The sequence below is a fragment of the Sedimenticola hydrogenitrophicus genome (assembly GCF_025175675.1).
In the GTDB taxonomy this organism is placed as follows: Bacteria; Pseudomonadota; Gammaproteobacteria; order Chromatiales; family Chromatiaceae; genus Sedimenticola; species Sedimenticola hydrogenitrophicus.
In genome coordinates, this window is the sequence record NZ_JANIOA010000022.1 from 1 (window position 1) to 57671 (window position 57671).

The 57671-nt window shown below is 63.3% G+C and carries 49 protein-coding genes; 20 read left to right on the forward strand and 29 right to left on the reverse strand.

All coding sequences use genetic code 11. The annotated features are described in order from the left end of the window. Positions 1-380 precede the first annotated feature (380 nt). The 3 genes from NPX02_RS12775 to speA all read left to right on the forward strand — a co-directional run bounded on the left by NPX02_RS12775 (position 381) and on the right by speA (position 3704). On the forward strand, positions 381-1052 hold the full coding sequence (locus NPX02_RS12775) for a GGDEF domain-containing protein (RefSeq protein WP_260294010.1): 672 nt from the start codon (positions 381-383) through the stop codon (positions 1050-1052). A 176-nt stretch (positions 1053-1228) separates the two neighbouring features. Then, positions 1229-1705 carry a DUF4124 domain-containing protein gene (locus tag NPX02_RS12780; protein ID WP_260294011.1) on the forward strand — a complete coding sequence of 159 codons (477 nt, stop codon included), beginning with the start codon at positions 1229-1231 and terminating at the stop codon, positions 1703-1705. A gap of 121 nt (positions 1706-1826) precedes the next feature. Continuing rightward, a complete protein-coding gene (speA, locus tag NPX02_RS12785) occupies positions 1827-3704 on the forward strand; it encodes a biosynthetic arginine decarboxylase (RefSeq protein WP_260294012.1) in 1878 nt (625 codons plus the stop codon). A gap of 112 nt (positions 3705-3816) precedes the next feature. Here the strand turns inward: speA and NPX02_RS12790 are convergent, their stop codons facing one another. Together NPX02_RS12790 and NPX02_RS12795 are read right to left on the reverse strand one after the other, a co-directional pair. Beyond that, complete coding sequence (locus NPX02_RS12790) at positions 3817-6465, reverse strand: bifunctional diguanylate cyclase/phosphodiesterase (RefSeq protein ID WP_260294013.1); 2649 nt, start codon at positions 6463-6465, stop codon at positions 3817-3819. 20 nt (positions 6466-6485) lie between these two features. Further along, a complete protein-coding gene (locus NPX02_RS12795; protein WP_260294014.1) occupies positions 6486-7157 on the reverse strand; it encodes a haloacid dehalogenase type II in 672 nt (223 codons plus the stop codon). A gap of 256 nt (positions 7158-7413) precedes the next feature. On the opposite strand from NPX02_RS12795, the gene polA reads away from it, so the two are divergent. After that, a complete protein-coding gene (gene polA / locus NPX02_RS12800; RefSeq protein WP_260294015.1) occupies positions 7414-10146 on the forward strand; it encodes a DNA polymerase I in 2733 nt (910 codons plus the stop codon). Positions 10147-10654: 508 nt separating this feature from the next. On the opposite strand, the gene yihA is transcribed toward polA, so the two are convergent. The 21 genes from yihA to leuS form a co-directional block, all read right to left on the reverse strand. Further along, a complete protein-coding gene (gene yihA, locus NPX02_RS12805) occupies positions 10655-11281 on the reverse strand; it encodes a ribosome biogenesis GTP-binding protein YihA/YsxC (protein ID WP_260294017.1) in 627 nt (208 codons plus the stop codon). Positions 11282-11461: 180 nt separating this feature from the next. Continuing rightward, positions 11462-11926: a bacteriohemerythrin gene (locus tag NPX02_RS12810; RefSeq protein ID WP_260294020.1), complete on the reverse strand. Its 465-nt coding sequence runs from the start codon at positions 11924-11926 to the stop codon at positions 11462-11464. A gap of 139 nt (positions 11927-12065) precedes the next feature. After that, positions 12066-12548 carry a cyclic pyranopterin monophosphate synthase MoaC gene (moaC, locus tag NPX02_RS12815; protein ID WP_260294026.1) on the reverse strand — a complete coding sequence of 161 codons (483 nt, stop codon included), beginning with the start codon at positions 12546-12548 and terminating at the stop codon, positions 12066-12068. Further along, positions 12545-13078: a metallophosphoesterase family protein gene (locus NPX02_RS12820; protein WP_260294029.1), complete on the reverse strand. Its 534-nt coding sequence runs from the start codon at positions 13076-13078 to the stop codon at positions 12545-12547. The genes moaC and NPX02_RS12820 overlap by 4 nt, the downstream gene beginning before the upstream one ends. Positions 13079-13250: 172 nt before the next feature. Next, entirely contained in the window at positions 13251-13799 is a 549-nt protein-coding gene (gene ppa / locus NPX02_RS12825; RefSeq protein ID WP_260294032.1) for an inorganic diphosphatase, read from the reverse strand. 395 nt (positions 13800-14194) lie between these two features. Continuing rightward, entirely contained in the window at positions 14195-15451 is a 1257-nt protein-coding gene (locus tag NPX02_RS12830; RefSeq protein WP_260294034.1) for a 6-phosphofructokinase, read from the reverse strand. A gap of 246 nt (positions 15452-15697) precedes the next feature. Beyond that, positions 15698-16042 carry a hypothetical protein gene (locus NPX02_RS12835; RefSeq protein WP_260294036.1) on the reverse strand — a complete coding sequence of 115 codons (345 nt, stop codon included), beginning with the start codon at positions 16040-16042 and terminating at the stop codon, positions 15698-15700. A gap of 625 nt (positions 16043-16667) precedes the next feature. Then, positions 16668-18008, reverse strand: coding sequence for a metalloprotease PmbA (pmbA, locus tag NPX02_RS12840; protein ID WP_260294037.1), 1341 nt, complete (start codon positions 18006-18008; stop codon positions 16668-16670). Positions 18009-18054: 46 nt separating this feature from the next. After that, a complete protein-coding gene (tldD, locus tag NPX02_RS12845; RefSeq protein ID WP_260294040.1) occupies positions 18055-19497 on the reverse strand; it encodes a metalloprotease TldD in 1443 nt (480 codons plus the stop codon). Between the two features lie 145 nt (positions 19498-19642). Beyond that, positions 19643-20464, reverse strand: coding sequence for a carbon-nitrogen hydrolase family protein (locus NPX02_RS12850; RefSeq protein WP_260294041.1), 822 nt, complete (start codon positions 20462-20464; stop codon positions 19643-19645). Positions 20465-20756: 292 nt separating this feature from the next. Then, positions 20757-25118, reverse strand: a complete 4362-nt coding sequence (locus NPX02_RS12855; RefSeq protein ID WP_260294042.1) for a YhdP family protein — start codon at positions 25116-25118, stop codon at positions 20757-20759. Positions 25119-25128: 10 nt separating this feature from the next. After that, positions 25129-26583, reverse strand: coding sequence for a ribonuclease G (gene rng / locus NPX02_RS12860; RefSeq protein ID WP_260294043.1), 1455 nt, complete (start codon positions 26581-26583; stop codon positions 25129-25131). Beyond that, positions 26576-27181, reverse strand: a complete 606-nt coding sequence (locus NPX02_RS12865) for a Maf family protein (RefSeq protein WP_260294044.1) — start codon at positions 27179-27181, stop codon at positions 26576-26578. Before NPX02_RS12865 ends, rng begins: the two co-directional genes overlap by 8 nt. 201 nt (positions 27182-27382) lie before the next feature. Then, positions 27383-27853, reverse strand: coding sequence for a 23S rRNA (pseudouridine(1915)-N(3))-methyltransferase RlmH (gene rlmH, locus NPX02_RS12870; RefSeq protein ID WP_260294047.1), 471 nt, complete (start codon positions 27851-27853; stop codon positions 27383-27385). A gap of 121 nt (positions 27854-27974) precedes the next feature. Continuing rightward, a complete protein-coding gene (locus NPX02_RS12875) occupies positions 27975-28202 on the reverse strand; it encodes a hypothetical protein (protein ID WP_260294049.1) in 228 nt (75 codons plus the stop codon). 307 nt (positions 28203-28509) lie between these two features. After that, positions 28510-28869: a ribosome silencing factor gene (gene rsfS / locus NPX02_RS12880; protein ID WP_260294050.1), complete on the reverse strand. Its 360-nt coding sequence runs from the start codon at positions 28867-28869 to the stop codon at positions 28510-28512. Between the two features lie 74 nt (positions 28870-28943). Then, positions 28944-29558, reverse strand: a complete 615-nt coding sequence (gene nadD, locus NPX02_RS12885) for a nicotinate-nucleotide adenylyltransferase (protein ID WP_260294051.1) — start codon at positions 29556-29558, stop codon at positions 28944-28946. 14 nt (positions 29559-29572) lie between these two features. After that, positions 29573-30844, reverse strand: a complete 1272-nt coding sequence (locus NPX02_RS12890) for a glutamate-5-semialdehyde dehydrogenase (RefSeq protein ID WP_260294053.1) — start codon at positions 30842-30844, stop codon at positions 29573-29575. Positions 30845-31424: 580 nt separating this feature from the next. Then, positions 31425-32477, reverse strand: coding sequence for a DNA polymerase III subunit delta (holA, locus tag NPX02_RS12895; protein ID WP_260294056.1), 1053 nt, complete (start codon positions 32475-32477; stop codon positions 31425-31427). A gap of 19 nt (positions 32478-32496) precedes the next feature. Continuing rightward, positions 32497-32997, reverse strand: coding sequence for an LPS-assembly lipoprotein LptE (locus NPX02_RS12900; protein ID WP_260294059.1), 501 nt, complete (start codon positions 32995-32997; stop codon positions 32497-32499). A 42-nt stretch (positions 32998-33039) separates the two neighbouring features. Next, positions 33040-35640 (reverse strand): leucine--tRNA ligase, encoded by a 2601-nt coding sequence (gene leuS, locus NPX02_RS12905; RefSeq protein ID WP_260294062.1) that lies wholly within the window; start codon positions 35638-35640, stop codon positions 33040-33042. Between the two features lie 411 nt (positions 35641-36051). Here leuS and NPX02_RS12910 point away from each other — a divergent pair, with 411 nt between their 5' ends. Next, entirely contained in the window at positions 36052-36582 is a 531-nt protein-coding gene (locus tag NPX02_RS12910) for a zinc ribbon-containing protein (RefSeq protein ID WP_260294067.1), read from the forward strand. Between the two features lie 267 nt (positions 36583-36849). Here the strand turns inward: NPX02_RS12910 and rpmG are convergent, their stop codons facing one another. The 3 genes from rpmG to radC form a co-directional block, all read right to left on the reverse strand. Further along, positions 36850-37005: a 50S ribosomal protein L33 gene (gene rpmG / locus NPX02_RS12915; protein WP_029133651.1), complete on the reverse strand. Its 156-nt coding sequence runs from the start codon at positions 37003-37005 to the stop codon at positions 36850-36852. A gap of 11 nt (positions 37006-37016) precedes the next feature. Further along, a complete protein-coding gene (gene rpmB, locus NPX02_RS12920; protein WP_260294133.1) occupies positions 37017-37253 on the reverse strand; it encodes a 50S ribosomal protein L28 in 237 nt (78 codons plus the stop codon). A gap of 213 nt (positions 37254-37466) precedes the next feature. Continuing rightward, on the reverse strand, positions 37467-38141 hold the full coding sequence (gene radC / locus NPX02_RS12925) for a RadC family protein (RefSeq protein WP_260294073.1): 675 nt from the start codon (positions 38139-38141) through the stop codon (positions 37467-37469). Between the two features lie 373 nt (positions 38142-38514). Between radC and coaBC the strand changes: the two genes are divergently transcribed. From coaBC to slmA, 5 genes are all read left to right on the forward strand, one after another. Then, the gene (gene coaBC, locus NPX02_RS12930; protein ID WP_260294074.1) at positions 38515-39729 is read left to right on the forward strand and encodes a bifunctional phosphopantothenoylcysteine decarboxylase/phosphopantothenate--cysteine ligase CoaBC; all 1215 of its coding nucleotides are present in this window, start codon (positions 38515-38517) and stop codon (positions 39727-39729) included. A 52-nt stretch (positions 39730-39781) separates the two neighbouring features. Beyond that, positions 39782-40240, forward strand: a complete 459-nt coding sequence (dut, locus tag NPX02_RS12935) for a dUTP diphosphatase (protein ID WP_260294075.1) — start codon at positions 39782-39784, stop codon at positions 40238-40240. A 291-nt stretch (positions 40241-40531) separates the two neighbouring features. After that, positions 40532-43048 (forward strand): phosphomannomutase/phosphoglucomutase, encoded by a 2517-nt coding sequence (locus NPX02_RS21385; protein WP_305792868.1) that lies wholly within the window; start codon positions 40532-40534, stop codon positions 43046-43048. A 124-nt stretch (positions 43049-43172) separates the two neighbouring features. Beyond that, a complete protein-coding gene (gene argB / locus NPX02_RS12945) occupies positions 43173-44069 on the forward strand; it encodes an acetylglutamate kinase (RefSeq protein WP_260294076.1) in 897 nt (298 codons plus the stop codon). A 10-nt stretch (positions 44070-44079) separates the two neighbouring features. Continuing rightward, complete coding sequence (gene slmA, locus NPX02_RS12950; RefSeq protein ID WP_260294077.1) at positions 44080-44670, forward strand: nucleoid occlusion factor SlmA; 591 nt, start codon at positions 44080-44082, stop codon at positions 44668-44670. 285 nt (positions 44671-44955) lie between these two features. Here the strand turns inward: slmA and NPX02_RS12955 are convergent, their stop codons facing one another. Both NPX02_RS12955 and pyrE read right to left on the reverse strand, forming a co-directional pair. Further along, positions 44956-45957 carry a DUF4124 domain-containing protein gene (locus tag NPX02_RS12955; RefSeq protein WP_260294078.1) on the reverse strand — a complete coding sequence of 334 codons (1002 nt, stop codon included), beginning with the start codon at positions 45955-45957 and terminating at the stop codon, positions 44956-44958. Positions 45958-46045: 88 nt separating this feature from the next. After that, positions 46046-46687 (reverse strand): orotate phosphoribosyltransferase, encoded by a 642-nt coding sequence (pyrE, locus tag NPX02_RS12960; protein WP_260294081.1) that lies wholly within the window; start codon positions 46685-46687, stop codon positions 46046-46048. 141 nt (positions 46688-46828) lie between these two features. On the opposite strand from pyrE, the gene NPX02_RS12965 reads away from it, so the two are divergent. The 10 genes from NPX02_RS12965 (at position 46829) to hisD (ending at position 56409) form a co-directional block, all read left to right on the forward strand. Further along, positions 46829-48367: an AmpG family muropeptide MFS transporter gene (locus NPX02_RS12965; RefSeq protein ID WP_260294082.1), complete on the forward strand. Its 1539-nt coding sequence runs from the start codon at positions 46829-46831 to the stop codon at positions 48365-48367. Positions 48368-48378: 11 nt separating this feature from the next. Beyond that, a complete protein-coding gene (locus NPX02_RS12970) occupies positions 48379-49008 on the forward strand; it encodes a DUF72 domain-containing protein (protein WP_260294083.1) in 630 nt (209 codons plus the stop codon). 553 nt (positions 49009-49561) lie between these two features. Next, the gene (locus NPX02_RS12975; protein ID WP_260294085.1) at positions 49562-50383 is read left to right on the forward strand and encodes an ABC transporter ATP-binding protein; all 822 of its coding nucleotides are present in this window, start codon (positions 49562-49564) and stop codon (positions 50381-50383) included. Continuing rightward, positions 50377-51156: a lipid asymmetry maintenance ABC transporter permease subunit MlaE gene (mlaE, locus tag NPX02_RS12980; RefSeq protein WP_260294087.1), complete on the forward strand. Its 780-nt coding sequence runs from the start codon at positions 50377-50379 to the stop codon at positions 51154-51156. The genes NPX02_RS12975 and mlaE overlap by 7 nt, the downstream gene beginning before the upstream one ends. A 3-nt stretch (positions 51157-51159) precedes the next feature. Continuing rightward, entirely contained in the window at positions 51160-51636 is a 477-nt protein-coding gene (gene mlaD, locus NPX02_RS12985; protein WP_260294091.1) for an outer membrane lipid asymmetry maintenance protein MlaD, read from the forward strand. Continuing rightward, complete coding sequence (locus tag NPX02_RS12990) at positions 51629-52237, forward strand: MlaC/ttg2D family ABC transporter substrate-binding protein (RefSeq protein ID WP_260294093.1); 609 nt, start codon at positions 51629-51631, stop codon at positions 52235-52237. The genes mlaD and NPX02_RS12990 overlap by 8 nt, the downstream gene beginning before the upstream one ends. Next, a complete protein-coding gene (locus NPX02_RS12995) occupies positions 52237-52545 on the forward strand; it encodes an STAS domain-containing protein (protein WP_260294095.1) in 309 nt (102 codons plus the stop codon). Before NPX02_RS12990 ends, NPX02_RS12995 begins: the two co-directional genes overlap by 1 nt. Positions 52546-52964: 419 nt before the next feature. After that, positions 52965-54224: a UDP-N-acetylglucosamine 1-carboxyvinyltransferase gene (murA, locus tag NPX02_RS13000; RefSeq protein WP_260294098.1), complete on the forward strand. Its 1260-nt coding sequence runs from the start codon at positions 52965-52967 to the stop codon at positions 54222-54224. A gap of 190 nt (positions 54225-54414) precedes the next feature. Next, a complete protein-coding gene (hisG, locus tag NPX02_RS13005) occupies positions 54415-55059 on the forward strand; it encodes an ATP phosphoribosyltransferase (protein WP_260294100.1) in 645 nt (214 codons plus the stop codon). 51 nt (positions 55060-55110) lie between these two features. Then, positions 55111-56409: a histidinol dehydrogenase gene (hisD, locus tag NPX02_RS13010; protein ID WP_260294102.1), complete on the forward strand. Its 1299-nt coding sequence runs from the start codon at positions 55111-55113 to the stop codon at positions 56407-56409. Between the two features lie 109 nt (positions 56410-56518). Here hisD and NPX02_RS13015 read toward each other — a convergent pair whose 3' ends face one another. Further along, positions 56519-57670 carry a S1C family serine protease gene (locus NPX02_RS13015; RefSeq protein WP_335342563.1) on the reverse strand — a complete coding sequence of 384 codons (1152 nt, stop codon included), beginning with the start codon at positions 57668-57670 and terminating at the stop codon, positions 56519-56521. Position 57671 lies beyond the last annotated feature (1 nt).

Sequence of the window (57671 nt, forward strand, 5' to 3'; positions counted from 1 at the left end):
TCGATTCCAGGGATGGACTTATGCCGCGCAGGGAGTTGTGTACCGGAGGGGCACGTTATAGGGCGCCCGCCCCTATCCGAACCACGGATCCACACCGATGGACACAGATAGGTTAACCCTCCAGCCGGGCACAGGCATGCCCCGTGGTACGGCCAACCGTCTGTAGCGGAACTTCCCTATCCAAAATCCGTGTGTATCCCTGCCCTTTCGTGGAACTTCCCCAGCCACAGGGCGCCCCGTGGGCGCCGGCGGCGGGCACGGCCCGCCCTATGGATCGACCTCTCTGGCGCGGCATTTTCTGCCCGACTACGCTTAACTGCTGCAAATTGATCGTCTAATCCGTAGAATCGGTGTCTCGGATGGTTCAGCATATGGTTCACATGCACGGCAGAGACACGAAAAAACCGCAATGTCCCGTTGGCGAACGCCGCTGTGAACACATTGACGCGCTGAACGCCTTGCGCCGCGAGCTGGAGGAGCTTGCGGAGCTGGTGCTTACCGATCCGCTGACCCGGCTGTTCAACTACCGCCATTTTTCCCAGGCCCTGGAACAGGAGCGGGAGCGTACCCATCGCAACGGTCAACCCACGGCGCTGATCATGCTCGATCTGGATCGGTTCAAGGAGGTCAATGATGTGTGGGGCCATGAAGTGGGGAACCAGGTGCTGCGTCATGTGGCGGAACAGATGCTCACCCTGCTGCGCAAGATCGATATCCCGTGTCGCTACGGCGGCGAGGAGTTCGCGCTGATTCTGCCCGGGACGCCGCTGCCCCGGGCAATCAATGCCGCCGAGCGGCTGCGCGCGGCAATTGAGGCCTCCCCGGTGATGGTGGAGGGGAAACCCCTGTTCGTTACCGCCAGCATGGGGGTGAGCGTCTTCCAGCGGAACAGCCATTTTTCCGCCGAGGCCTTTGTTAAACAAGTGGATTGCCTGTTGTACGAGGCCAAGGCCCGGGGGCGCAACCGGGTCGCCCATCCCGACCTGGAGAGTATGAAACCCAAGGGGCAGGTGGGTATCGAGGAGAAGGCCGCACTCTACGGGGTGGATTAAGGACCCGCGCAAGAATAAGTTCCTGTATTCGGTCGCCCCTGGACCCCGCTGGCGGCGTTACGCTTTTTGGCAAGGGAGCGGCCATTGCCTGCAAAGCGTGCCTTGCCAGCGTGGCCCAGGAACGCCCTCGGTACTACGGAATTATTCTTGCGCGGGTCCTAAGCGGAGGGGTTCAAATGAAGGGACGAATTATCTGCATACTGGCACTCCTGTGGGGTGCGGTCGGGCTGCATCCGGCCCAGGCGGCGGTGTACCGCTGGGTCGACGCGGACGGCCGCACCCAGTTCGGTGACCGCCCCCCGCCGGACCGGCCCGCGGAGGAGCTGCAGCTCAGGCAGCCGCCGGCTCCCGGCCGGGATGCCGCGCCGGTGACCGAAGAGCAGCGCCGGGAGCTGCGCCAGAAGATGCTCGACGCCTACCGGGATGAGCGCGAGGAGAAGCGTCGGGCACGGGAAAAACGGGCCGCCGAGGAGGCCCGGCGCAAGCTGGCCTGCGCCGAGGCGAAGAACCGGGTACGGGAGTACGAGTCCGCTTCCGGCCTCTATCAGCTGCAGCCGGATGGAACGCGCCGCTACCTCTCGGACGCCGAGTTCCGCGTCTCCCTGCAGAAGACGCGGGACGAGGTGAAGCGGCTGTGCCGCCAGGGCGGCTGAGTTGCCTGTCGGCCCGTGCCGGGCCGGCCAGATTTTTTCCTGATTCCCTACATCATCGCTCTATATCATCCGGGCCGATCGGTTATCATACGCCCATCTTTCCGCCGCCATGTAGCCTACCATGAAACACAAGATACACATCGTGCCCCAGGACTATGGGATCCACCGCTGGGGGGACGGATTCTTCGGCATCAACGAGCAGGGGCACGTGGTCGCGCGGCCGATCCGCGAGGGCGATGTGGAGATCGATCTCTACCGCCTGGCCCATGAGGTGAAGAAGACGGGACTGTCGTGGCCAGTACTGGTGCGCTTTACCGATATTCTGCATGAGCGGGTGTCGGCCCTGTGCGGCTCGTTCGGCAGCGCCATGGAGGAGTTCGATTTTACCGGGCGCTACATGGCCATCTACCCGATCAAGGTGAACCAGCAGCGCAGCGTGGTGGAAGAGCTGCTGGCCAAGGAGCTGGGGAGTGTCGGCCTGGAGGCGGGCAGCAAGCCGGAGCTGTCGGCGGTGCTGGCGCATGCCCCGCAGGGCGGGGTGATCGTGTGTAACGGCTACAAGGACAGCGAGTATATCCGCCTCGCCCTGATCGGGCTGAAGCTGGGGCACCGGGTCTATATCGTGATCGAGAAACTCTCCGAGCTGGAGCTGGTGCTGGCGGCGGCCGATGAGCTGGGCGTGGCACCGCTGTTGGGCGTGCGGGTGCGGCTCTCCTCGTCCGGTACCGGTTACTGGCAGGACTCGGGCGGGCAGAAATCGAAATTCGGCCTCACTGCCATGCAGGTACTGAAGCTGGTCAAGCGGCTCGACTCGGTCGGCAAGTTGGACCGGCTGCAGCTGCTGCACTCCCATATTGGCTCGCAGATTCCCAACCTGCGGGACATCCGGCGCGGCATGGGCGAGGTGGCGCGCTTCTTCGGTGAACTGCACCGGCTGGGTGCCGCGATCAAGGTGGTCGATGTGGGCGGCGGACTGGGTGTCGATTACGAGGGCACCAGTTCGCGCCACGACTGCTCGATGAATTACAGCATGGAGAGTTATGCGCGCGAGGTGGTTAAGGCGATTGCCCGCATCTGCAACGAGCAGGAGCTGCCCCATCCCACGATCTTCAGCGAATCCGGGCGCGCCATGACCGCCCATCACGCCATGCTGATGGTGAATGTGATCGACAGCGATCCGGCCCCGGAGACCCTGACGCGGATTCAGCTGCCGGAGGATGCCCCGGAGGTGCTCTGTTCCCTGGCCGAACTGGTGGGGCTGGATGACTATTCGGTCACCGAACTCTACCAGGAGGCGCGTCACGGCCTGGAAGAGGCCCACGACATGTTCGAGCGCGGGGTGCTGAATCTGGAGCAGCGGGCCCTGGCGGAAGGGATATTCAACACCATCTGCAGCCAGCTGATGCCCCGCCTGAGCAGCAGTTCGCGGCGTCACCGCGAGCTGCTGGATCAGCTGCGCGAGCAGCTCTCCGACCGGCTGTTCTGCAACTTCTCTCTGTTCCAGTCGCTGCCGGACGTCTGGGCCATCGACCAGGTGTTCCCGGTGATGCCGCTGCACCGCCTGAACGAGGAGCCGAAGCGCAGCGCCGTGCTGCATGACCTGACCTGCGACTCGGACGGCTGCATCGAGAACTATGTCGACCAGGATGGTGTGGAGAGTACCCTGCCGGTGCATCACCTGATTCCCAGCGAGCCCTACCTGCTGGGGATCTTCCTGGTCGGTGCCTACCAGGAGATCCTCGGCGACATGCACAATCTGTTCGGCGATACCGATGCGGTCAACCTGGAGCTGGATGAAAAGGGCGGCTACCGTCTTACCCAACCGGAGCGCGGTGATTCCGTGGATGAGCTGCTGCGTTATGTCCACTTCTCCCCCGAGGTGATGCTGGAGAAGTACCGGGAGAAGATGGCCGTGGTGGGACTGGGCGGGGAGGAGAGCGAGTCCCTGTTCAGCGAACTGGAGGCGGGTCTGCACGGCTATACCTACTTCGAGGAGTAGTCCCCCGCTGCGTGGTGAAGGGGTCGGAGTCAAGTCGCTCGGACCAGGAGGAAATTCCCGCCGCTGGTGCGCGACTTGACTCCGACCCCTGTGTGACCTGTGTGTTAAACCCTTATTTGGCGGGGGCCTTGTCGGCGTCCTGGGGCCGGCTCGGTTGCCGCCTCTCCTGGGTGGCGCTGGTGTGCCAGAAACCCTGACGGATCATTTCCGAGATCTCGTCGGCGGAGATCGGCTTGCTGTAGAGGAAGCCCTGCATCTCGTCGCAGTTCTCCTTGCGCAGAAACTGCATCTGCTCCTCGCTCTCCACCCCTTCGGCCAGCACCCGCAGGTTGAGGCTGTGGGCCATGGCGATGATCGCCCGGCAGATAGCGGTGTCGTTGCTGTTGCCCGGCAGGTCGCGTACGAATGACTGATCGATCTTCAGCATATCGATCGGCAGCCGTTTCAGGTAGCTGAGTGACGAGTAGCCGGTGCCGAAGTCATCCACCGCCACCGCCACTCCGACATGGGCGAGCCTGGTCAGTACCTCCTCCATGAATTCGGCATTCTCCATCAGGCTGGTCTCGGTAATCTCCAGTTCAATGCTGTTGCCGCTGCCCCGGCAGCGTTCGGTAATCGCCTTGACCCGGTCAAAGAACTCCTGGTGTTTCAACTGCACGGTCGAAACATTGACGGCAATGCGCAGTCCGCCGATCCCCTGTTTCCCCCACTGGATCGCCTGTTGGGTGGCGAGGTTCAGCACCTGTTCGCCGAGCGGGTGAATCAGGCCGGTGGTCTCTGCCACCCGGATGAAGGTGCCGGGTGAGATCACCCCCAGCGTCGGGTCGTTCCAGCGGGCCAACCCCTCAAGTCCGATGATGGCGCCGGTGTGCAGGTCAAACTGGGGCTGATACAGCAGTTTGATGGCGTTGTTCTCGATCGCATGCCGGAGTGCCGTCTCCACCTCAAGGTTCCAGCGAAAGGGTTCGCTCATGTTGGAGTCGAACAGCTGGTAGCTGTTGCCTCCCTGCTCCTTGGCACGGTACATGGCGGTGTCGGCGAATCTGATCAGGTCATCCACGCTGCTGCCGTTGTCCGGGAACAGGGCGATACCGATACTGGGGGTGAGGTAGAGCTCATGCTTGTCCAGCCGGATCGGGGCCTTGAACACATGCAGGAGTTTCTCGGCTACCAGCACAGCGTCGAATTCCTCGTTGATATCCTGCAGGATGATGGTGAACTCATCGCCACCCAGGCGCGCCAGGGTGTCGGTCTGGCGGACACACTCCTGCATGCGTTGGGCGGCCAGGGCCAGCGCCTTGTCACCGGTGGAGTGTCCCAGGGTATCGTTGATGTTCTTGAAACGATCCAGGTCGACGAACAGCAGCGCGAGCAGCCGGTTGTTGCGCCCGGCATATTTCAGCGCCTGGTCGAGCCGGTCGTTGAACAGCTGGCGGTTGGGCAACTGGGTCAGGATGTCGTAATAGGCCAGCCGATGTATCCGGTCCATCACCTGCTGCTGGCGGGCGACATTGGAGTAGATGCCGATATAGCAGCCGGGCCTGCCCTCCTCATTGTCCAGGGCGACGATGTGCAGCCATTCGGGCAGAATGGTACCGCGTTTGTCACGGTTCCAGATCTCCCCGGTCCACTCGCCCTTCTGATTGATCTGGTTCCACATGTCGGTGAAGAAGCGGCTGTCGTGATAACCGGATTCGATTAGGCTGATGGGGCGGCCGCGCAGCTCCTCCATGGCATAACCGGTGTTGTGGATGAAGGCCGGATTGGCGGAGACAATGCGCGCGTTGCGGTCGGTTACCACGATGGCATCGGGGGAGTGGCGGATGATCTTGGCGGCCAGTTTCAGCTTATTCTGATTGAGCTGGCGTTCATCCAGGATCACCTTGCCGATCAGTCCGGTGGCGCAGACCGTGCCGAAGTAGAGCTGCAGAAAGATCACCGTGAAGCGGTCGTCGCCCATGGCAAACGGACCCTGTCCCAGGGTGGTGCCGATGAGGGCGGCCACGGCCACGAACAGCATCAGCAGGCTGGTGTCGCGCAGGTCGAAGCGCAGCACGCACCAGACCAACAACGGTGCCAGCAGAAAGGTGATGGGATAACGTTGCAGGTGGGTCGGGATATAGCCGCCGAACAGCAGCCAGCAGGCCAGTATGGCGGCAACAACCAGGAGCAGCCACTCGCCGACAGATCGCTGCCGGCCCGCCGCGCGCGGGACCCGCCAAGTCATCAGCAGCGGTGTCAGGAGCAGGATCCCGACCGAGTCGCCCACCCACCAGACGCCGATGGAGCCGGGGAGGAGGGCCGTGGGGAGGGTGCCGGCGTTCCACAGCATGAGATTGCCGATCAGGGCGCTGAACAGCGGGGCTATGGCCACGCAGAAGAGCAGGAAACGGGCAAAGTGCGCCGGTCTGATGAGCATCTTGCGGCTATCGGAGAAGCGGCTCATCAGCCAGTAGCCACTGGCCGCTTCCAGCAGGATGCCGAGCGACATCCCGCTGCTCGCCAGCCAACCCTGGCCATCCAGCAGGGTGGTGGCCAGGGCGCCGAGCAGGATCCCGGGGAGCACGCCATAACCATGGATGAGCAGGCCGCCGAGGGCGATGCCCGCGGCAAACCAGATCGGTGAGACGTTGCCCTCCAGCGAGGTGAACAGCAGGCTGATCCGTGCTGTGGCGAAATAGAGCAGGCCGTAGACCAGCCAGGGCGGGAGGCGGAGGTTGTGGCGCACTTCCTGGTTCTTGCTGTCGGCGATCCGTTGCATGCCGGGGGTCCTGGTTATGGTTACTCGCTGAACGCCTGCTGCAGTTCGCTCAGCGAGGCGAAGGTCAGGTCCGGCCGCCTGTCCCATGGGTCGAAATGATTGGCGTCGCTGCGCCTGATCCAGGCCGTGCGCATGCCGATCGCCTTCCCGCCCAGCAGATCGAACGGGTTGCTGGAGACCAGGCAGCAGCCGTCGGCTGTAGCGCCGCTCCGGGTCAGGAAATGGCGGTAAACCGCCGGGTCGGGTTTGAAGGTACGGATCTCATGCACGCTGACAATATCGACAAAGGCATGACGGATGCCGGCCGTTTCAAGCAGCGCCTCCAGGTCATCCGGCAGGCCATTGGAGAAGGCGTAGAGGCGATGGCCGGCGGATTTGAGCTGCTGCAGGGCCGTGGGGACGTCCACAAACGCCGGCAGGCGCCGGTATTCGTCCAGTAATGCCTGTGCCGCCGTGTCGCTGATCGGCAGATTCAACTGGGCCGAGGTGAACTCGAGCGCCTGCCGGGTGCAGACGGAAAAATCCACATAATCCCGCATCAAGCCGCGGCGAAACGAGTATTCCAGCTGTTTGTCGCGCCAGCGGCTGGAAAACAGCGTGGCCTGATCGCCCACCATGGTGGCCAGGCTGCGGGTGACGCCGGCGGTGTCGATCAAGGTTCCGTAAATATCGAAGGCAAAGGTCTGTGGCATGCGGTCTCCTTGTCCACCCTCAGCTCTATTTAACACACGGCCGATGTGGATAAAAGTGTTTATTTTCAGCGATTGATCCGCCACTTTCCGGCGTTGGGCGGGTAACTTCCAGTATGAACCAAGTATAGGGTGTGGCCTCTCCGGCAGCGTTTTTTCCGTGCCATGGGGTGGCGGATCGGGGCTTCGGCTATCGGGGCGGGGGCCTGATGGGGTATCCTGCCCCTTCGGTACACCTGCCCGAAATGAAAGAGCGAAAATGACTTCAGAGACCCCGTTTATCCTGGTGGATGGCTCCTCCTACCTGTTCCGCGCCTACCACGCACTGCCGCCCCTGACCAACTCCCGCGGCGAGGCGACGGGTGCCATCGTGGGCGTGGTGAATATGCTGCGCAAGCTGATCAGCGAGTACCGGCCCAGCCACATGGCGGTGGTGTTCGATGCTCCGGGGGGGAGTTTCCGCAACCAGATGTACGACCAGTACAAGGCCAACCGTCCCGCCATGCCGGAGGAGCTGCGGGGGCAGATCGAGCCGCTGCACCGCATCGTCGAGGCGATGGGCCTGCCGCTGCTGATGGTGCCGGGGGTGGAGGCGGACGACGTGATCGGCACCCTCGCCACCCAGGCATCCCGGGCCGGGATGCACACCCTGATCTCCACCGGCGACAAGGACCTGGCGCAGCTGGTGGACGGCCACGTCACCCTGATCAACACCATGAGCGACAGCCGCCTGGACCGGCAGGGGGTGATCGACAAGTTCGGGGTGACGCCGGAGCAGATCATCGACTACCTGGCGCTGGTGGGGGACTCCTCCGACAACATCCCGGGGATCCCCAAGTGCGGGCCGAAGACGGCGGTCAAGTGGCTCGCCGAGTACGGCTCGGTCGAGGGCATCCGGGAGCATGCCGCCGAGATCAAGGGCAAGGTGGGGGAATATCTGCGCGGACACCTGGAGCAGCTGGAGCTCTCCCGTCGCCTCACTACCATTAAGCTGGATATCGAGCTGGCGCAGGGCCCGGATGACCTGCGACCCACCCGGCCCGACCTGCCGGTGCTGCACCAGTGGTACAGCCGGATCGAGGCACGGCGGTTGCTGGAGGCGTTGGAACGGGAGTCCGGGGAGGTGCTGGTCGCCAGCGCGGCGGTAGCGCCGCCAGACAGGGCGGACGCTCCGGATGAGGTGGATTACCAGTTGCTGCTGGACCAGACCGCATTTAACTCATGGCTGGAGCGGTTGCGCGCGGCGGGTGAGTTTACTTTCGATACCGAGACCACCAGCCTGGACTACATGCAGGCGGAGCTGGTTGGGGTGTCATTTGCCCTGCGCCCGGGCGAAGCGGCCTATGTTCCGGTCGCGCACTGTTATCCCGGGGCGCCGGAGCAGCTGGCGCGGGAGTGGGTACTGGGGCAGCTGAAACCGCTGCTGGAGGACCCGGAGTGCCGCAAGATCGGCCAGAACCTGAAATATGACATGAGCGTCCTGGCCCGCTACGGGATCGAGATGCGGGGGATCGCCTACGACACCATGCTGGAATCCTATGTGCTGGACTCCACCGCCACGCGTCACGACATGGACTCCCTGGCGGAAAAGTACCTGGGACACAAGACCATCACCTACGAGGAGGTGGCGGGCAAGGGCAGCAAGCAGTTGCGCTTCGACCAGGTACCGCTGGAGCAGGCGACCCCCTATGCGGCGGAGGATGCCGACGTCACCCTGCGCCTGCACCAGACGCTGTGGCCCGCCTTGCAGAACACCGGCCAGCTGGCCGGTCTGCTGCAGGAGCTGGAGGTGCCGCTGGTGCCGGTGCTGTCGCGCATGGAGCGCCGCGGGGTGCGCATCGATGCCGCCCTGCTGCGCCGCCAGAGCCATGAACTGGCCGGGCGCATGCACGAGCTGGAGCAACAGGCCTACGGCGTGGCCGGGCGCAGCTTCAATATGAGCTCGCCCAAGCAGATCGGCCAAATCTTCTTTGAGGAGCTGGAGCTGCCGGTGGTGGCCAAGACCCCGAAGGGCGCCCCCTCCACCGCCGAGTCGGTGCTGCAGGAGCTGGCCGACCAGGGCTATGAGCTGCCGGCACTGATCCTGGAACACCGGGCCTGCGCCAAGCTCAAGTCCACCTACACCGACAAGCTGCCGCAGATGGTCAATCCGCAGACCGGGCGGGTGCACACCTCCTACCACCAGGCGGTGGCCGCCACCGGCCGTCTCAGCTCATCCGACCCCAATCTGCAGAACATTCCGGTGCGCAGTCAGGAGGGGCGGCGGATCCGTCAGGCTTTCATCGCCGATTCGGGCTACCGCATCGTGGCGGCCGACTACTCGCAGATCGAGCTGCGCATCATGGCCCATCTCTCCGCGGATGCGGGGCTGCTCCAGGCGTTTGCCGCCGGGGTGGATATCCACCGCGCAACCGCGGCGGAGGTGTTCGATACCGGCGGGGCGGATCAGGTGACGGCGGATCAGCGGCGTTCCGCCAAGGCGATCAATTTCGGCCTGATCTACGGCATGTCAGCCTTTGGCCTGGCCCGCCAGCTGGGGATCGAGCGGGCGGCCGCCCAGCAGTACGTGGATCTCTATTTCGACCGCTACCCCGGGGTGCGCGCCTACATGGAGCGGATGCGCCAGGAGGCCCACGCCCAGGGCTTCGTGGAGACCGTGTTCGGCCGCCGGCTGCACCTGCCGGAGATCAATGCGCGCAACAAGATGCGCCAGGCGGCGGCCGAGCGGACCGCCATCAACGCGCCGATGCAGGGTACCGCCTCGGATATCATCAAACGCGCCATGCTGGCGGTCGACGGCTGGATCGAGGCGGAACGCCCACCGGTGAAGATGATCATGCAGGTGCACGATGAGTTGGTGTTCGAGGTTGCCGAGGCGCAGCTGGAGCCGGTCTGCGAGCAGATTCGCGGCTTCATGGAGTCGGCCGCCAGCCTGGCGGTGCCGCTGCTGGTGGACGTCGGGATCGGCGACAACTGGGACGAGGCGCATTGACCCAGTAAAATGCTCGGCATTGAACTATTCCAGATTTCTGCTATCTCATTAAGTAGCGCCAGCTGGCGCGGTCACTTCTCCCCAAGTGACCTGTCCCCGACGACCCCATGTCGGGATCTAGGACCCTGCACACCTTGACTCCCCTTGGGTGGCAGGGTCTTTTTTTTGCCCAGGAAAGGCTTATGCCGCGAAGGCCATGGGTGAGGTAGGGGCAACTCCCCGGGGGCGCCGTGGATGTTGGCGCCGATTTGGCGGCGGGCACGGCCCGCCCAAACGGTGCTGCCGAGGTAACTCGGGAACAGCGCGACCGCCCCTAAGCGAACCACGGATCCACACGGATGGACACAGATGGGTTCACCCTCCAGCCGGGCACATGTCTGCCCACTCGTACGGCCAACTGCCTGTTGGACAGCTTCCCTATCCAAAATCCGTGTGTATCCGTGTCCATCCGTGGTGCTTTCTCAGCCATAGGGCGCCCCGTGGGCGCCGCCGGCGGGCACGGCCGGCGCTATGGCTGCTCCAATGAATCAGACGTCGTATCCAGCCCTAGCCACTTGTCCAGCACCGCGTGGGCTTGGTCGATCCCCTGGTGTTTCAGGGCGGAGAAGAGCTGTGCGGAGTGGATGCCATTGATCTCCTTCAGGGCTTTCTTCACCTGCAGCAGGCTTTTCGCCGCCGCACCGCGCTTCAGCTTGTCCGCCTTGGTAAGCAGGATGTGCACCGGCAGCTGGATGTTGCCGCTCCACTCCAGCATCTGCAGGTCGAACTCCTTGAGCGGGTGGCGCACGTCCGCCAGCAGGATCACCCCGCGCAGGGATGTGCGCTGCTCCAGGTAGGCGGCCAGCTCCGCCTGCCACTGCAGTTTGATCTTTTCCGCCACCTTGGCGTAGCCGTAGCCGGGCAGATCCACCAGCCGGTGCGCCTCGTCCAGGGCGAAAAAATTGAGCAGCTGGGTGCGCCCCGGGGTTTTGCTGGTCCGGGCGAGGCTCTTCTGCTGGCACAGGGCGTTGATGGCGCTGGATTTGCCGGCGTTGGAGCGGCCGGCAAAGGCGACCTCCGCCCCGGTATCGGGTGGTGACTGCTCGAGCTTGGCGGCGCTGGTGAGGAATTTTGCCTGATGGTAAAAGCGGTTCATTACGGTCGTCTGCTGGCGAAAGCCTGCGAACATACCCCAAATATCGCCCTGCCGCTATAGTCGGGGTATTTTGTTCGGGACATGCCTGGTTCTCCCCGAACCAACAACTGGAATCAGGCTGGACACCCGATTCCAGTTAATCCGTCCGCGACCCCTGCTCCGCGTTCGGGCACTTACCGGCTAGCCGCTAATGCTGGACCAGAGCCGCTTCACCCAGGAGCGTTTGCCAAGTTGCGGATTGGCGCCGGCGGCGAGGAAGAAGCCGCTGTATTGCATATCCTCCTCCATGATGTGCTTGGAGAGCCACACCTTGAGGAAGTGCATCAACTCGAAACCGATGGCGTGCTTGCCCTCGGCAATCTTTTTCTGCAGCTCGACGATCTGCTGGGTCAACTCCTCATGCAGGTCGTGATGTTCCTCGTAACCAGGAAAATTGAGGATGCGCATCAGGCTCTCTTCCACCGCAAAATGGATGCGGGTGTATTCGGCCAGTTCCCCCAGGATGCCCTCCACCACGGCGCTGCCGTGGCGTTGCGAGATCGCCTCATGCATCCGGTTGATCATCCCGACCAGCACCTTGTGCTGCTCGTCGATCTCCTCGATGCCGACACTCAGCTCGTCTGTCCAGGTTATGAATTTTTTCATCGTGCGCTCCCAGGAAAAAAGGGGGACTTTGGCGCTAGGCCTATACCCTTAATTAATGCGCGGATACTAGAGCTTATCGGTGACCTGAGGAAGTCTTATAAGGGTATTTAATTGATAAATGTCAGGCAAATAACCGATATTATTCGGGCGTCCGTTTCCAGTGGCCCGATTTGCCGCCGGCCTTCTCCAGCAGGCGCACCTGCTCGATGGACATGCCCCGGTCGACCGCCTTGCACATGTCGTAGATGGTGAGCAGGGCTACCTGGGTGGCGCACAGCGCCTCCATCTCCACCCCGGTCTGCCCCCGGGTCTTGACGGTGGCCACGCAGTGGACGGCGGACTGGTCCGGCTCCGCAGTGAGGTCGATATTGACATGGGTGAGCGCCAGGGGGTGACACAGCGGCACCAGGTCGGCGGTCTTTTTCGCCGCCATGATCCCGGCCACCCGGGCAATGCCGAGTACGTCGCCTTTTTTGTGATCCCCTCGCCGGATCAGCTCAAGGGTCTCCGGGCGCATGAAGATGCGGCCCTCGGTGACGGCGGTGCGCTGGGTCTCCTGCTTGTTGCCCACATCCACCATGTGGGCCTCGCCGGACTGATTGAAATGGGTCAGCTCGTTCATGATTGGTGCTCGATGCTCTTCGGGATCTCGTGGAATTCAAAGCTCATGGTAGCAAGATCGGCCATGATATAGGTAGCCGGGGAGCCGCCTACGCCGCCGACGGTGCCGGGATTGACCAGCAGGGTGACGCCGCCGCGGATATTGGGGATCTCCTGCAGCTGGACCTTGTGGCTGTGGCCGCAACAGACCAGATCCCAGTCGCCGGTGGCGGCCATGGCCCGGGCATAGTGAGGGTAGTGGACCAGGAAGATCTTTTTTCCGCCCAGTTCGAGGGCGGCGTCCATCCCGTAGTAGCGGATGATGTTTTCCGGGTCATTCGCCATCTGCCCCAGGGTGAACAGGTCGCCGGTGTTGTTGCCGTGGATCACATGGGTTGGCAGATGGTGCGTTTTCAGGCATTTCAGGGTGCTGGGGGCCACCACGTCGCCACAGTGGACGACGGCCTCGGCGCCGCGGCTGCGGGCTTCGGCGACGGCGTAATTGAGCAGGGGTATATGGTCGTGGCTGTCGGACAGAATACAGATTTTCATGCGGTACATCCCTGTACCACACCCTGACGGGCGGCCTTCGGCCGTGAAAATTGTCTATCCTGAAAATTTTTCATAGGGTTCCCGGCGGAGCGCCATCCCTGGCGCGGTGACGCCGCCCCCAGGGGCGGCGTCCGGTCACCATCCAATGATGTCGTTCCTATCCTGCGAGGGGTTAGAAGTTTGGTTTTTCCGGTGCGTCGTTAAACATCGCAATGCTATCTTGAATCTCTTTTTTGGCCTCGTCAACGCCGCCCCAGCCCTGCACCCGCACCCATTTACCCTCTTCGAGATCCTTGTAATGCTCGAAGAAGTGGGCGACCTGGTTCAGGGTGTCTTCACTGATGTCACGGAAGCTCTCCACCTTGCGATAGCGCTTGGAGAGCTTGTCGATGGGCACCGCCAGGATCTTGGCGTCGTCGCCGGCCTCATCAGCCATCTTCAGCACGCCGATCGGGCGGCACTTGATCACCGAGCCCGGGATCAGCGGGTAGCGGGTCACCACCAGTACATCGACCGGATCGCCATCGGCGGAGAGGGTGTGGGGGACGTAGCCGTAGTTGCACGGATAACGCATCGAGGTGGACATGAAACGGTCCACAAACATGGCCCCGGTCTCCTTGTCCAGCTCATACTTGACTGGATCGGACTGGGCGGGGATTTCGATGATGACATTGATCTCGTTGGGTACATCACTACCCGAACTAACTCTATCCAGATTCATGGGTTCTCGCCGTACTAAAAGTTTGAAAATGAGCCGGCTATTAGACCTGACCTAAGGTTTTTTTTCAAAAGATCTTATAATTCTAGGTGATATTCCCATAAGTTGTTTAATGGATATGGCCCTGATGGCGCTGTTTCTCGGGCCGTTCCGGCTCCGACCCCGGCTATCTCGGGGTGATTGACCTGCCTTGCCGGCCTTACGTGATGGCTTGTCTCCTCGAATCCGGCCCCATTTTCAGCGCCTGCCCAAGCCGCTCCCGGCCATCCCTGGCCTTCCCTGGACAAAACTCGCTTCGCTCAAACAAGGGCAGGCTTGAATCTGAAAAAGGGGCCGGATTCGAGGCGCCATCAAGATCGGCCAACAAGGCAGGCCAATCACCCCGTGAGTAGTTGCGCTCAGAGTTCGAAGCCGGGCAGCTTCTTCTCCACAATACCGCTTTTCAGGGTCACGTAGCGGGGCATGCCGTTGTCGTCATACTGCGGATAGGATTCGCCCTTGATCAGCGGGTAGAGATACTCCTTGCACTGGTCGGTAATGCCGTAACCATCTTCGGTAATGAACTCCATCGGCATCATCTTCTCCACATTGGCTACCTCGCTCAGCGGGGCCTCGCCGATGTGCCATCTGTAGGGTGTGGAGGAGTCCCGCACCACGGTCGGCATGATGGAGTTCTTGCCCTCCAGGGCCTTCTCAACGGCGGCCACGCCCAGGGCATAGGCCTGCTCCACGTCGGAAGCGGAGGCCAGGTGGCGGGCGGCCCGCTGCAGATAGTCGGCCACCGCCCAGTGATACTTGTAGCCCAGGGCGTCCTTGATGATATTGGCCACCACCGGCGCCGCACCGCCCAGTTGGGCATGGCCGAAGGAGTCCCGGGTGCCCTGTTCGGCGAGGAATTTACCGTCCGGCCAGTGGCAGCCCTCGGAGACCACGATGGAGCAGTAGCCGTACTCCTTGACCTTGGCGTCCACCGCGGCCAGGAATTTCTCCTGATCGAACTCCACCTCGGGGAACAGGGTGATGACCGGAATGCCGTAGTCCTCCACCAGGGCGCCGGCGGCGGCGATCCAGCCGGCGTGCCGCCCCATCACCTCGATGACGAAGATCTTGGTGGAGGTGGCGGCCATGGAGCGCACGTCAAAGCTCGCCTCCAGGGTGGAGACGGCGATGTACTTGGCCACCGAGCCGAAGCCGGGGCAGTTGTCGGTGATCGGCAGGTCGTTGTCCACGGTCTTGGGAACGTGGATGGCCTGGACCGGGTAGCCCATCTTCTCCGACAGTTGGGAGACCTTGTAGCAGGTATCGGCCGAGTCGCCGCCGCCGTTATAGAAGAAATAGCCGATGTTGTGGGCCTTGAACACCTCGATCAGCCGCTCATATTCGCGCCGGTTCTCCTCCAGGCTTTTCAGCTTAAAGCGGCAGGAACCGAAGGCGCCGGAGGGGGTGCTGCGCAGCGCGGCGATCGCCTCGTCGGACTCCAGTGCGGTGTCGATCAGCTCTTCGGTCAGGGCGCCGATGATGCCGTTGCGCCCGGCATAGACGGTGCCGATCCGGTCGGCATGCTTGCGGGCGGTCTCGATCACCCCGCAGGCCGAGCTGTTGATAACGGCGGTCACGCCGCCCGATTGTGCATAGAAAGCGTTTTTCTTGGTCATGCTTTCATCTTCCTCTCAGTAGGTTTTAGTAATGATTTCTTGTCGGTCAGCTGGCCGCAGCAGGCTTCCAGCGCGATGTCTTGATCAAGCTCTCCGCCAAGACGCCAAGCGCGCAAAGAAAACCGGGGCTGATACCACACCTAACCGTTGTCGACCGGATAAGGTGGTGCATGTAGTCTGCATAAGGGGCATCGATTTATCAGAAACCTTGGCGTGCTTTGCGTCTTTGCGAGATGAGCTCCTTGGTTAGATGTCGCCGCGCTCCTTCGCCTCGAAATCGGCCTGGGCCTGCAGCAGCGAAACCACGCACTCGGCAATATCGGTATACTCGTAGACCCCGGTGCCGTATTGGCGATAGGGCTTGTAGAAAAACTGGCAGCGGTAATGCTTGTCACCGGTCTTGAAAATGACGAAATGGCAGCCGTCCCACTGCCAGTACCATACCGGACAGGCGCTTAGTTCCCGGTCGGAGGGGCGCAGGCGGATCTCGGAATCGGCCAACTGCAACTCTACCTCCTGATTGTAGCGCTCGTGCAGGGTGGTGCGGATGATCCAGGTTTCGTTGTCCGTGATATCAGGAATGGTTTGCATAACTATGCGATTGCCTTATGTCTAATTGGCGATACATAAGGATAACCTATCCAGAGTATCCTTGCCTAGGAGCCTGTCGGACTTGACGTTGATCTACTGTGGAAAAGCCGGGCTTGGCCATATTTTCCGATCTTTCTCGTTTAATAGGTCCACTATTGGCCTCGAAAGGTCAAAAAATCTGGCCCAAGCCGGCTTTCCCTCGCTACGATCGGTCAAGCCCGACAGACTCCTGGATCTTAAAATTGTTATTGACTTGGTAGGAATGATCCGTTTACTGTAGCGGACACTTTGCACCCCGGCCAATGGAAAAGTTGGATGCCGGCATGGAAAAAGCTAATTCATTTTAATATCAATGTATTAGCGGTTGAAAAAAGGTTGGGTGCGGGTTATGTTTCGCCCAATTGAGATAGTGAGGAGGGGGATCGGCCCCGTGGGGCCAGTGCCGTAAGGCGCCGTACAGACTCAAGCCGCCGTTACACCAAATAGAGTGGCCGGTCTGATAAAAACAGGCAAAGAAAAACTAGAACGTCCTGGACGTATCTGCATATAAGCCTGGAGGAGTGTGAATTGGGACCTGATGGTCCCGTTTCTTTTTTCAGCCCCGGAATTTCCCACCCGCCCGAGTTCACTCGCCGGCGATGGTCATCTGCTCGATCAGTAGCGAACCGGTGCGGATGCTGCTGCGCCGCTCTTCGTCTCGGCCGACCGCCTGCAGTTGGGCGAACATCTGCTTCAGGTTGCCGGCGATGGTGATCTCCTCCACCGGGAACTGGATTTCGCCCTGCTCCACCCAGAAGCCGGCCGCTCCCCGCGAGTAGTCCCCGGTCACCATGTTGACGCCGTGGCCCATCATCTCCGTCACCAGCAGTCCGCTGCCCATCTCCCGCAGCATCCCGTCCAGGTCGTGTTCGCCCGGGGTGATGCTGAGATTGTGTACGCCACCGGCATTGGCGGTGCTCTGCAACCCCAGTTTGCGTGCCGAATAGCTGCTCAGCAGGTAGGTCTGCAAGACGCCGTCCTGGATGATCCGCTTGTCATAGGTGGCGACCCCTTCGCTGTCGAAAGCGGCGCTGCCCAGGCCGCCTGGAATGCGTGGATGCTCCTGGATCTGGACGTGCGCGGGAAAGATCGGCTGGCCCAGTTGGTCGAGCAGGAAACTGGCCTTGCGGTAAAGGCTGGAACCGCTGATGGCGCTGATCAGGCTGCGCAGCAGGCTGCCGGCGATGTCCGCGCGAAAGATGATCGGCGCCTGGCGGGTGCCGAGTTTGCGTGCGCCGAGGCGTGCCAGGGTGCGCTCGCCGGCCTTTCGGCCCACCTCGAACTCCGACTCCAGCTGGCCGGCATCGCGGCTGACGGTATACCAGTAGTCCCGTTGCATGCTGCCGTTTTGCTGGCCGATCACCGAGCAGCTGAGGCTGTGGCGGCTGCTGGGGTAGCCGCCGACGAAGCCGTGACTGTTGCCGTAGACATGCAGGCCGCCGTGGCTGTTGACGCTGGCCCCTTCGGTGTTGCTGATGCGGGAATCCAGCTCCAGCGCGGCGCTTTCGCAGCGCCGCCCCAGCTCGATCGCCTCCTCCGGGGTGATATCCCAGGGGTGATAGAGGTCGAGATCGGGGGTCTCGGTGGCCATGCGATCGGCATCGGCCAGCCCGCTGCAGGGGTCGTCATTGGTGAAACGGGCGATATTGCAGGCGGCGCGGACCGTGTCGCGGATCGCCTCCGGCTTGAAGTCGGAGGTGCTGGCGGTGCCCTTGCGCTGGCCGAAGTAGACGGTGATCCCCAGTCCCTGGTCGCGGGTGTGCTCGATGGTCTCCACTTCGCCCTTGCGTACGTTGATGGAGAGGCCGCTGTCGTTGGAGACGGCTGCCTCGGCGGCGCTGGCCCCCTGCTGTCGGGCCTCCTTCAGCAGGTCGTGGACCATCTGTTCAAGTTGTGCCTGACGTGCTGATAACTGCTGTTCACTCATGGATCTGTCTCGCTGCAAGGGTGCTGGTGTGGATTCTGGCGTGGCTTCAGGCACTGGTGCCGCCGACGGTGAGGTTGTCGATCTTCAGGGTGGGCTGGCCGACCCCGACGGGGACGCTCTGGCCGTCCTTGCCGCAGGTGCCGACCCCGGCATCCAGCTCCAGATCGTTACCGATCATGCTGACCCGGGTGAGGACCTCCGGGCCGCTGCCGATCAGGGTGGCGCCGCGCACCGGGCGGGTCACCTTGCCGTTCTCGATCAGGTAGGCCTCGCTGGCGGAGAAGACGAACTTGCCCGAGGTGATATCCACCTGGCCGCCACCGAAATTGACCGCGTACAGGCCCCGTTTGACCGAGGCGATGATCTCTCCCGGATCATGCTGGCCGGGTAGCATGTAGGTGTTGGTCATGCGCGGCATGGGCAGGTGGGCGTAGGACTCGCGCCGGCCGTTGCCGGTGGAGTGGCCGCCCATCAGGTGGGCGTTGTGCTTGTCCTGCATGTAGCCTTTGAGCCGGCCGTCCTCGATCAGCACGGTGCATTGCGAGGGGGTACCCTCGTCATCCATGTTGAGCGAGCCGCGGCGTCCCGGCAGGGTGCCGTCATCCACCACCGTGCAGCCGTCCGCGGCCACCTTCTCGCCGATCCGGCCGGAGAAGGCGGAGGTGCCCTTGCGGTTGAAGTCCCCCTCCAGGCCGTGGCCGATCGCCTCGTGCAGCAGGATGCCCGGCCAGCCCGAACCGAGGACCACGGTCATGCTGCCGGCCGGCGCGTCTTCCGCCTCCAGGTTGACCAGCGCCTGGCGTACCGCCTCCCGGGCGTAGCCCAGGGCGCGCTCCTCGTCGACAAAGAACTGGAAACTCTCGCGGGCGCCGCCGCCGCTGGAGCCCTGCTCCCGGCGGCCGTCGGCCTCGACAATGACATGCACATTGCAGCGCACCAGCGGCCTGACATCGCCGCACAGGGTGCCGTCACTGGCGGCCACCAGGACCACGTCGTGGGCCGCCACCAGGCTGGCGATCACCTGCTGTACCCGCGGGTCCTGGCGCCGTGCCTCGGCGTCCAGCTTGCGCAGCAGGCCGATCTTCTCCTCCTCGGTCATGCTCTCCAGCGGATTGAGCGGGGCGTAGAACTGCTGGGTGGGGGCGGTACGGCTGAGCCGGGTATTGCCCTGGCTGCCGGCGCGGGCGATCGCCCGGGCGGTGCGGCCGGCCTCGAGCAGGCTCGGCAGGGCAATCTCGTCGGTGTAGGCAAAGCCGGTCTTCTCGCCGCTGATGGCGCGGACGCCGACGCCCTGTTCGATGTTGTAGTTGCCGTCGCGGATGATGCCGTCCTCCAGTACCCAGGACTCCAGGCGGCTGGCCTGGAAATAGATATCGGCGGCGTCGATCTGTGAAGTGAGCAGTTGATCCATCACCCGATCGAGGTCACTGTCGCTCAGTGAGGCGGGTGCGAGGAGGGTGTTATGTGCGATTTCAATGGCGTTTGGCATGCTGATTATTTGCTGAATCCTGCGGGTTGCTGAGGCCGTGGCCTTGTTTGGCCGTTGGCACAATGACTGGAGATGATCCGATGAGGGGCATGCCCAGCCTGGCTGGCCGCGCCTCTCATCTCTTAGAGTAGACAGCGGCCATGGGCTAGAGTTTTCGGTGATTGATGGTCGGGAAGTTGCGCCGCAGCGAGGCCAGGTAGCCGAGATCGAGCCTGCAGCTGACCGAACCGGTACCGCGCGGCACCTGCGCCAGGATGTTGCCCCAGGGATCCACGATCATACTGTGACCGTGGGTTTCCCGGCCGTTGATGTGGAAACCGCCCTGTGCGGCCGCCACCACGTAGGAGAGATTTTCGATCGCCCGCGCCCGTACCAGCGTGTCCCAGTGGGCTTTGCCGGTGATGGCGGTAAAGGAGGAGGGCATGCAGGCGACCTCCATCCCCTTGTCCAGCAGCTTGCGGAACAGCTCGGGAAAGCGCAGGTCGTAGCAGACCGCGATGCCCAGCCTGCCGAACGGGGAGTCGAGTACCACGATCTGGTCGCCCGCCTCGATAGTCTCGGACTCGACGTAGCGCTCGTTGGCCTCGATCAGGTTGACATCGAACAAGTGGATCTTGTCATAGCGGCCGACCCGACGGCCCTGGTCGTCGTAGACGATACAGGCGGCGCGTACCCTGCTGTTGTCGTGGGCCTCCAGGGGGATGGTGCCACCCACCACCCAGATCTCGTGGCGCTTGGCCAGATGGCTGAGAAACTCCTGCAGCGGGCCGTCATGGTCGATCTCCCGCAAGGCGCAGAGGTCCCGGTCGCGCTTGCCCATGAAGGCGAAGTTTTCCGGCAGCACTACCAGTCCGGCGCCATTTTCCACCGCCTCGGTGACCAGCCGCTCCACCTCCAGCAGGTTGGCGCTGACATTGGGTCCGGTCGCCATCTGGATGGCGCAAACTCTGTTCTTCTCTCTGCTCATGTTGGACGGTACTTCCCCAATTGTTCTGTGACTGCGGCCGTTGATGCGGGCTGCCCGGAGCATAGCATCAACCCTGACCATGGACCAAGTAGGGGCAGGCCCCCGTGCCTGCCCGAGAGGCCCCTGTGCCTGCCCGGGAGGCCCCTGGCGCCTGCCCAAGCCGCACCGAATCCACCCGATAAGGCGGCGCGGCCCGATTGCACGCCATGACAGCCTTTTCCGAGCCCGGCCGCACGACGTTCACCCATTGCCCTGGCCGTTGCCCGGATTACCACTACCGTTATAGTCCACCTCACTGCTGCGGCGGCGTGGTATTTGGAATGCCGGGACCGGTCGGTGTTATTTTCCGCAGCAGGCGCGAGAAGAGTCCCGGGGGCGGGGTCTCTGCCGCCTCGGCCTGTTCCGATGGCGACTCGGTCGTTGTCACCGTGCCCGGTGAAGTCACCCTGGGCTCGGCTTCGGCGCGGCCCAGTTGGACGTCCGGCACCGGTTCCGGCTCTCCGGTCGACGTGTTCGGATCATCCCCTGGTGGACGCTGGTCGGTTTCCGGGTTGTCGCGGGTTTTCGGTGTCAGCACCGGGTCATCCCAGCTGCCGGTCGCCATGTACTCCAGCCGGGTGGCGCGGTCGATGGAGTCCCCCATCAGCTGCTGGGCGATGAACAGGGCCGCGCCGACCGCCGGTCCGCCGGCGATGGCGCCGGCCAGGGGGATGCTGGAGGAGATTTTCGGGGTGATGGTCACCAGGGCATCGAAATCCTCGTCACCCAGGCCGATGCGACCGGAAAGTTCGATGTCGGCCGACGGCCCTTTTATACGAAAGTCGTTGGTATAGGCATCACCGTTGTCCAGCAGGAAATTGCCCTCGATGCTGTCGAAGGTGAGTCCTTTTTTGAAAATATCGCTGAAATCGAGGGTCAGCCGGCGTTTTAGCGCCCCCAGGTTGAACAGGCCGAACAGCCGCCCCACGCCGGGATCGACCTTGAGAAAGCGCCCCTTGCCGATCTGCAAGCCCAGTTGGCCGTTGAGCCGCCGGGTACTGAAGTCGAGGGGAGTTCCCCGCCAGTCGAGCCGGCTGTCGAGCTCCACCGCTGCCCCGTCGATATTGGTTGAGAGCTGCAGCTCCTGGAGCACCGAGCCGAGATCGCGGCTGGAGAGGGAGAGATCGAGCCGGGAGCTGGACACCAGTGACGGGTCCGCCTGCCAGCTGCCGGAGGCGGAAAGCTGCAGGCGCTCTGAGTTGAGCGACAGGGTCTGCAGCGCCAGGCCGTTATCGCGGCGCTGGGTGATCAGCTGCAGCCTGCCGAACGGGTTGTCGTTGATGGTGACCCGGGAGATCTGTGCCTCGATGGCCGGAATCCGCTTGGGGTCGAGGCGCTCGCCCGGCTCCCGGTGGGTCAGCGCCTCACCCTCGAGCAGGCTGTTGTCGATATGCAGGTTCAGATGGTCGAGCGTCAGTTTGATGGGGGCTTCCAGTGGGCGCAGCGGCACCATGACCTCGCCGGCAAAGTGGCTGCTGCTGAAGCGGCCGTTCCAGTCCCCTGGGCGCTGTGTCAGGTCGAGCGAGAAATCCACCACCGTGGCCTGCTTGAACAAGAGTTGGTCGGCCGAGAGCAGGAGGCGTTGCGGTACCGTCGTCCTGGTGTCCGGCGCGCTGTCGCCCAGCAGCTCCAGCCAGGGGTCCAGTCGCAGCCGTTTCAGCCGGGCGGTGACGGTGGCTGACGGGGAGGGTTCGAGTGGCAGCAGAATACCGCCCTCGGCCCAGTCGCTGACGATGTCTCCCTCCCAGTGGGTCTCCCCCCGGTTCAGCGATACCCGCACCTGGTCGGTCTCCTGTCCGCCGATTTCCAGCCGCCCTATCTCCAGTGCCACGCGGTTCAGTGGCGGCAGCCGGGTGGCGGCCTGCGGCGTGCCGATGTGCTCAAGCCAGGGTTCCAGTTGCAGCCGATCCAGTCGCCCCGTCAGCTCCAGTCCCGGCGCTCGCGGCAGGGTCGCCCGGGCGCCGCCCAGCACAATGGCGCCACGCCGGAGCCGCAGCTGTTCGGGGCGGCTGCGATCGACCGCCAGCGCCATGTCGACCTGATCGCCGTAGCGGATGTGCAGTGGCTGTTCCGGCCCGCCGTTGAGCTGGGTCTCCAGCAGCAGGGGGCGTGCGGCCTCGGCCTTTTTACCCAGGGGTGCCGGCTGATCGATGCCGATACCGACCAGGTCCGAGCTGACGCGCACCGCTACCGGTGCGTCCGGTCCGGCGGCGAAATGGGGGATATCCAGGTCCAGCTGCCACTGGCTGCTGCCCGCGGCAAACGCGCCCAGATCGATCGCCGGGAGCTGCTGCTGCAGGGTGGCGACCGGGAGGTTGCCCGTGGCGGTGATGCGGGTGGTGTCCGGGTTGGCCTCCGGGGTCGAGACATCGATCCTGACCGGCCGCTCAAACACCCTGCCGGTGATGCCCTTGGCGAAGAGATGCTTCTGGTCGAACTGCAGGTCGCCGTGGATATCGCTCAGTGAGAGCTGCCACTCCTTCAGTTGCAGCGAGGTATCCAGGAAGCTGAGCCGGCCGCCCAGGGTGAATTCCCCGGCGTCGTCGATCGGCAGGCGGAAGGTGAGGCCCAGCCGGGTCTCGCCCTTGCCGTCCAGATCCTTGACCCGAGGAGCAAAATCGACCCGCAAGGGAGACTCGCGCAAAAGGCGCAGGTGGTCGTTGAAGGGTCCTTCCACGCTCCCGGTCAGCTCCAGGGGCGAGGTGTGGGCGAGTTGATCGATCCGGGCATGGGCGGCGGTGAGCCGGCTCTCCAGGATCTCGCCATCGCTGGCCCAGGCGTCAAAGCTGTTATTGAGGAAGCGCACGTCGGCATCCAGGTTGCTCAATGCCGGCCATTCCGGCCAGTAGTCGAGCTGCAGGTTCGCCACATTGAAGAACACCTCGAAGCGTCCGCTGCGGGTCTCCGTGAAGGGGAAGTCCGCCAGCGACCCCCGCACCAGCGCGCTCCCCTGGGTGACATGGCCGCTGCCGATGCTGCGGTCCACCCACTCGACCACGCGCTTCGGCATGATTCCGGTGGGCAGGTAGCGGTGGGTGGTGCGGGCATCGCCATCCCAGAAGTCGCTCTGCAGGTCCAGGAACAGCGGCCCCTGCTCCGTCCCGGGAATGGTGAGCTGCAGCCGGCTCAGGGTGTGGATGTCGTCATTCTCCGCCAGTAGCCGCGGGCTGGAGATGACCAGCTCGCCGTCCGGCCGGTGCTGCCATCTCAGGTCGCCCTGCAGGCGCCGCAACCGCAGCGGGTCCCGGAACAGCTCGGCAAAATCCACGGATATATCCGTCGCGTCCAGGGAGATTGTGCCCTGTCGGGCATTCATCCAGAAGCGCAGCGGCAGATTGCGCACCCCCGGCAGGCCTCTCCAGGGGTGGGAGGTGAATTGCGCTATCTCGCCACTGGCCGACCAGCGGTCGCCTTGCTCCTGTTGCCGGTAATCCAGGCGCAGATTGTTCAGGCTGCCGGACGCCTCCACCCGCTGCAGCATCTGCTCGATACCACTGTCGGGCAGGGGGAACAGGGTGCTGATGGCATGGATGTCTTCCAGCCGTAGCCGGCTGCTGCCGGCACGGATGTGCCAATCGCCCTGCGGGTCCTGTTCGGCGATGACGCCGACCCGCGACTTGGGCCACTCCCGGCCATTGCGTATGATCTGCAGATCCATCAGGTCCAGCTGCCACCCCGTCGGCTGGCGCTGCAGCCGGATCGTCCCGGCGGCATGGTCCAGTTGCAGCGTGTTGGCGGCCTGTAGCACTGACCCGGCCTGGCGGCTGATGGCGACCTGCTCCCACTGGGTGGTGCCCTCCAGGCTGATCAGCCCGTTTTGGTTCCACTCGCCCCACAGTTTGATCTCCGCCCGGCGGTTGCTGAAGCGGTACTTGTCCGCCACGCGGCGGTTGAGCAGAAAGGCCAGATCGATGCCGCTGCTCTGCATGTAGCTGCGGGCGCTCCAGGTATCGAGCTTGTCCAGCTGGCCGTGCAGGTCGATGGCCAGTTCTATCCTGCCCTGGTGTTCGCCCGGCAGGTTGATGCTGCCACTAAGCTGGTGCCGGGTGCCGCCATTGCGCAGATTCAGGTTGACGTCCGTGAGACGCAACGGCGAGGCCTGGACCGTCTGGTCCTCCCAGATCACCTCGCCTTTTTCCAGGCTGAGATGGGTCGGCAGGAGAAAGGCCGAGCTCCCGTCATCCGGGTTGAGTTCATTCAGTTGATCCAGGTTGCCGATGGTGATGGCGCCGTCTTGCAGGCGCGTGACCCGTAGCCGCGGCGAGATGAACGCCACCTTGCGGACCACCGGGCTCAACTGCCGCAGCGAGTCGAGCAGACCGATGGTGATGCGTACCTCCTTCAGATAGAGGGAGGGCCTTTGGCTGCGGGGGTTGAACAATTGCAGGTCATGGAGGACCAGCTCAGGTCCCAGCCCCCGCCACGAACCCTGCAGTCGGCCCACCGCGACCGGCTGTCCCATCAGGTCGCTGGCCCACTTCTCCACCTCGGCCCGATACTGGGTTGCCAGCGGGGCCAGCAGCCGGCCGAAGATGATCAGCAGGGCGCTCAGGACGATCAGCAGGATCAGCAACCGTCGGGTGGTCCTGAGAGAAAAGTGATACAGACGCTTCATGGCCCAGAACCTAGATCAACACCACATCATAGTGTTCCTGGCTATACAGCGACTCCGCCTGCAGCCGTATGTTCTTGCCGATAAAACTGCTCAGTTCCGCCAGGGTGGCGGACTCCTCGTCCAGCAGCCGGTCGACCACCTCCTGCGACGCCAGCACCAGCAGCGACTCCACGTCGAACTGACGTGCCTCGCGCAGGATCTCGCGGAAGATTTCGTAACAGGTGGTCTCTGCCGTCTTCAGCGAGCCGCGGCCGCCGCAGCAGGGGCAGGGTTCGCACAGAATGTGTTCCAGCGACTCGCGGGTGCGTTTGCGCGTCATCTCCACCAGCCCCAGGCTGGAGACCTCGGTGATATGGGTCTTGGCATGGTCCCGCGCCAGACTCTTTTCCAGCGCCCGCAACACCTGACGCTTGTGTTCCTCCTCGATCATGTCGATGAAGTCGATGATGATGATGCCGCCGAGGTTGCGCAGGCGCAGCTGGCGGCAGATCGCCTGGGCCGCCTCCATGTTGGTCTTGAAGATGGTCTCTTCCTGGTTGCGGTGGCCGACAAAGGCGCCGGTGTTGACGTCGATGGTGGTCATCGCCTCGGTCTGATCGATAATCAGGTAACCGCCGGACTTGAGCACCACCTTCTGCTCCAGCGCCTTCTGGATCTCGTCCTCGACCCCGTACAGATCAAAAATCGGGCGCTCCCCTGGGTAGTATTCGATCTTGACCAGGCTGTCGGGGATCAGCTTGTCGGCGAACTGGGTCAGCCTTTGCCAGCTCTCCCGTGAATCGATGCGCAGGCGTTCCACATCCGCCGTGATCAGATCCCTCAGGGAGCGCAGGTACAGGGGCAGGTCTTCGTGGATCATCTGCGGTGCGGGCGAGGTCTGCAGCCGGTCCTGGATGGCGTGCCAGAGCCGGGTAAGGAAGCGGATATCCGATTTCAGGGTCTCCTCATCCACCCCGTCGGCAGCGGTGCGGATGATGAAATTGCCGCTGAGCGAGGAGTCGCCGAAGAAGCCGGTGACGATCTCGCGCAGGCGGTTGCGCTCATCCTCATCCTCGATCTTCTGGGATACCCCGAGGTTGCTCAGTGCCGGCATGAACACCAGATAGCGCGAGGGGATGGAGATGTGGGTGGTCAGCCGGGCGCCCTTGGTGCCGAGGGGGTCTTTGACCACCTGCACGATCACCTCGGCGCCTTCCCGTACCAACGCATTGATGCTGCTGTCGCTGTTGACGGTATCGCCGTTAGTGATGTCCGACGCATGCAGGAAGGCGGCCCGTTCCAGGCCGATATCGACAAAGGCCGCCTGCATGCCGGGCAGCACCCGGCACACCTTCCCCTTGTAGATATTGCCGACCAGTCCCCGGCGCTGGGTGCGTTCAATAATGATCTCCTGCACCACGCCGTTTTCGATTACGGCGACCCGGGTTTCGGGCGGTGTGACATTGACCAGTATCTCTTCACTCATGGATGTTCTCTGAAATGGCGGCGAGAGGGGAAATTCCCGCCTGCTGAAGCAGTTCGCCCGTTTCGAACAGCGGCAGTCCCATCACGCCGGAGAAACTCCCTTCCAGGCGCGAGATGAACAGTGCCCCGAGGCCCTGAATGGCATAGCCGCCCGCCTTGTCGGCGGGTTCGCCGCTCTCCCAGTAGGCGGCGGCCTCCGGCATACGGATGGGGCGAAAACGGACATTGCTGACGCTCAGGCGGGTCGCTTCCCGCTGACCGACGAGGGCGACTCCGGTAAGTACCTTGTGGGTGGTGTCGGAGAGCAGCTTCAGCATCGCGATGGCATCATCCCGGTCCCGGGGCTTACCCAGAATCCGTTGCCCAATCACGACCGCGGTATCGGCCCCGAGCACGGGTAGCGGGGGCTGCCGCGAAATGGCCTGGCGGCCGCTTCGGGCCTTCTCCAGCGCTATGCGAATAACGTATTCGGCTGGCGCCTCGCCCGTCAGCGGGGTCTCATCGACGGTGACGCCGACTACAGTGTGATGGACCCCGATCTGTATCAGGAGTTCAGCCCGGCGCGGCGAATGGGAGGCAAGATAGATCAGCGGCTGCATGGTTAGCCTGTGTTTCTGCTTCTGGATAAAACCGGTTGTTATGCCAACAGCACGTCGTTAATTATTATCGAGTCCCGGATCGGCCGGGCAGTACTGCCAAGCATGCTCCGTAGCCTCTGCCATTAACCCTACACCAGTGTAAAAACGAAAGACAGAAAAAGAATGTCCTATGGATCGCCGGGTTGCGAAGGGGATCGCGGTTCAGGCGCGGTGATACGGGTGGTTGCGCAACAGGCTCCAGGCGCGATAGAGCTGTTCGGCCACCACCACCCGCACCAGGGGGTGGGGCAGGGTCAGCGGCGACAGGGACCAGCGCCCGTCCGCCTGCCGCAGACAGGCCTCGGCCAAGCCTTCCGGACCACCCACCAGCAGGGCGATGTCCGGCCCGGCCCCCATCCACTCGCCGAGCTGGGCGGAGAGTTGCTCGGTGCTCCAGGCCTTTCCCCCGACGTCCAGGGCGACGACACGGCAGCCCTTGGGGATCGCCTTCAGCATCCGCTCCCCCTCCTCGCGGACGGTGCGCTTCACATCGGCGCTTTTGCCGCGATGGCCGGGGGCGATCTCGATCAGGTTCAGGGCGCACTCCGACGGCAGGCGCTTGGCGTACTCCCGGTACCCCTCCTGGACCCAGCGGGGCATCTTGTTGCCGACAGAGATGAGGTGAATGATCATGATGATGGGGGCGGCTACCGGGGCGGCTACAGGTCTGGTGGACGCATTGTATCAGGGAAAGTTGTAGCGTAGGTTCACTCTGGACACCCGGCATGGTACGGGCTGAATCGACCCCTTCCCCTTAATCCCCCAGCCCGTTGACGCCGAATAGGATCGCCAGGAACCAGAGGATACGGCGTGGCTGGATGGTGAACCAGCCGGCCACCGGGAGCATGCCCAGCAGGAAAAAACCGGTGGTGTAGCAGGCGCGCGGGAGCAGTAGCAGTAGCAGCAGCCAGACGGCCAGCCAGAAGATGAACAGCAGGCTGAGTAAACGGATCGGTTTGGAGCGGTTTTCCGGGCTCGACATGTCGGCATTCCATGCAAATTGTGTCGGGTCCGGGGGCTGGGGACCTGCTGAAATTTTTGAGTCTTGCGGAGATGGTTAGTTCCTATGGGTCTCCGTCTATCAAGGAACCCGGTTCATTATAGAGAACGGGAATCGGTTTGGGTAGTCTGTTTTTCCCGTTGCTGCTCCAGGGCGCCGCCGTGAGCCATGCGGCTAATCCGGCCGGGGGAATGGCGGCTTCATCCAGGACACGCTGTCTGCCGGTGAGCTTGCGGATTACGGCGTTTCCGGTAAGGCTTGATGTGGGTGGCCGGGTCCAGGCCGGCCGTCAGTGGGGGGCCGCTTTCTGCGCGCTGTCGGCCGGAATGTCCAGATCCCACAGCCGCTCCAACTGGTAGAAATCCCGGACCTTGGTCTGCATGACGTGGACCACGATGCCGTTGAGGTCCACCAGTACCCATTCGCCCTCTTTCAGCCCCTCCACACCCAGCAGGGTTTCGCCGGCTTCCTTGGCCTGGAAGGCGACAGTTTCCGCAAGGGAGGTGACGTGTCGGTTGGAGGTGCCGCTGGCGATGATCATGAGATCGGTGATGGTGGTCTTGCCCCTGACATCGAGCACTTTGACATCGAGTGCCTTCATGTCGTCGAGAATTTTCATTATGAGGTCGCGAAGTTCGTCTGTCTGCATATCTCTCTACGCTGTGGTTGAATTTGAATACTGCTAAGGCAATTTTATATTAAAACGGCCGAGGCCACCGAAATTCACCCGGATGGGTAGAGTCGGCGCCGTCGGATCAGCTCGAGAACCGCGTCCGGCAGCAGGTAACGGGGTGATTGGCCGTGCCGCAGTAGCTCCCGGATCCGGGTCGCCGAGATCTCCAGCTGGGTGACCGGCAGCGCCAGGACCAGCCCGGCCGCCTGCCGTTTCAACGCCTCCGGGTCGTGAGTGAGCTGTTCGTGGTAGCGCGCGGGTTCAGGCTCCCCGGGCCGCTGCATCACCACCAGATGGGCCAGCCCGAGGATCGCCTCAGGTCGGTGCCAGGTGTGGAAACCGTTAAAGGCGTCGCTGCCCAGCAGCAGGCAGAAGGTCTCCTCCGGCAGCTCCCTCCGGAGCGATTGCAGGGTTTCCAGGGTGTAGGACTTGCCGCTGCGCTCCAGCTCGCGGGTGTCGATGTGGAACAGGGGGTTGTCATCCACGGCGGCATGCAGCAGGGCCAGCCGCTGCGCTGCCGAGAGGGTCGGCTGGGTACGGTGCGGCGGGTCGCGCAACGGAATCAGGCGGATCTGCTCCAGCCCCAGGTGCTGCTGCACGTCCAGTGCGGTACGTAGGTGGCCGTAATGGATGGGGTCGAAGGTACCGCCGAGTATCCCTATCACCGAGGGTCCGTCCGTCAGCCGCGGATGTGGCCATCGCCGAGGACGATGTATTTGACCGAGGTGAGCCCTTCCAGACCCACCGGGCCGCGGGCATGGAACTTGTCGGTGGAGATGCCGATCTCCGCGCCCAGGCCGTACTCGAAGCCATCGGCAAAGCGGGTGGAGGCGTTGACCATGACCGAGCTGGAGTCCACCTCGGTGAGGAAGCGGCGTGCCCGGGTATAGTTCTCGGTGACGATGGACTCGGTGTGCCCGGAGCTGTGGCGGTTGATATGTTCGATCGCCTCGTCCAGCCCCCGCACCACCCGGATCGACAGGATCGGCCCCAGGTACTCGGTGTCCCAGTCGGCCTCGCTGGCCTCCTGGCACTCCTCCAGAATCTCCCGGCAGAGGGCGCAGCCGCGCAGCTCCACTCCGTGTTCGGCATAGGCGGCCGCCAGCATCGGCAGAATATCCTCGGCGATGGCCTCGGCCACCAGCAGGGTCTCCATGGTGTTGCAGGTGCCGTAGCGCTGGGTCTTGGCGTTGACGGCAATGTCGAAGGCCTTGCCGTTGTCGGCCTGATCGTCGATGTAGACGTGGCAGATGCCATCCAGGTGCTTGATTACCGGCACCCGGGCGTCGTTGGCGATGCGCTCGATCAGCCCCTTGCCGCCGCGCGGAATGATCACGTCGATCGCCTCGGGCATGGTGATCATGGCGCCGACTGCCGCCCGGTCGGTGGTGGCGACCACCTGCACGGCGTCGCCCGGCAGACCGGCCCGCTCCAGTCCGCGCTGGATGCTGGCGGCGAGCGCCTGGTTGGAGTGGAACGCCTCGGATCCGCCGCGTAACACCGTGGCATTGCCTGATTTCAGGCACAGGGCGGCGGCATCGGCGGTGACGTTGGGCCGCGACTCGTAGATGATGCCGACCACGCCGAGGGGCACCCGCATGCGGCCCACCTGGATACCGCTGGGGCGGTAGTTCATGTCGAAAATCTCACCGATCGGGTCGGACAGGGCGATGATCTGCGCAATCCCCTCCAGCATGCTGTCGATACGCGCCGGGGTCAGCTCCAGACGATCCAGCAGGGCGCTGTCCAGCCCCTTGGCCGCCCCCGCCGCCAGGTCCTTGCGATTCTCCCGCATCAGGGCGTCACGGTGGGCCTGGATGTCCTCCGCGATCGCCTGCAGGGCGGCGTTCTTGCTCGCGGTGGAGGCGGCGGCCAGGCGTCGCGAGGCGGCCCGGGCACGGCGGCCGAGGTCGGCCATGTAGGCGGTAACGTCGAGGATTTCGCTGGACATGCTGGTCACGATAGTCGCTGATTGCTGGAAATGGGTGCAGTCTAGCAAATTGTACCGCGGTTGGGCATGGGGATTGGCCGGCTGCGCATTTTCGGGGACCGCATCGGGCGTGGTTCGTACCTTACCGGCACCCCGCAATCCGCCGGGGAATAACCACGGATGGACACGGATACACACGGAGTTTGGATAGGAGCGGCCCAACAGACTGTTCGCCATTCGGGGGGCGTATAGGTGCCCGGCGGGGTTAACCCATCTGTGTCCATTCGTGTGGATCCGTGGTTTGGATAGGGGCGGTCACGCTGTGGCCGCATTGCCTCGGCACCACCCATAGGGCGGGCCGTGCCCGCCGATGGCGCCCATGGGGCACTCCATTGCTGAGGAAGAACCACGGATGGACACGGATACGCACGGATTTTGGATAGGGGGAGCTGCCCAACAGGCGGTTGGCCGTGCGGGGGCATATAGGTGCGCGGCTGGGGGGAAACCCATCTGTGTCCATCCGTGTGGATCAGTGGTTCGGATAGGGGCGGTCGCGCTCCACCCATAGGGCCGTGCCCGCCGACGGCGCCCGTGGAGTGCGCTATGACCGGTTTTCGGGGTGGGCCGCGGGCCGATCCGGCAGCGGGGCGCCGGCCATGCCGCTGCAGATGCGTTGCAGTAGCAGCCAGGGGTCCTGCCGCTCCTGGCCCTTGATGGCGCGGTCGGTGAGACAGCAGAGCTGCAACAGTTGCCGCCACTGGTGGAGGTTGAGACGCTGCAGCCCCTGGCTGACCAGCGGTTTGCGCTTGTCCCACACCTCCCGGGCGCCGGCCACCGCCTGTTGCGCCGAACGGCCCTGGGCCACCAGCCGGGCCAGGGAGCAGAGGGTGCGAATCTCCCGTGCCAGCGCCCACAGCACCACCGGGGCGGCGGTCCCTTCGGCCTTCAGGCCGTTGAGCATGCGCAGGGTGCGGCCCACCTGGCCCTCCAGTGCGGCGTCCACCAGACCGTAGACATCGTAGCGGGCGCTGTCCGCCACTGACTCCTGCAGGTGCTCGAGGGTGATCACCCCACTGCCGTGCAGCAGTTTCAGCTTGTCGATCTCCTGGGCGGCCGCCAGCAGGTTGCCCTCGATACGTTCGGCCAGCATGGCTACCACCTGTGGGCCGGGGGTGAGGCTCGCCTGGCGCAGGCGCTGTTCAATCCAGGGCTGCAGACGGTTCCCCTCTATCGGCCAGATCTGCACGAACACGCCCCGGGCTTCCAGTGCCTTGAGCCACTTGCTGCTGATCTGACCCTTGTCCAGCTTGGGCAGGGTGATCAACAGCAGGGTGTCCTCGGGGGGGCGTTCGGCGTATTCGCTGAGCGCCTTGCCACCGTCGCGGCCCGGCTTGCCGGAGGGGATGCGCAGGTCGATGATCCGCTTTTCCGCAAACAGCGACAGGCTGTTGGCCTCGGCGGTCAGCTCGTTCCAGTCAAACCGGGCGCCGGCCTCCAGTACATCCCGGCCGCTGTACCCTTGGGCGCGGGCGAGGGTGCGAATGGCATCGGCGGCCTCATTCATCTGCAGCGGTTCATCCCCGCTGATCAGGTAGATGGGGGCAATCCCCTGTCGTTGGACGTGGGTTGCCAGTTCGTGGGGGCGGACGCGCATATCGGGCCGGCTTGGTCGCTTACAGCTGGGCCTGCAGCCGGCGCATGATCTGCGAGGCCAGGTCGCGCTGCAGATCCTTGCGCAGGGTGCCCTCTTCCTGCTGCTTGCCGAGCACCTGGGTTTCGCTGTTCAGGTAGGTGGTGATGGCGCTCACCGTCTGGCTCTCGACCAGGGCGCTGCCGTCCGCGGCGATCAGGGCAAACCGCGCCCCTTCATGCAACTCGTACTCCGCCACGTTGCCGTCGCCGTCCACCGACAGGACGCGCCGGTCGCTGGCGCGGCTGTCAATTAGCAGGGTGCTGCCGGTGCCTTGCGGCTTCGCTGCCACCGGGATATCGCTGAAGGTAAATATCTGGGCCAGTTCCCGGCGCAGTTCGTCATACTCGCCCAGTCCCTGGATATAGACCGGACCGATGGTGCTCGGCAGCGTGACGCTGCCCCGCAGCTGGAATCCGCAACCCTGCAACAGGGAAGCCGTCAGTAGCACCAGCGCCAGGCTGAAAATCTTCTTGCCGATCATGTAGTTCTCCCGGTTCCGCGGACGTCGGCCGCTTCCTCACGCTTAATTGGCGACAATGTTGACCAGTTTGTTGGGCACCACGATGACTTTGCGGATCCGCGCATCGCCGATGAATTTGCAGGCGTTGGGGTCTGCCAGGGCCTGCTGTTCGATGCTGCCCCGGTCGGCGTCGGTGGGCACCTCGATCTTGGCCCGTACCTTGCCGTTCACCTGCACCACGTACTGGATGCTCTCCTGCACCAGGGCCGCCTCGTCGGCGCGCGGCCAGGGCGAATCGAGAATCTCCTCGCCAAAGCCCAGTTCGCGCCACAGGTGATGGGTGACGTGGGGGGCGATCGGGCCGAGCAGACGCAGCACGATGCTGATGCCTTCGCGCAACAGGGCGCTGTCGGCCGGGCTGTCGCCCAGCTTGTACAGCGTGTTAGTGATCTTCATGGCGGCCGAGACCACGGTGTTGAACTGTTGCCGGTCATAGTCGAAGCAGGCCTGTTTCAGGGCCGCGTGGATCTCGCGTCGCGCCGTCTTCTGGTCGTCGCCCAGCCGGTCCAGGTCGTCGCCGGCCGCGGCCAGCCGCGCCTGCTGATTGTAGGCCAGCGTCCAGAGGCGGCGCAGGAAGCGGTTGGCCCCCTCGACACCCTCGTCGGACCACTCCAGGGACTGGTCCGGCGGTGAGGTGAACATGGTGTAGAGACGCACTGTGTCGGCGCCGAAGCGGTCGACCAGGGACTGCGGATCGACGCCGTTGTTCTTCGATTTCGACATCTTCTCGATGCCGCCGATTATGACTGGTTGGTTGTCGGCCGCCAGTTTGGCGTTGATCACCCGACCCTTGTCATTCTGCTCGGTGACCACTTCCGCGGGATTGAACCAGCTCTTGCCGCCGTCGCTGTCGTCCCGGTAGTAGGTCTCGGCCACCACCATGCCCTGGGTCAGCAGCTTGGTGAAGGGCTCGCTGTTGTCGATCAGGCCGACATCGCGCATCAGCTTGTTGTAGAAGCGGGCATAGAGCAGGTGCAGGATGGCATGCTCGATACCACCGATGTAGTGATCCACCGGCAGCCAGTAGCGTGCGCGCTCATCCAGCATGCGGTCGTCGGCATCCGGACAGGTGTAGCGGGCGTAGTACCAGGAGGACTCCATGAAGGTATCGAAGGTGTCGGTCTCGCGCTCGGCCGCGCCGCCACAGTCGGGGCAGGTGGTCTGATACCACTCCGGCATCTTCTTGATCGGCGAGCCGCCGGTGGCGTCGAACTCGATATCCTCCGGCAATACCACCGGCAGCTGCTCCCGGGGTACCGGCACGATGCCGCATTGCGGGCAGTGCACCATCGGAATCGGCGCGCCCCAGTAGCGCTGGCGCGACACGCCCCAGTCGCGCAGCCGGTACTGCACCTGTTTCTCGCCCAGCTCCCTGGCGTTGAGGTCGGCGGCGATGGCGTCCACCGCGTCACTGTAGGCCAGCCCATCATACTTGCCCGAGTTGACGCAGACGCCCCGCGCCTTGTCGGCGTACCACTCCTGCCAGGCGTCGCTGGAGAAGGTCTCGCCCTCAACCTGGATCACCTGACGGATCTCCAGGCCATAGGTCTGGGCAAAGTGGAAGTCGCGCTCGTCATGGGCCGGTACCGCCATCACCGCGCCCTCGCCATAGCCCCACAGCACGTAGTTGCCGACCCACACCGGGATCGGTTCGCCGGTGAGGGGATGGGTCACCGAGATACCGGTCGGCACGCCCTTCTTCTCCATGGTGGCGAGATCGGCCTCCGCCACGCCGCCCTGGCGGCACTCCTCGATGAAGGCGGCCAGTTCGGGGTTGTTGCGTGCGGCATGCCGGGCCAGCGGGTGCTCCGCCGCCACGGCGCAGAAGGTGATGCCCATGATGGTGTCGACACGGGTGGTGTAGACCCACAGCAGTTCGTCCTGGCCCTCCAGGGTATAGGGGAAGGCGAAGCGCACGCCGTAGCTCTTGCCGATCCAGTTGCGCTGCATGGTGCGCACCTGTTCCGGCCAATCCTCCATGCGCTCCAGCTCCTCCAGCAGCTCGTCCGCGTAAGCGGTGATCTTGACAAACCACTGCGGGATCTCGCGCCGTTCCACCAGGGCGCCGGAACGCCAGCCGCGACCGTCGATCACCTGCTCGTTGGCCAGCACCGTCTGGTCCACCGGGTCCCAGTTGACCACCGAATTCTTGCGGTAGACCAGCCCCTTCTTGTACAACTCGGTGAACAGCCACTGTTCCCACTTGTAGTATTCCGGTTTGCAGGTGGCCAGTTCCCTGTCCCAGTCGTAACCGAAGCCCAGCTGCTGCAGCTGGTTCTTCATGTAGTCGATATTGGCGTAGGTCCACTTGGCCGGGGCCATCCTGTTCTTGATCGCGGCGCCCTCGGCGGGCAGCCCGAAGGCGTCCCAGCCCATCGGCTGCAGCACGTTCTTCCCCAGCATGCGCTGGTAGCGGGTGATCACATCCCCGATGGTGTAGTTGCGCACGTGCCCCATGTGCAGCTTGCCGCTGGGATAGGGGAACATGGAGAGGCAGTAGTACTTCTCCTTCGCGGGGTCTTCGGTGACCTGGAAGCTGCGGTTCTCGGTCCAGTATTGCTGGGCTTCCGCCTCGATGGATGCCGGGGTGTAAGTCTCTTTCATTGTCAGGGTGGGGTTGCCGGTTGATGCCATGGATTAAACGAGCAAGGATACCCTACGGCAGGGTAGACATGAAGGCATATTGTCGACTCGGGTGGCAGGAAGTGGCGCTTTCTCCTGGCTTGACCCGGAATATGAGCGATAGCGGGGGCAAAACCGCCCGGGCATCTTGTGTTCTGGCGAACTTGGTGTACAAAGTAAGGAAGGGCTCGCGCAAGAATAAGTTCCGGTATTCGGTCGCCACTGGACCCCGCCAGCGGCGTTACGCTTTTTGCCAAGGGAACAGCCATTGCCTGCAAAGAGTGCCTTGCCGGCGTGGTCCAGTGACGCCCTCGGTACTACGGAATTATTCTTGCGCGAACCCTAAGCGAGGGTATTTGATCCAGTTTGGCAAACAGAGGTTAGGGATCGGTTATGACCAATAATAAAGACCAGAAAGATCCGGTTGAGCGCATGGTGGACGCCTACGAGCGCATGCTGGAGTACGTGGATGACATGATCGGCAAGGCGGAGAAGAATACCCTGCCGACGCTGAAGAAGAGCCTCGACGCGGCCCGCGAGAAGGCGGTGGAGCTGAATGAGCTGACCCGGGAGGAGGCGGAGAAGATCGCCGCCTATGTGGAGCGTGACATGAAGGATGCCGCCCATTACCTGGTGGAGACCGGGGACGAGTTCCGGCAGTGGTTCCGTTTCGATGTGAAGCTGATCGAGGGACGCGTCATGGAGATGTTTGCCTCGGTTGCCGATCGCACCCGACTGGAGCTGGAGCGCTTTGCCAGTCAGGCCCGTGAAGCGGCCGTTTATCGGACCGGCGAGATCACCGGCCCGGGCACCCTGGTGTGTGACCAGTGCGGCAAGGAGCTCCATTTTCACAAGGCGGGGCATATCCCGCCCTGTTCCCAGTGTCGCGGCACCACCTACCGGCGCGGAACGGAGAGTAGCTGAGGGCCTACAGGCTGGTGGCTCTAGCCTGTATGAAGCCGCTCCACAATATCGGAGTCAAACCACTCCAGGCGCTTTCTACATTGAGGGGTCGGAGTCAAACCGCCCCAGGCTCTTTGCCAAAGTTACCCCGCTACCAGCGGTTTGACTCCGACCCCGGGTGAGAACACCACACCCGGGTGAGAGCATGGTCGCCGTGGCACGGCTCCATCCGAGGATAAAAAAACCCGCCGGCAAGGGGCGGGGTTTTTGATGCGCGCGGGAGGCCGATTATTTGATCTTGGCTTCCTTGTACATCACATGCTTGCGGATTTTCGGATCGAACTTCTTGATCTCCATCTTGCCCGGCATGTTGCGTTTGTTCTTGGTGGTGGTGTAGAAATGGCCGGTACCGGCACTGGATACGAGTCTGATTTTATCACGCATGACTGTTCTCCTTAGACCTTCTCGCCGCGGGCGCGCAGGTCAGTCAGAACTGCGTCGATACCCTTCTTGTCAATAATGCGCATGCCGCTTGCGGAGACGCGCAGGCGAACCCAGCGGTTCTCGCTCTCCACCCAGAAGCGGTGCTGGTGCAGATTGGGCAAGAAACGACGACGAGTCTTGTTGTGGGCGTGGGAAACATTGTTCCCTGTCACAGGACGCTTGCCCGTAACCTGACACACTCTGGACATGGTTAAATCCTCGAAAAACCTGGTTTTTGCGACCCCGAATTTCAGGGTGCTGTGAAATCTGTTACACCCCCGATGGGGTGAAGAGGCGGATTTATAGCAAAAAGATTTTTTGCTGACAAGTTTTTCTTTACAGGCGTTTTTGCCTGCCGTCCGGGGCAATCTTTCCTGCGACACTGATATCAGCATAAAAATCAATGCGTTGCAATGCGCTCGTCAGATTTCACCCTGCTCGGCCAGGGAGGTGATTTCACCGCTGCCGATGATGAAGTGATCCAGCAGCCGGATATCCACCAGCTCCAGTGCCGCCTTCAGCCGGCGGGTGATCGCCCGGTCGGCCTGACTCGGCTCCGCTACCCCGGAAGGGTGGTTATGCGCCAGGATCAGGGCTGCCGCATTGTGGCTCAGGGAGCGGCGGACCACTTCGCGGGGATGCACGCTGGCGCCGTCGATGGTGCCCCGGAACAGCTCCTCGTATTCAATTACCCGGTGGCGGTTGTCCAAAAACAGGCAGGCAAACACCTCGTAGGGATAGCCGGCGAGGCGGGCGCGCAGATAATCGCGGGTCTGTTGCGGGCTGGTCAGCACGTCCGAACGGTGGAGCTGTTCCCGCAGGTGGCGCCGACCCATCTCCAGTACTGCCTGCAATTGGGCGTATTTGGCACTGCCCAGGCCCTGACTGCTGCAGAAGCCGGCACGGTCGGCGGCGAGCAGATTGCCCAGCCCCTTATGCCGGTCGAGCAGTTCACGCGCCAGATCCACCGCGCTCTTGCCGCGCACCCCGGTGCGCAGGAAGATCGCCAGTAGCTCGGCGTCGGAGAGGGCGTCCGGCCCCCGTTGCAACAGTTTCTCCCGGGGTCGTTCATCCGCCGGCCAGTCGGTTATCGCCACGCACACCTCCTTGTCGTGTCAGGCAATAAAATCATATCAGCAATACGCGGGCACGTCATCTAAACACGCAAATGCGTGTGGGAGAGTTTGGCTGCTTGATTGACGGGTGTCCGCGGCCATGGATGGCCGCGGCAAGCCCCCAGGGGTGAGCTGCGCAGCAGTGAACGCCTACCCAGGGATGGGTGGGCCGGGCTTTCATGCGAAGCAGGACGCGTAGCATGAAAGGGTTTACGGCGTCCCGGCAAGCAAGCAGAGCCTCGACCCGCTCAAAGTTAGATGACATCGTCCTGATCAGCAATACGATGCGGGTTCCAGATGGCCGTCCATTCAGTTAATCTTGGCGCATCGACCTGGTTGAGACAGATGACCCCTTATGAATGAACTGGCAGGAAAACGACTGTTACTGGGGATTACCGGTGGCATAGCGGCCTACAAGTCGGTTGAGCTGGTGCGCCTGTTGCGCAAATCCGCCGCCGAGGTGCAGGTGGTGCTGACCGGGGCCGCCAGCCAGTTCGTCACCCCCATGACCTTGCAGGCGGTCTCCGGCCGTCCGGTCCGTCAGGACCTGTTCGACCCGGCACACGAGGCGGCCATGGGGCATATCGAGCTGGCGCGCTGGGCCGATCTGGTGCTGGTGGCACCGGCCAGCGCCGGTTTCATGGCCAGATTGGCCAACGGCTTTGCCGATAACCTGCTCGCCACGCTCTGCCTGGCCACCACCGCGCCGATCATCCTGGCGCCGGCGATGAATCAGCAGATGTGGGCCAACCCCGCCACCCGGCACAATGTCGCGCTGCTGGCGCAGCGGGGCGTCGAGTTGTGGGGGCCGGCCTCGGGTGATCAGGCGTGCGGTGAAATCGGCCCCGGGCGAATGCTGGAACCGGAGGCGCTGCTGGAACAGCTGCAGGGCCGTTACGCTCCGGGTCCCCTGTCGGGGGTGCGGGTGCTGTTGACCGCCGGCCCGACCCGCGAGCCGCTGGATCCGGTCCGATTTATCGGCAATCGCAGCTCGGGTAAGATGGGCTTCGCCCTGGCGACCGCCTTCGCCGGCGCCGGCGCCGCGGTAGAGCTGGTTGCCGGTCCCGTATCGCTCGACACGCCGCCCGGGGTGGAGCGCATCGACGTGGAGACCGCCGGTGAAATGGAGCAGGCGGTGATGTCCCGGGTGGCCGGTTGCGACATCTTCGTTGGCTGCGCCGCCGTGGCGGATTACCGTCCCGATGCGGTGGCCGCACAGAAGATCAAGAAGAACAATGACCGGATGGAGCTCCGGCTGGTGCGCAATCCCGATATTCTGGCCGGCGTGGCGGCACGGACCGACGCACCCTTCACGGTCGGCTTTGCCGCCGAGACCCAGGCCGCCGAGGAGTATGCCGAGAAGAAACGCATCGCCAAGCGCATCGACATGATCGCGGCCAATCTGGTGGGTGCCCGGGAGGGGGGGTTCGAGCGGGACGAAAATGCCCTCACCCTGCTGTGGGAGGGCGGTCGCGAAGCGTTGCCCATGATGGACAAGCGGCGGCTGGCGGAACAGCTGGTCTCCGTGGTGACCGAACACTACCTGGCCGCCCGCCATCCGGCGTCGTGACCGGGGCGCTATATTTGCGGCTATCTGACAAAGCCAACCAGTAACAGAGACTATGAAAACAGACATTCAGCTTAAAATCCTCGATCATCGCCTGGGTGACGCCTTTCCACTGCCGGCCTATGCCACCGAGGGGTCGGCCGGTATGGATCTGCGCGCCATGCTGGAGCAGCCACTGCGGATCGCGCCGGGCGAGACCCATCTGATCCCCACGGGCATGGCCATCCATGTCGAGGATCCCCGGCTGGCGGCGGTGATCCTGCCGCGTTCGGGTCTGGGCCATAAACACGGCATTGTGCTGGGCAATCTGGTGGGGCTGATCGACTCCGACTATCAGGGGCAGCTGTTTGTCTCCTGCTGGAACCGTGGCAATGAAAGTTTTTTGATCGAGGTGGGCGAGCGCATCGCCCAGCTGGTAATCATTCCGGTGGTCAGGGCCGCCTTCGAGATTGTCGAGGAGTTCCGGGAGTCGGATCGGGGCAGCGGCGGATTTGGCCATTCCGGGAGGCATTGAGGGCTCACGCAAGAATTGTTCCGTAGCACCGAGGGCGTTCCTGGGTCCCGCCGGCAAGGCACGCGTTGCAGGCAATGGCTGTTCCCTTGGCAACAAGCGAACCAATCCGCCGGGAGCGGATTTGGACGGCCGCAGGCCGGCCCGAAGGGTGGACTCCGGGGATGGAGTCCACAGCGCCGCCAGCGGAGCCCGGGGGCGATGGAATACAGGAGCTTATTCTTGCGCGGGCCCTAGGGACGGGTGGCCGCGCCGGTAGGGCAGGCTGCAGTGGGAGAGTTCAGGGATGTGGGTATGCTAAAACGAAAAAAAGATAATCCGCAAGGGGATGACGTGAACGGCAAGGCCGCCGTGGTGGCGGGTGTCGGCAGTGCCAGTCGCTATTTCTATGTCGCGCTGTTGCTGTCGCTGGCAATTATTTGCGCGGCGGCCGCAGCCAGCGTTTTTCTACAGGGGCAACAGGAGCAGAGGCTCGGCCTGATCCAGCTGCAACGGATCGGCGTGGAGATTGCCGGACGGGTCGCGGAACGAGTGGAGGGGCGGCGCGCCCTGCTGCTTGCGCTGGCCAGCGATGCCGATCTCAGGGCACCGTTGCTGAGCGAGGATCTGCCCGGGCTGCGTCGGCAGGAGCGCCGGCTGTTGCCGCTGCTGCCGGCTGCCCTGCGGGTGCGCCTGTTGCCGAAAGGCTGGGACACGCTGGAGCCGGACGCCAACCCGCCCTTCAGTTACGCCTCGCTGGATGTACTGCGCAGTGTGGAACGCAACGGCAAGCCCTCGCCGGCCGAGGTGCATCTGTTTGGTACGGGGCAACAGCACGTGGCGATGGCGGTTCCGGTCTTTTCGGCGGATGGGGCGGAGGTTCTTGGTGTGCTGCACGTGGCTTACCCCTCCGCGGCGTTGACCCGGACCCTCGCGGGTCTGTCCGATGTGATTGGCCGGGTTGAGCTGCAGCAGGTGGTCAAGGATACCCCGGTGGTGATCACCGCCGTGGGTCCGCCGGCGGAGCAGATGGCGGGAACGGAAGAGATCCCGGGAACTATCTGGCGGATTGGCTATGCTACCCCGGCCCTAGCTTTCGGGAGTGATACGCAACTGTTCCAGTTGGGCATACTGCTGATCGCCGCGGTGCTGATCGCCATCGTACTCTGGCTCCAGTCGCGCCACTTCAAGCAGGCGCTGCGCCATGACCTGGAATCGATGTTTGCCCTGGTCGAGGCCCTTAAGAGCGGCTCGCCGGGGCGGGTCAGTCCGCCCCGGCTGGAGGAGTTCGGGCATGTGTTCGGCCTGATCAGGCAGGTTTGGCACCAGGCGGTAAGAAAACCGGCGGCGACCGGAGTGGGGTCGGCCGAGGCGTCGGACGAACTCCGCATGCCCGAGCTGGAGGTGTTGGACGCGACGCCGGATGAGCCGGCTTCCGCCTATGCCGGGGGGCTGGATTCGCTACCGGAGGAGATTTTCCGTGCCTACGATATCCGCGGCGTGGTGGGCGATACCCTGACCGAGCAAATCGTCTATGAGCTGGGCCGTGCGATCGGCAGCGAGGCCCATGAACAGGGGGAGCAGACGGTCATCGTGGCCCGCGACGGACGGCACTCCGGGTCTGCATTCAACCGCGCACTGTGTGACGGACTGGTAGCCAGTGGACGGGATGTGCTGGATATCGGCATGGTACCGACACCCGTGCTCTATTTCGCCACCCATTTTCTCGGCAGCAAGTCCGGGGTGATGATCACCGGCAGTCACAACCCCGCGGACTATAACGGTCTGAAGATCGTTATCAATGGCGCGGCGTTGTCCGGTGAGGCGATCACCGGGCTGAAGCGGCGCATCCAGCAACAGGATTATCTGCAGGGGCAAGGTTCACTGCACACCCAGGACCTGCTGCCCGATTATATTGAGCGGATACTGGGCGATGTGCAGTTGAGTCGTCCGCTCAGGCTGGTTGTGGATTGCGGCAACGGGGTTGCCGGCGTGGTGGCGCCGGCCCTGTTTCAGGCGCTCGGCTGTGATGTGGCGGCGCTCTATTGTAATGTGGATGGCGACTTCCCCAATCACCATCCGGATCCCGGCAAGCCGGAAAACCTGGTCGATCTGATCCGCGCCGTGCGCGAGCACAAGGCCGATCTGGGCGTGGCCTTCGATGGTGACGGCGACCGCCTGGGGGTGGTTGACGGCAATGGTAAAATCATCTGGCCGGATCGCCTGCTGATGCTGCTGGCGCGGGATGTGCTGAGCCGCCAGCCCGGGGCTGACGTGATTTACGATGTGAAGTCGAGCCGCCATCTGGCGGATGAGATCCTCTCCTGTGGCGGCCGCCCCATCATGTGGAAGACGGGACATTCGCTGATCAAGGCGAAGATGCGCGAGACCGGCGCCCTGCTGGCGGGGGAGATGAGCGGGCATATCTTTATCCAGGATCGCTGGTACGGATTTGACGATGGGTTATACTCCTGCGCCAGATTGCTGGAACTGCTCTCCATCGAGCCGCTATCGGCGATCGAGGTGTTCGACAGCCTGCCCGAGAGCGTCTCGACTCCGGAGCTGAACCTGGCATTTGCGCGGGAAGGGGAGAATTTCGCGCTGATGGAGAAACTGTCCGGCCAGGCCGATTTCGCGGATGCCAAGGTGGTGCAGATCGATGGCTTGCGGGTCGAGTTCGAGGATGGCTGGGGATTGGTTCGGCCCTCCAATACCACCCCGTCGCTGGTGTTTCGTTTCGAGGCGGACAACGAGGCAGCGCTGATGCGGATTCAGCAGCAGTTCCAGCAGTGGCTGTTGCGCGTCGAACCCGGATTGAAACTCCCTTTTTAGCGGCAGGAGGCCGGTGAGCTTGCGAACCGCATCGTTCGCGGGTCGTTGGGTTGATGCGCCGGTTGTTGATGGTCGGCGCTGTTGATCGACCTGTTTGTGATTTGATTGTGAGACGGAATGCAGCATGAGTTTAACCCCCGAATCGGCCCACAACGTGGCCCATGTACTGACCGAGGCGCTACCCTATATCCAGCGCTTCCGCGGCAAGACCGTGGTGATCAAATATGGCGGCAACGCCATGACCGAGCCCGATCTCAAGGACGGCTTCGCGCGCGATGTGGTGTTGATGAAACTGGTGGGCATCAACCCGGTGGTGGTGCACGGCGGCGGTCCGCAGATCGGCAAGCTGCTGGGCCGGCTCGGTAAGGAGAGCGAGTTCGTCCAGGGCATGCGGGTCACCGACAGCGAGACCATGGACGTGGTGGAGATGGTGCTGGGCGGTCAGGTCAACAAGGAGATCGTCAGCCTGCTGAATCAGCATGGCGGTTCGGCGGTCGGCCTCACCGGCAAGGATGGCGGGCTGATTCATGCGCGCAAGCTGGTGCTCAAGCGGACCTCGCCGGAACTGCAGGCCCCGGAGATTATCGATGTCGGGCATGTGGGCGAGGTGGCCAGCATCAACAAGGCGGTGGTGGACATGCTGGTGAGCGGGAATTTCATCCCGGTGATCGCGCCCATCGGCGTGGGGGACGATGGCCACTCCTACAATATCAACGCCGACCTGGTGGCCGGCAAAATGGCGGAAGTGCTGCAGGCGGAAAAGTTGATCCTGCTCACCAATACCCAGGGGCTGCTGGACAAGCAGGGCAATCTGCTGACCGGCCTGACCGCCGGCCGGGTGGACGACCTGATCGCGGATGGCACCATCTACGGCGGCATGTTGCCGAAGATTCGCTGCGCCCTGGATGCGGTCAATGCCGGGGTCAACTCCTCGGTGATCGTGGACGGCCGGGTGAAGCACGCGGTGCTGCTCGAGCTGTTCACCGATCAGGGCATCGGCACCCTGATCAAACGACGCTGAGTCGGGTCGGATGAATCAGAAACCATCCCGCAAGCAGCAGATCCTGGAATCCCTGGCGAGCGAACTGGAGCGCAATCCGGGAGAGCGCATCACCACGGCGGTGCTGGCGCGCTCGGTCGGTGTCTCCGAGGCGGCCCTGTACCGGCATTTCGCCAGCAAGGCGAAGATGTTCGAGGGGCTGATCGGCTTCGCCGAGGAGTCGGTGTTCGTGCGTATCAACCAGATCCTCGAGGGCGAAAAGGAGACGCGCGCCCGCTGTGCCCGGCTGCTCTATCTGCTGTTGGTCTTTTCCGAGCGCAATCCGGGCATCACCCGGGTGCTGCTGGGCGATGCCCTGATCGGCGAGACCGAGCGCCTGCACCAGCGGGTGGAGCAGTTCTTTGCCCGCCTGGAGATGCAGTTGCGCCAGGTGCTGCGCGAGTCGCGGATGCGTGACGGGGATGTCTGCGTGGATGCCGAGAACGGTGCGGCGCTGATGTTGTCGCTGATCGAGGGGCGCATGCACCAGTTCCTACGCACCCGCTTCAAGGTCTCGCCGGCGGCCGGTTGGGAATCCCAATGGGCGATCCTGGAGCGCGCACTGTTTCAGCCGGCAGGTTGAATCCGGCAGTTTCGAAGGGTCGAGAAGCGACGGTTGATCCACCGAGCTAACCCTACCCTTTTGCGTCCAGAGGTAGGATGGGTGGAGCGCCCCCATGAACTCTCCACCGGCTCCCTTTCTGGTGCGCAACCCATCGCGCACCTGCATCCACATCCGAAGATGGGTTACAGCGCGCCGACCGCCGTGAACAGCCGTCAACAGTGGTGCCGCGCCTCCACCCATCCTACATGCTGAACTGGTTTTGCAGGGTCGGGAAGCGACAGCGCATCCACCTAAATAACCACTTCAGTTCGCGGATTGGGCGCGATTGGCTTCAGCCAGGTAATCACGAAAGCCGGTACGGATCTTCTCCACCGGTTCGGATCTGCAGTACTCGTCGCCGCGCGGCGAGGATTTGCATTGCAGGTCCATGAACAGCTCCGCGCCCGGTCGGTCCTTGTGGCGGATACGCGACGCGGTGAGGCTGATATCCTCGTCCTTCAGCGGCGCGGCGGACATGATGATGCTGTCGCTGAGCATCTGCAGGCGGGTGGTGGCATGCTGGCGCACGTACTCTTCCACCTTGATCCAGGCCTGGTCGCAGGCCCGTTCATCCCGGCACACCACCACCGTATCCAGCAGCGAGACGGTTCGTTCCTGGTCGAGTTGCGGGTCGGTATTCTCTTCTTGCAGATTCTTCAGGCTGCGGAAACGGGCCAGATCCTTGGCCGCCCTGTTGCGTATGGCCTCTTTCTCCTGCTCCTTCTGGATGATCGCGGTGTAACTGTCGCGCAGTTGAGTGCGGGTGTTTTCGATATCCTTGAGCAGATTCTCCGAGAGCCGTTGCCCCTGCCGTTCCATCGAGGCCGCGCTCTGTTGCATATCCGCCAAGTTGCCTTTCATCCGCCGGATGTTGCCGCGGATCACCTGGATATTGGAGTCGATGGCCGTCAGTTTGCCGTTGCGCGCCATGAGCAGGTCATCCTCCGTGCGGAAGGTCCGCAGCAGCACCTGGTCCTTGGCCTTCTGCAGCTCGATCAGTCGCTGCTGCTCCGCGCGCAATTTTTCCAGCTCCTGTTCCCGGGCGATCTCCTCCGCAGTCCTTGCGGCCCGGATGCGCTCCACTTCGCGTCCGCTTTCGCTCAGCTCGGAGCGGGCGCTACGCGCGTGCTCCGTGGGTACCCGGTCGGAGAGATGGACGTTGCCCTCTTCGTCCACCCAGCGATAGATCTTGCCTGCCGTGGCCTGGGTGGCGAGGAAGAGACACGCGGCGAGTATTCCGAAGGATAGTCTGTTTGCTCTGCTCATAGGGCTCGGGGGGTCAGGTACTCGGTCTGCGGTGTTTTCGGTATTGCTCACTATCGGGCAGAAAGCGGGTGATGTAAAGCCACCCCCGTCACACCCCGTACTGCTCGCGATAAGCGCGGATCTGCTGCAGAGACTCACCGGCATCCGCTTTCTCCGCCAGGTACTGCACCAGGTGTTCCAGCCGGACAATGGCGGCCACCGGCATCCGGTAGTCGGCTTCGACCTCCTGGATGGCCGAGCGTTCCCCGGTGCCCCGCTCCTGGCGGTCGAGAGCGATCACCACCCCGGCCGGGGTGGCGCCCTGGGCGCTGATGACCTCCATCGACTCGCGGATGGCGGTGCCGGCGGTGATCACGTCATCGATAATCAGGATACGCCCCTCCAGGGGGTGGCCGACGATGCTGCCGCCCTCGCCGTGATCCTTGGCCTCCTTCCGGTTGAAGGCATAGGGGATGTCGATGCCGTGCTGGTCATAGAGTGCGGCGGCGGTCACGGCCGCCAGGGGGATGCCCTTGTAGGCCGGGCCGTAGAGCACGTCGAAGGGGATGCCGGAGTCGACGATCGCCTGGGCGTAGAACTTGCCCAGCCGGGCCAGGCTGGAGCCGCTGTTGAACAGGCCGGCGTTGAAGAAGTAGGGGCTGACGCGGCCGGACTTGAGGGTAAACCGGCCGAAGCGCAACACCCCCACGTCGAGGGCGAAATCGAGGAAATCTTTTTGATAGCTTTGCATGTCTGACTCCAGATACGGGATGCCAGATTGTCCGTTCCCGGCGGCCACGATGCAAGGGGGTCGGTGCTCTGTCAGGGTGAGTGCGGAAAGGGCGGCGTTATCGGGTACAATCGCGCATTTCAGGGCGGAGTGTTCCAAGCTATGGCGACAGGGGAGGGCAGGGACTGGGCGGCAACGCTGCGGGCGTACCGGAATCCGAAGGTGCTGGCCATGCTGTTTTTCGGCTTTTCCGCCGGCCTGCCGTTGCTGCTGATCTTCTCCACCCTGTCGCTGTGGCTGCGCGAGGCGGCGGTCGACCGCTCCACCGTCACCTATTTCAGCTGGGCCGCACTCGGCTACTCCTTCAAATTCATCTGGGCGCCGCTGGTGGATCGGCTGCCGCTGCCGTTGCTGACCGCCTGGCTGGGGCGGCGGCGTGGCTGGCTGCTGTTGGCCCAACTCTCGGTCATCGGCGCCATTCTCTGGATGGCGTTTACCGATCCGGCAGAAAATCTGCATCTGATGGCGTTCGCCGCGGTGCTGCTCGGCTTCTCCGGGGCCACCCAGGATATCGTAATCGACGCCTATCGCATCGAATCGGCGGAACAGGAGCTGCAGGCGCTGATGGCCTCCATGTACATCGCCGGTTACCGGGTGGGGATGCTGGTGGCCGGTGCCGGCTCGCTCAAGCTGGCGGTCTGGTTCGGTGCCGAGGGGGGTTATCACTACAGCGCCTGGCAATGGACTTATATCTGCATGGCGGCGGTCATGTCTGTCGGGGTACTCACCACCCTGCTGGTGGCGGAACCGAAGGTCGATCCGGCACGCCCCGGTGTGTTTCATGGCGCCTCCGACTATGTCCGCTTTCTGCTGCTGTTTCTGCTGGCGGTGGCGGTCTTTGCCGCCAGCTTCTTCCTCGGCGGGGATCTGGTCAGCGCGATCAAGGCCGACTGGCTGGCCACCCTGCCGGGGGACGCCCTGCTGGCCGGCTTTGTCCTCGAAGGCGGGCGCCTGCTGCTGGCCCTGCTGCTGGCCTGGCTGGCCGCCCGTCTCGGCGTGGCGCTGGGGCTGGTGCGTGGCGAGGTGCTGCGCGAGACCTACCTGGAGCCGGTAGCCGACTTTTTCCGCCGCTACCGCCGGGCCGCGCTGCTGGTACTGCTGCTGGTCGGCCTCTACCGGGTGTCTGATATAGTCCTCGGGATCATCTCCAACGTGTTCTACCTGGACATGGGTTTCGACAAGGACCAGATCGCCGATATCACCAAGACCTTCGGCCTGGTGATGACCATCCTGGGCGGCTTCCTGGGCGGTATGCTGACCCTGCGCTACGGCGTGATGCGCATCCTGTTTCTCGGCGCACTGCTCTCCGCCGCCACCAACCTGCTGTTTCTGCTGCTGGCCAGCGGAGGCGCGGATGTGTCGCTGCTGATGCTGGTCATCACCGCCGACAACCTGAGCGCCGGGCTGGCGGGCGCCGCTTTCGTGGCCTACCTGTCCGGTTTGACCCATGTCGCCTTCACCGCCTTCCAGTACGCAATGTTCAGCTCCCTGATGACCCTGGCGCCGAAACTGCTCGGTGGCTACTCGGGTACCCTGGTGGATGCTTTCGGTTACGAACGCTTCTTCCTGCTCACCGCGGTGCTGGGTCTGCCGGTGTTGCTGTTGATCTATCTGGCCAGCCGTTTTGCCGACGCTGAATGAGGAGATCGGTCATGCATCCTGAATTGCTAATCGGAGCGGAGGGCTGGGAGCACGCCGCCTGGAGCGGGTCGTTCTATCCCGATGACCTGCCTCCCGAGTGGCGGCTAAGCTACTACGCCAATGAGTTCCCGCTGCTGCTGGTACCGTTTGAAGTTTGGCGGACGGGTGATGGCGAGCAGTTTCGCCGCTGGCGTGAGGATGTGGCGGGAGGCTTCCGCTTCGTCCTGGATGTCACCGGCATGGCGCTGGAGGACGGGCAGTCCCCGCAACAGCTGCAGTGTTGCCGGTCGGTCCTGGGCGATCGCCTGGCCGGTGGCGTCTCCTGGTCGGCGGGGTCGCCGGCCGACTGTGCGCGGCTGCGTGGCTGGCTGGGGGATGGACGTTTTATGGCGTCGGCGTCGTGGCTGCCGGAGCTGCCGTCGACGGTACGGGTGGCGGCTGACGAAGCGACCCTGTGCGCCCTTATCCCCAGCGAGGCGGCGGCGGATCTCAAGTGGTTGCGTGCGGTGCTGGAGTCGCTCTCCGCCGGGCGCACGGAGACACAGCGCCTGTTGCTGTTTTTTTCCGGAACGCCGCCGCGTATCCAGACGATGCAGGAGGCAGGGCTGCTCTGGCAACTGCTGGCGGGGATGCGACGTTAACGATTGTGCAGTAATTCTAAATTTGGCGAGGTTTAGCCTCGGCATCTCTCGGAAAGGATTCATTTTTAGCCGCGAGGAGTGGTGCAAGAGGAGTGGTACAGGGATGTACCGTTTACGGAGCCGAGGATGCAATGCACCGTTTACGGACCTAAGGATGGAATGAACGCAAATTAACGCGAATAAACTTACTACAACCCCCTCCAGTGGCTTGGTGGGTGCTAGAGGGGTGGGGCATTACGGACCCATTAATTGACGCCGGGCATAATGGCTGGGTGGGACCCTGGAGAACCACGGATTCACACAGATAAACACGGATTCAGGATTCTGATCTCCTATCTGTGTGAATCTGTGTCCATCCGTGGTTCCTTATTAACCGGGTCTGGATAACTAAAGGTTTATTGAAAGGCATATTTAGAATTGCTAAGGATTGTGGATCGGGCTTGACGCTGCTGATTCCAAAAGGTGAGAATGCGCCCTTTGTCTACCTGTGGGCCAGGTGTCCGCGGCTGGGGCAGAAAAATCACGGGGCGAACGGTTGGAGCGTGGATCGGATATGGTGGAATCGGTAGACAGTCAGGTGCCCCTGGTCAGTATTCGGGGGTTGCGCTTCTCCCGTGGCAGCCGGGTCATCTTCGATGGCGTGGATATCGATATCCCGCGCGGCAAGATCACCGCCATCATGGGGCCGAGCGGTACCGGCAAGACCACCCTGCTGAAGTTGATCGGCGGCCAGCTGCGGCCCTCGGCCGGGACCATTCTGGTGGATGGGCAGGATATCCATCGCCTGGGCAACCGGGATCTCTATCGCCTGCGCATGCGCATGGGAATGTTGTTCCAGAGCGGCGCGCTGCTCACCGATATCGATGTGTTCGAGAATGTCGCCTACCCGTTGCGCGAGCACACCAATCTATCGCCCTCGATGATCCGCAAACTGGTGTTGCTGAAGCTGGAGGCGGTCGGCCTGCGTGGGGCGCGCGAGTTGATGCCGAGCGAGCTTTCCGGCGGCATGGCCCGACGGGTCGCCCTGGCCCGCGCCATGGTGCTGGACCCGATGATGATCATGTACGACGAACCCTTCACCGGGCAGGATCCGATCTCCATGGGGGTGCTGGTGGAGCTGATCCGTGCCCTCAACGACGCCAGCCGGTTGAGCAGCATCATCGTCTCCCATGACGTGCAGGAGACGGCGGCCATTGCCGACCTCATCTATGTCATCTCCAACGGCAAGGTGATCGAATCGGGCGGGCCCGAGGCGATGATCAATTCCGAGCTGGCCTGGACCCGGCAGTTCATGCAGGGGCTGGCCGATGGCCCGGTGCCCTTCCACTATCCGGCCGCTGAGCTGGCCGACGATCTGCTGGGGGGCGCATGCTGAATGCACTGGCTCAATTGGGGCGGGTCGGCATCGGCATGCTGGAGCGGCTGGGGCGCGGTCATCTGCTGCTGCTGGGGATCCTGCGCGGACTGCCGGACCTGTTGCCGCGCCCGGGTCTGCTGATAAAACAGATCTATTCCGTCGGCGTGTTGTCTATATTGATTATCAGCGTCTCCGGGCTGTTTGTCGGCATGGTGCTGGGATTGCAGGGCTACTATATTCTTTCCCAGTTCGGCGCCGAGCAGACCCTCGGGGTGATGGTGGCGGCCTCGCTGGTGCGGGAGCTGGGGCCGGTGGTGGCGGCACTGCTGTTTGCCGGTCGCGCCGGATCGGCACTGACCGCCGAGATCGGCCTAATGAAGGCGACCGAGCAGCTCTCGGGACTGGAGATGATGGCGGTGGATCCGATCCGGCGCGTGTTGACGCCGCGTTTCCTTGCCGGCTTCATCTCCATGCCGCTGCTGGCGGCGCTGTTCAGCGCCCTGGGCGTGCTGGGCGGCTACTTTGTCGGCGTCGGCCTGCTGGGGGTGGATGACGGCGCCTTCTGGGCGCAGATGCAGGCCAAGATCGATCTGCACGAGGACGTATTCAACGGCGCAATCAAGAGCGTGGTTTTCGGTCTGGTCTGTACCTGGATCGCCCTGTTTCAGGGCTTTGACGCGGTGCCCACCTCCGAGGGGGTGAGCCGGGCGACCACCCGCACCGTGGTCCACTCGTCTCTGGCGGTCCTGGGACTGGACTTCATATTAACGGCACTGATGTTCGGGGATTGATTGATGATACAAAACAGGACGATTGAGATTCTTGTCGGTGCCTTCATGGCGGCAGGTCTGGTCGCTTTTTTCTTCCTGGCCATGCAGGTGAGCAACCTGAGCGCGTCCAACAACGGGGAAGGCTACGAAGTGACGGCCCGGTTTGACAACATCGGCAGCCTGAAGGTGCGTTCGCCGGTCACCATGGCCGGGGTGCGCATCGGCCGGGTCAGCGAGATCGGTTTTGACCGCGCCACCTATGAGGCACTGGTCAAGATGCGCATCGAGGGCCAGTACAATGTCATCCCCGACGACAGTTTTGCCAAGATCTTCACCGCCGGGCTGCTGGGCGAGCAGTACATCGGCCTGGATCCGGGTGGTAGCGAAAAATATCTGCAGGCGGGCTCCGAGATCACCCTGACCCAGTCGGCCCTGGTGCTGGAGGAGATTATCGGCCAATTCCTGTTTAGCAAGGCAGAGGAGGGTGGATCCGTTGAATAAGCGAATGATTAGCGGCATCGGGCTGGCGCTGGCGCTGTTGCTGGTGGCTCCGGTGGTGGCGTCCGCGAATGCGGAGGAGATCGTGCGCCAGACGTCCGGGGAGATGCTCACCGAGCTGAAGGAGCGCAAGCAGGAGCTGCAGGCGTCACCGGGCAAGATCTACGCCCTGGTGGAGCATATCGTGCTGCCCCGGTTCGACTTCGAACGTATGTCGCAGCTGGTGCTGGGCAAGCATTGGCCGCGCGCCAGCGAGGGTGAGAAAGAGGCCTTCGTGAGGGCGTTCCGGGAGCTGCTGGTGCGCACCTACGCCACGGCGTTGTTGAACTACTCCGGCCAGGAGATCGTCTACCTGCCCTCGCACAAGGCGGAGGACGGCAAGGAGGTGACGGTAAATACCAAGGTGCAGGCCACCGGCGCGCCGTCCATCCCGATCAATTACCGGCTCTATCTCAATGGCGAGGAGTGGAAGGTGTTCGATCTCTCCATCGACGGGGTCAGTCTGGTGTCAAACTACCGCTCAACCTTCTCCTCGCAGATCAAGCGTTACAAGCTGTCGGGACTGATCGAGCGGCTCGAAAAGCGCAATCAGCCGGGCAGCTGATGGCCGCGCCCCAGGCTGTTATCGATGACCAGGGGGTCATGCAGTTGTCGGGTGATCTGGTGTTCGCCCATGTCACGGCACTGCTGGCGCAGATCGAGCGTCTGCTCGGCAATACCAAGGCGGAGCGCCTGGTGATCGACCTCTCCCGGGTGGAGGATGTGGACAGTTCCGCCCTGGCGCTGCTGCTGGAGGTGATGGAGCGCGCCCGGCACCATGGTGTGACGTTGCGGATCCGTTCGCTTTCCGAGGCGCTGCTGGGCATCGCCCGGCTGAGCAACGTGGAGAACCTGTTGCCGCTGGAGGGTTGAAAGGCGTTGCGGCAAGCAAGCAGGCAGATACTCGCTCCGTCCTTAGATGACGTCGCCCTGTCCCCGGCGGGGAGCAATTCTAAATTTGACACGGATAGATTTACCATAACCCCATCCGGTGGTTTGGTGGCTGCCAGAAGGGAGGGGCATTACGGACGAATTCGTAATGGCTGAGCGGGACCCCCCTGGGGAACCACGGATTCACACAGATAAACACGGATTCAGAATTCTGATCCCCTATCTGTGTGAATCCGTGTTCATCCGTGGTTCCTAACCAACCGGGCTGAGATAACTAAACGGCTGTTACGGGTTCGCGCCAGTCCTTCCGGTTTGCCGCTTTTTCTCATAGAATAACCGGTTCCTTTGGGCTTCTCTTCTTCCTAGGCGGTGCCTCTGGTGCCCGAAAAAATGGTTCTTAGATGGATAAACTGATTATCACCGGCGGCGCGCCGTTATCCGGCGATGTACGTATTGCCGGGGCCAAGAATGCCGCCCTGCCGATCCTTGCCGCAACCCTGCTGGCCGACGGGCCGGTAAACATCGGCAATGTGCCCCACCTGCACGACATCACCACCACCATGGAGCTGCTGGGCCACATGGGGGTGAAGCTGGTGGTGGATGAGCGGCTCTGTATCGAGACCGATACCAGCAGTATCCGCGACTTTCATGCTCCTTACGAGCTGGTGAAAACCATGCGCGCCTCGATCCTGGTGCTCGGCCCGCTGTTGGCCCGCTTCGGACGGGCCGACGTCTCCCTGCCCGGTGGCTGCGCCATCGGTTCCCGGCCGGTCAACCTGCACATCGAGGGGTTGCGCGCCATGGGCGCCAAGATCGAGGTGGAGAACGGCTATATCCGCGCCTCGGCCAAGAAGCTGAAGGGTGCCCGCCTGGTCATGGACGTGGTGACCGTCACCGGTACCGAGAACCTGATGATGGCGGCGACCCTGGCGGAGGGGGAGACGGTGATCGAGAACGCCGCCCGTGAGCCCGAGGTGGTGGATCTGGCCCTCTGTCTCAACAAAATGGGCGCCAGGATCAGCGGCGCCGGTACCGATACCATCATCATCGAAGGGGTCGACCGGCTGGTCGGCACCCACTACGACGTGTTGCCGGACCGCATCGAGACCGGCACTTACCTGGTAGCGGCGGCCATCACCGGGGGCCGGATTCGTGTTCGCGATACCCAGCCGGCGCTGGTGGAGGCGATCACCCACAAGCTGCGCGAGGCGGGTGCCGAGATCGAACTGGGTGCCGACTGGATCTCCCTGGATATGCATGGCAAGCGGCCCCGCGCCGTGGATATCCACACCGCCCCCTATCCGGCCTTCCCCACCGACATGCAGGCCCAGTTCACGGCGCTGAACGCGGTGGCCGAAGGGGTCGGCACCATTACCGAAACGGTATTTGAAAACCGCTTCATGCATGTGCAGGAGATGCAACGCATGGGTGCCAAAATCAGGGTGGAAGGGAACACCGCCATCATTGTCGGTGTCAGCCGGCTCACCGGGGCACCGGTGATGGCCACTGACCTGCGGGCCTCCGCCAGCCTGGTGCTGGCCGGTCTGGTGGCGGATGGCGAGACCATCGTCGATCGCATCTACCACATCGATCGGGGTTACGAGAATATCGAGGAGAAGCTGGCGGGACTGGGTGCCCAGATCCGCCGCGTGCCTAAGTAGGCCTTGTCGGGCGACACAGCGGAATTAAGCACGCGATCAAAAATAACTTCCACTTTTCAGCGCCCCCTCATCCCGCCTGGCGGCGTTGCTTGAGCTAGAAAGATCGACATATTCCTGCGCTCAAGCGTCTTGCCAGGCGGGCGATGGAACACTGAAAATGTTAAAGTTATTTCCGACCGAGTCCTGACAGATGAATTTTGACACGCCGATTACCATTGCCCTCTCCAAGGGGCGGATTTTCGAACAGACGCTGCCGCTGCTGGCCCATGCCGGGATCGTGCCGAGCGACGACCCGGAGACCAGCCGCAAGCTGATCCTGGGCACCAATCACCCCCAGGTGAAGCTGGTGATCATCCGCGCCACCGATGTGCCCACCTACGTACAGTGGGGGGCCGCCGACCTGGGAGTCGCCGGCAAGGACGTGCTGCTGGAACATGGCGGCGAGGGGCTGTACGAGCCGCTGGACCTGGAGATTGCCCGCTGCCGCCTGATGGTGGCGGGGGCGCCCGATGCCAGCCTGGAGGGCAACCGCCTGCGCATCGCCACCAAGTACGTGGAGTCGGCGCGACGCTACTTCGCCGCCCGCGGCCAGCAGGTGGAGATCATCAAGCTGTACGGCTCCATGGAACTGGCACCCCTGGTCGGTCTCTCGGACCTGATCGTGGATCTGGTGGAGAGCGGCAACACCCTGAAGGCCAACGGCCTGGTGCCGCTGCAGCACATCGCCGACATCAGCTCCCGCCTGGTGGTCAACAAGGCCTCCTGGAAGATGAAGCACGCCACCGTCATGCAACTGCTCGATGCCCTGCGGGAGGCGACCGCCAAGGCGGCGTAAGCCGACCACGCCCGATAACACCCCCGTTATATTCTGCCATTGGAAAAGATCATGTCTGAAATACGCCAACTCTCCACCACCGACAGCGACTTTCAACAGCAGCTGGACCAGTTGTTGGCCTGGGAGTCGGTCTCGAACGGTGCGGTCAACAGCACCGTCAACGGGATCATCGACGACATCCGCGAACGCGGGGATCAGGCACTGCTGGAGTACACCAACCGCTTTGACGGCTGGAAGGCTGCAACCGCGGCGGACCTGGAGATTCCGCTGGCACGCTTGGAACAGGCCTGGAACACCATCCCCGAGGCCCAGCAGGCGGCGCTGCGGCATGCCGTTGAGCGGGTCCGGGTCTACCATGAAAAGCAGAAGGGCGAGTCCTGGAGCTACCGGGAGGCCGACGGCACCCTGCTGGGCCAGAAGGTGACGCCGCTGGAGCGGGTCGGGCTCTATGTGCCCGGCGGCAAGGCGGCCTATCCCTCGTCGGTGCTGATGAACGCCCTGCCGGCCAAGGTCGCCGGCGTGCGCGAGCTGATCATGGTGGTGCCGACGCCGGGCGGCGAACTCAATGAACTGGTGCTGGCGGCCGCCCACCTCTGTGGTGTCGACCGGGTGTTCGCCGTGGGCGGCGCCCAGGCGGTGGCGGCCCTGGCCTACGGCACCGGGTTGGTGCCGCCGGTGGACAAGGTGGTGGGGCCGGGCAATATCTACGTGGCCACCGCCAAGCGGGCGGTGTTCGGCCAGGTCGGTATCGACATGGTGGCCGGCCCGTCGGAGATCCTGGTGGTGTGTGACGGCCTCACCGATCCCGACTGGGTGGCGATGGACCTGTTCTCCCAGGCGGAACATGACGAGGATGCCCAGTCGATCCTGATCTCGCCGGATGCCGATTTCGTCGCCCGGGTAAAGCAGAGCATCGACCGGCTGTTGCCCACCATGGAGCGCGAGCCGATCATCGCCACTGCCCTCAAGGAGCGCGGCGCGCTGATCGTCTGCCGCGACATGGATGAGGCGTGCCGGGTGGCGAATCACATCGCCCCGGAGCACCTGGAGCTGTCGGTGGAGGACCCGCTGACCCTGGTGGAGCAGATCCAGCACGCCGGCGCGATCTTCATGGGGCGCTACACCTCCGAGCCGCTGGGTGACTACTGCGCCGGGCCGAACCATGTCCTGCCCACCTCGCGCACCGCGCGCTTCTCCTCACCCCTGGGGGTCTACGACTTCCAGAAGCGCTCCAGCCTGATCATGGTTTCGGATGCCGGGGCCGATACCCTGGGCCGGACCGCCTCGGTACTGGCCCGGGGCGAGGGGCTGACGGCCCACGCCCGCTCCGCCGAGTACCGACTCAAATAGCGTAGGGGCAACCCCCCGTGGCGTTTCCATGCTCTGCGTGGGAATGCCTACCCAATCGGGTTGGCACGCTTTTTGTGCCCACGCGGAAGGCTGTTTTTCGCCACCCGACCTACTGCTGCTGCGGATCGATGCGCGGCCGCTCGCTCACCTCGACCTGGATATCCAGCGGTTCGCCGTTGCGCCACCCTTTGATCCACACCTTTTCCCCGGGTGGCACGGCCGCGATCAGGTTGAGAATATCGTGGGCGCTGGTCAGCGGCTGGTCGTTGATGGTGGAGATCACATCCCCCGGTGCCAGTCCCGCGTGGTCGGCCGGACCGTCCTCCAGTACACCCGAAATCAGCACCCCGCTGCCCGCCTTGAGGCCGAATGACTCGGCCAGTTCCGGGGTGATGTCCTGGCCGGCGATGCCGAGCCAGCCGCGCACCACCCGGCCCTGCTTGAGGATCTGGTCCATCACCCCCTTGGCCAGCGCCACCGGGATGGCGAAGCCGATCCCCTGTGAGCCGCCGCTCTTGGAGAAGATGGCGGTATTGATGCCCACCAGCTGGCCGTGGGCATTGATCAGCGCGCCGCCGGAGTTGCCCGGGTTGATGGCGGCATCGGTCTGGATAAAGTTCTCGAAGGTGTTGATGCCGAGCTGATTGCGCCCGGTGGCACTGACGATGCCCATGGTGACGGTCTGGCCGACGCCGAACGGGTTGCCGATGGCCAGTACCACATCGCCCACCTGCAGCCCCTGGGAATCACCCACCGTGATGGTGGGGAGGTCGTCCGCGTCGGTCTTCAGCACCGCCAGGTCGGTGTCCGGGTCGACCCCCGCCACCTGGGCATCCAGGGTGCGGCCATTGGCGAGCACGACGCGGATCTGGTCGGCGTCCTCAATCACATGATTGTTGGTGAGGATATAGCCGTTGCTGCTGATGATCACTCCGGAGCCGAGGCTGGTCTGGAGTCTCTGGCGTGGCGGCGCCTGGAATCGATCGCCGAAGAAGCGCCGGAAAAACGGGTCGTCGAACAGCGGATTGCCGCGCTGCACCGTCACCTTGGCAGTGAAGATGTTAACCACCGCCGGGGTGGCCAGCTGCACCGCGCTGGCGTAGGAGACCGGCCCCTGGCTCTGGCCGGACGGCACCGCCGGTGCCGGGGTCGGCGTCAGCAACTCGGTCGGGGGCGGCGCGGTGAACAGGCTTACGGCAATATAGGCGGCCGCCATGCCGGCGAGGGCGGAGGTGGCGATATAGGTGAAGGCTCTTTTCATC

Excerpts from the sequence above, each read along its gene's own strand:
- NPX02_RS12775 (WP_260294010.1), top strand. The coding sequence starts at position 381 with ATGCACGGCAGAGACACGAAAAAACCGCAATGTCCCGTTGGCGAACGC.
- NPX02_RS12780 (WP_260294011.1), top strand. The coding sequence starts at position 1,229 with ATGAAGGGACGAATTATCTGCATACTGGCACTCCTGTGGGGTGCGGTC.
- speA (WP_260294012.1), top strand. The coding sequence starts at position 1,827 with ATGAAACACAAGATACACATCGTGCCCCAGGACTATGGGATCCACCGC.
- NPX02_RS12790 (WP_260294013.1), bottom strand. The coding sequence starts at position 6,465 with ATGCAACGGATCGCCGACAGCAAGAACCAGGAAGTGCGCCACAACCTC.
- NPX02_RS12795 (WP_260294014.1), bottom strand. The coding sequence starts at position 7,157 with ATGCCACAGACCTTTGCCTTCGATATTTACGGAACCTTGATCGACACC.
- polA (WP_260294015.1), top strand. The coding sequence starts at position 7,414 with ATGACTTCAGAGACCCCGTTTATCCTGGTGGATGGCTCCTCCTACCTG.
- yihA (WP_260294017.1), bottom strand. The coding sequence starts at position 11,281 with ATGAACCGCTTTTACCATCAGGCAAAATTCCTCACCAGCGCCGCCAAG.
- NPX02_RS12810 (WP_260294020.1), bottom strand. The coding sequence starts at position 11,926 with ATGAAAAAATTCATAACCTGGACAGACGAGCTGAGTGTCGGCATCGAG.
- moaC (WP_260294026.1), bottom strand. The coding sequence starts at position 12,548 with ATGAACGAGCTGACCCATTTCAATCAGTCCGGCGAGGCCCACATGGTG.
- NPX02_RS12820 (WP_260294029.1), bottom strand. The coding sequence starts at position 13,078 with ATGAAAATCTGTATTCTGTCCGACAGCCACGACCATATACCCCTGCTC.
- ppa (WP_260294032.1), bottom strand. The coding sequence starts at position 13,799 with ATGAATCTGGATAGAGTTAGTTCGGGTAGTGATGTACCCAACGAGATC.
- NPX02_RS12830 (WP_260294034.1), bottom strand. The coding sequence starts at position 15,451 with ATGACCAAGAAAAACGCTTTCTATGCACAATCGGGCGGCGTGACCGCC.
- NPX02_RS12835 (WP_260294036.1), bottom strand. The coding sequence starts at position 16,042 with ATGCAAACCATTCCTGATATCACGGACAACGAAACCTGGATCATCCGC.
- pmbA (WP_260294037.1), bottom strand. The coding sequence starts at position 18,008 with ATGAGTGAACAGCAGTTATCAGCACGTCAGGCACAACTTGAACAGATG.
- tldD (WP_260294040.1), bottom strand. The coding sequence starts at position 19,497 with ATGCCAAACGCCATTGAAATCGCACATAACACCCTCCTCGCACCCGCC.
- NPX02_RS12850 (WP_260294041.1), bottom strand. The coding sequence starts at position 20,464 with ATGAGCAGAGAGAAGAACAGAGTTTGCGCCATCCAGATGGCGACCGGA.
- NPX02_RS12855 (WP_260294042.1), bottom strand. The coding sequence starts at position 25,118 with ATGAAGCGTCTGTATCACTTTTCTCTCAGGACCACCCGACGGTTGCTG.
- rng (WP_260294043.1), bottom strand. The coding sequence starts at position 26,583 with ATGAGTGAAGAGATACTGGTCAATGTCACACCGCCCGAAACCCGGGTC.
- NPX02_RS12865 (WP_260294044.1), bottom strand. The coding sequence starts at position 27,181 with ATGCAGCCGCTGATCTATCTTGCCTCCCATTCGCCGCGCCGGGCTGAA.
- rlmH (WP_260294047.1), bottom strand. The coding sequence starts at position 27,853 with ATGATCATTCACCTCATCTCTGTCGGCAACAAGATGCCCCGCTGGGTC.
- NPX02_RS12875 (WP_260294049.1), bottom strand. The coding sequence starts at position 28,202 with ATGTCGAGCCCGGAAAACCGCTCCAAACCGATCCGTTTACTCAGCCTG.
- rsfS (WP_260294050.1), bottom strand. The coding sequence starts at position 28,869 with ATGCAGACAGACGAACTTCGCGACCTCATAATGAAAATTCTCGACGAC.
- NPX02_RS12890 (WP_260294053.1), bottom strand. The coding sequence starts at position 30,844 with ATGTCCAGCGAAATCCTCGACGTTACCGCCTACATGGCCGACCTCGGC.
- holA (WP_260294056.1), bottom strand. The coding sequence starts at position 32,477 with ATGCGCGTCCGCCCCCACGAACTGGCAACCCACGTCCAACGACAGGGG.
- NPX02_RS12900 (WP_260294059.1), bottom strand. The coding sequence starts at position 32,997 with ATGATCGGCAAGAAGATTTTCAGCCTGGCGCTGGTGCTACTGACGGCT.
- leuS (WP_260294062.1), bottom strand. The coding sequence starts at position 35,640 with ATGAAAGAGACTTACACCCCGGCATCCATCGAGGCGGAAGCCCAGCAA.
- NPX02_RS12910 (WP_260294067.1), top strand. The coding sequence starts at position 36,052 with ATGACCAATAATAAAGACCAGAAAGATCCGGTTGAGCGCATGGTGGAC.
- rpmG (WP_029133651.1), bottom strand. The coding sequence starts at position 37,005 with ATGCGTGATAAAATCAGACTCGTATCCAGTGCCGGTACCGGCCATTTC.
- rpmB (WP_260294133.1), bottom strand. The coding sequence starts at position 37,253 with ATGTCCAGAGTGTGTCAGGTTACGGGCAAGCGTCCTGTGACAGGGAAC.
- coaBC (WP_260294074.1), top strand. The coding sequence starts at position 38,515 with ATGAATGAACTGGCAGGAAAACGACTGTTACTGGGGATTACCGGTGGC.
- dut (WP_260294075.1), top strand. The coding sequence starts at position 39,782 with ATGAAAACAGACATTCAGCTTAAAATCCTCGATCATCGCCTGGGTGAC.
- NPX02_RS21385 (WP_305792868.1), top strand. The coding sequence starts at position 40,532 with ATGCTAAAACGAAAAAAAGATAATCCGCAAGGGGATGACGTGAACGGC.
- argB (WP_260294076.1), top strand. The coding sequence starts at position 43,173 with ATGAGTTTAACCCCCGAATCGGCCCACAACGTGGCCCATGTACTGACC.
- slmA (WP_260294077.1), top strand. The coding sequence starts at position 44,080 with ATGAATCAGAAACCATCCCGCAAGCAGCAGATCCTGGAATCCCTGGCG.
- NPX02_RS12955 (WP_260294078.1), bottom strand. The coding sequence starts at position 45,957 with ATGAGCAGAGCAAACAGACTATCCTTCGGAATACTCGCCGCGTGTCTC.
- pyrE (WP_260294081.1), bottom strand. The coding sequence starts at position 46,687 with ATGCAAAGCTATCAAAAAGATTTCCTCGATTTCGCCCTCGACGTGGGG.
- NPX02_RS12965 (WP_260294082.1), top strand. The coding sequence starts at position 46,829 with ATGGCGACAGGGGAGGGCAGGGACTGGGCGGCAACGCTGCGGGCGTAC.
- NPX02_RS12970 (WP_260294083.1), top strand. The coding sequence starts at position 48,379 with ATGCATCCTGAATTGCTAATCGGAGCGGAGGGCTGGGAGCACGCCGCC.
- NPX02_RS12975 (WP_260294085.1), top strand. The coding sequence starts at position 49,562 with ATGGTGGAATCGGTAGACAGTCAGGTGCCCCTGGTCAGTATTCGGGGG.
- mlaE (WP_260294087.1), top strand. The coding sequence starts at position 50,377 with ATGCTGAATGCACTGGCTCAATTGGGGCGGGTCGGCATCGGCATGCTG.
- mlaD (WP_260294091.1), top strand. The coding sequence starts at position 51,160 with ATGATACAAAACAGGACGATTGAGATTCTTGTCGGTGCCTTCATGGCG.
- NPX02_RS12995 (WP_260294095.1), top strand. The coding sequence starts at position 52,237 with ATGGCCGCGCCCCAGGCTGTTATCGATGACCAGGGGGTCATGCAGTTG.
- murA (WP_260294098.1), top strand. The coding sequence starts at position 52,965 with ATGGATAAACTGATTATCACCGGCGGCGCGCCGTTATCCGGCGATGTA.
- hisG (WP_260294100.1), top strand. The coding sequence starts at position 54,415 with ATGAATTTTGACACGCCGATTACCATTGCCCTCTCCAAGGGGCGGATT.
- hisD (WP_260294102.1), top strand. The coding sequence starts at position 55,111 with ATGTCTGAAATACGCCAACTCTCCACCACCGACAGCGACTTTCAACAG.
- NPX02_RS13015 (WP_335342563.1), bottom strand. The coding sequence starts at position 57,670 with ATGAAAAGAGCCTTCACCTATATCGCCACCTCCGCCCTCGCCGGCATG.